The 57671-nt window shown below is 38.8% G+C and carries 41 protein-coding genes and 1 pseudogene (2 of these 42 cut by a window edge); 11 read left to right on the top strand and 31 right to left on the bottom strand.

Annotated elements, in window-relative coordinates; all coding sequences use genetic code 11:
* The 7 genes from benC to GM920_RS00635 form a co-directional block, all read right to left on the bottom strand.
* Positions 1 to 747 carry the 5' portion of a benzoate 1,2-dioxygenase electron transfer component BenC gene (gene benC / locus GM920_RS00665; RefSeq protein WP_182952688.1) on the bottom strand. It extends 264 nt beyond the left edge of the window, so the window shows 747 of its 1011 coding nt (coding positions 1-747); it begins with the start codon at positions 745 to 747; the stop codon falls past the left edge of the window.
* A 10-nt stretch (positions 748 to 757) separates the two neighbouring features.
* The gene (benB, locus tag GM920_RS00660; protein WP_182952687.1) at positions 758 to 1243 is read right to left on the bottom strand and encodes a benzoate 1,2-dioxygenase small subunit; all 486 of its coding nucleotides are present in this window, start codon (positions 1241 to 1243) and stop codon (positions 758 to 760) included.
* Positions 1240 to 2589, bottom strand: coding sequence for a Rieske 2Fe-2S domain-containing protein (locus tag GM920_RS00655; RefSeq protein ID WP_182952686.1), 1350 nt, complete (start codon positions 2587 to 2589; stop codon positions 1240 to 1242). Before GM920_RS00655 ends, benB begins: the two co-directional genes overlap by 4 nt.
* Before the next feature lie 93 nt (positions 2590 to 2682).
* Entirely contained in the window at positions 2683 to 3612 is a 930-nt protein-coding gene (locus GM920_RS00650) for a dioxygenase family protein (RefSeq protein ID WP_202986000.1), read from the bottom strand.
* A gap of 34 nt (positions 3613 to 3646) precedes the next feature.
* Positions 3647 to 3937 (bottom strand): muconolactone Delta-isomerase family protein, encoded by a 291-nt coding sequence (locus GM920_RS00645; RefSeq protein WP_182952685.1) that lies wholly within the window; start codon positions 3935 to 3937, stop codon positions 3647 to 3649.
* Positions 3938 to 3939: 2 nt separating this feature from the next.
* Positions 3940 to 5061 carry a muconate cycloisomerase family protein gene (locus GM920_RS00640; protein ID WP_182952684.1) on the bottom strand — a complete coding sequence of 374 codons (1122 nt, stop codon included), beginning with the start codon at positions 5059 to 5061 and terminating at the stop codon, positions 3940 to 3942.
* 145 nt (positions 5062 to 5206) lie between these two features.
* Positions 5207 to 6091 carry an AraC family transcriptional regulator gene (locus GM920_RS00635; RefSeq protein WP_182952683.1) on the bottom strand — a complete coding sequence of 295 codons (885 nt, stop codon included), beginning with the start codon at positions 6089 to 6091 and terminating at the stop codon, positions 5207 to 5209.
* Positions 6092 to 6232: 141 nt separating this feature from the next.
* Between GM920_RS00635 and GM920_RS00630 the strand changes: the two genes are divergently transcribed.
* From GM920_RS00630 to GM920_RS00620, 3 genes are all read left to right on the top strand, one after another.
* Complete coding sequence (locus GM920_RS00630; RefSeq protein ID WP_182952682.1) at positions 6233 to 7288, top strand: FUSC family protein; 1056 nt, start codon at positions 6233 to 6235, stop codon at positions 7286 to 7288.
* Between the two features lie 107 nt (positions 7289 to 7395).
* On the top strand, positions 7396 to 8028 hold the full coding sequence (locus GM920_RS00625) for a trimeric intracellular cation channel family protein (RefSeq protein WP_182952681.1): 633 nt from the start codon (positions 7396 to 7398) through the stop codon (positions 8026 to 8028).
* 435 nt (positions 8029 to 8463) lie between these two features.
* Positions 8464 to 9054, top strand: a complete 591-nt coding sequence (locus GM920_RS00620; protein WP_182952680.1) for a dihydrofolate reductase family protein — start codon at positions 8464 to 8466, stop codon at positions 9052 to 9054.
* 387 nt (positions 9055 to 9441) lie between these two features.
* Here the strand turns inward: GM920_RS00620 and GM920_RS00615 are convergent, their stop codons facing one another.
* From GM920_RS00615 to GM920_RS00600, 5 genes and pseudogenes are all read right to left on the bottom strand, one after another.
* A complete protein-coding gene (locus tag GM920_RS00615) occupies positions 9442 to 11391 on the bottom strand; it encodes an SPFH domain-containing protein (RefSeq protein WP_182952679.1) in 1950 nt (649 codons plus the stop codon).
* Positions 11392 to 11633: 242 nt separating this feature from the next.
* On the bottom strand, positions 11634 to 11768 hold the full coding sequence (locus GM920_RS23800; protein WP_262891052.1) for a hypothetical protein: 135 nt from the start codon (positions 11766 to 11768) through the stop codon (positions 11634 to 11636).
* Positions 11769 to 12033: 265 nt separating this feature from the next.
* Positions 12034 to 12261: pseudogene (locus tag GM920_RS00610) on the bottom strand (RHS repeat domain-containing protein); the annotation flags it as partial.
* A 28-nt stretch (positions 12262 to 12289) separates the two neighbouring features.
* Entirely contained in the window at positions 12290 to 12895 is a 606-nt protein-coding gene (locus tag GM920_RS00605) for a hypothetical protein (RefSeq protein WP_182952677.1), read from the bottom strand.
* Positions 12896 to 12907: 12 nt separating this feature from the next.
* On the bottom strand, positions 12908 to 13504 hold the full coding sequence (locus GM920_RS00600) for a hypothetical protein (protein WP_182952676.1): 597 nt from the start codon (positions 13502 to 13504) through the stop codon (positions 12908 to 12910).
* A gap of 84 nt (positions 13505 to 13588) precedes the next feature.
* On the opposite strand from GM920_RS00600, the gene GM920_RS00595 reads away from it, so the two are divergent.
* The 4 genes from GM920_RS00595 (at position 13589) to GM920_RS00585 (ending at position 18317) form a co-directional block, all read left to right on the top strand.
* Complete coding sequence (locus GM920_RS00595) at positions 13589 to 14716, top strand: protein-disulfide reductase DsbD family protein (protein ID WP_235964391.1); 1128 nt, start codon at positions 13589 to 13591, stop codon at positions 14714 to 14716.
* Positions 14668 to 14979: a hypothetical protein gene (locus GM920_RS23650; protein ID WP_235964390.1), complete on the top strand. Its 312-nt coding sequence runs from the start codon at positions 14668 to 14670 to the stop codon at positions 14977 to 14979. Before GM920_RS00595 ends, GM920_RS23650 begins: the two co-directional genes overlap by 49 nt.
* Positions 14980 to 15429: 450 nt before the next feature.
* Positions 15430 to 17127 carry a tetratricopeptide repeat protein gene (locus tag GM920_RS23905; protein WP_182952675.1) on the top strand — a complete coding sequence of 566 codons (1698 nt, stop codon included), beginning with the start codon at positions 15430 to 15432 and terminating at the stop codon, positions 17125 to 17127.
* A 185-nt stretch (positions 17128 to 17312) separates the two neighbouring features.
* Positions 17313 to 18317, top strand: coding sequence for an AraC family transcriptional regulator (locus tag GM920_RS00585; RefSeq protein ID WP_182952674.1), 1005 nt, complete (start codon positions 17313 to 17315; stop codon positions 18315 to 18317).
* 120 nt (positions 18318 to 18437) lie between these two features.
* Here GM920_RS00585 and GM920_RS00580 read toward each other — a convergent pair whose 3' ends face one another.
* The 13 genes from GM920_RS00580 to GM920_RS00520 form a co-directional block, all read right to left on the bottom strand.
* Positions 18438 to 20219 (bottom strand): TlpA family protein disulfide reductase, encoded by a 1782-nt coding sequence (locus tag GM920_RS00580; protein WP_182952673.1) that lies wholly within the window; start codon positions 20217 to 20219, stop codon positions 18438 to 18440.
* A gap of 34 nt (positions 20220 to 20253) precedes the next feature.
* Complete coding sequence (locus tag GM920_RS00575) at positions 20254 to 21651, bottom strand: TlpA family protein disulfide reductase (protein WP_182952672.1); 1398 nt, start codon at positions 21649 to 21651, stop codon at positions 20254 to 20256.
* 72 nt (positions 21652 to 21723) lie between these two features.
* Positions 21724 to 24237 (bottom strand): zinc-dependent metalloprotease, encoded by a 2514-nt coding sequence (locus GM920_RS00570; protein ID WP_182952671.1) that lies wholly within the window; start codon positions 24235 to 24237, stop codon positions 21724 to 21726.
* A 38-nt stretch (positions 24238 to 24275) separates the two neighbouring features.
* Entirely contained in the window at positions 24276 to 26771 is a 2496-nt protein-coding gene (locus tag GM920_RS00565) for a zinc-dependent metalloprotease (RefSeq protein ID WP_182952670.1), read from the bottom strand.
* A 68-nt stretch (positions 26772 to 26839) separates the two neighbouring features.
* Positions 26840 to 28513 (bottom strand): PKD-like family lipoprotein, encoded by a 1674-nt coding sequence (locus tag GM920_RS00560; protein ID WP_182952669.1) that lies wholly within the window; start codon positions 28511 to 28513, stop codon positions 26840 to 26842.
* Positions 28514 to 28529: 16 nt separating this feature from the next.
* Positions 28530 to 29309, bottom strand: a complete 780-nt coding sequence (locus GM920_RS00555) for a DUF4843 domain-containing protein (RefSeq protein ID WP_182952668.1) — start codon at positions 29307 to 29309, stop codon at positions 28530 to 28532.
* A 21-nt stretch (positions 29310 to 29330) separates the two neighbouring features.
* Positions 29331 to 30827 (bottom strand): RagB/SusD family nutrient uptake outer membrane protein, encoded by a 1497-nt coding sequence (locus GM920_RS00550; RefSeq protein WP_182952667.1) that lies wholly within the window; start codon positions 30825 to 30827, stop codon positions 29331 to 29333.
* Positions 30828 to 30843: 16 nt separating this feature from the next.
* Positions 30844 to 33945, bottom strand: coding sequence for a SusC/RagA family TonB-linked outer membrane protein (locus tag GM920_RS00545; RefSeq protein WP_182952666.1), 3102 nt, complete (start codon positions 33943 to 33945; stop codon positions 30844 to 30846).
* A 112-nt stretch (positions 33946 to 34057) separates the two neighbouring features.
* A complete protein-coding gene (locus tag GM920_RS00540; RefSeq protein WP_182952665.1) occupies positions 34058 to 35410 on the bottom strand; it encodes a RagB/SusD family nutrient uptake outer membrane protein in 1353 nt (450 codons plus the stop codon).
* An 18-nt stretch (positions 35411 to 35428) separates the two neighbouring features.
* Positions 35429 to 38602 (bottom strand): SusC/RagA family TonB-linked outer membrane protein, encoded by a 3174-nt coding sequence (locus GM920_RS00535; protein ID WP_182952664.1) that lies wholly within the window; start codon positions 38600 to 38602, stop codon positions 35429 to 35431.
* Between the two features lie 266 nt (positions 38603 to 38868).
* Complete coding sequence (locus GM920_RS00530; protein WP_317171508.1) at positions 38869 to 39921, bottom strand: Gfo/Idh/MocA family oxidoreductase; 1053 nt, start codon at positions 39919 to 39921, stop codon at positions 38869 to 38871.
* Entirely contained in the window at positions 39912 to 39968 is a 57-nt protein-coding gene (locus GM920_RS23960; protein WP_394367953.1) for a hypothetical protein, read from the bottom strand. Before GM920_RS23960 ends, GM920_RS00530 begins: the two co-directional genes overlap by 10 nt.
* Positions 39969 to 40057: 89 nt before the next feature.
* Complete coding sequence (locus tag GM920_RS00520) at positions 40058 to 40657, bottom strand: hypothetical protein (protein ID WP_182952662.1); 600 nt, start codon at positions 40655 to 40657, stop codon at positions 40058 to 40060.
* Positions 40658 to 40796: 139 nt separating this feature from the next.
* Here GM920_RS00520 and GM920_RS00515 point away from each other — a divergent pair, with 139 nt between their 5' ends.
* Positions 40797 to 41096: a hypothetical protein gene (locus tag GM920_RS00515; RefSeq protein ID WP_182952661.1), complete on the top strand. Its 300-nt coding sequence runs from the start codon at positions 40797 to 40799 to the stop codon at positions 41094 to 41096.
* A 180-nt stretch (positions 41097 to 41276) separates the two neighbouring features.
* Here the strand turns inward: GM920_RS00515 and GM920_RS00510 are convergent, their stop codons facing one another.
* The 6 genes from GM920_RS00510 to GM920_RS00485 all read right to left on the bottom strand — a co-directional run bounded on the left by GM920_RS00510 (position 41277) and on the right by GM920_RS00485 (position 48398).
* Positions 41277 to 42761, bottom strand: coding sequence for a sulfatase family protein (locus GM920_RS00510; protein WP_182952660.1), 1485 nt, complete (start codon positions 42759 to 42761; stop codon positions 41277 to 41279).
* Between the two features lie 1013 nt (positions 42762 to 43774).
* Complete coding sequence (locus GM920_RS00505; RefSeq protein WP_182952659.1) at positions 43775 to 44428, bottom strand: phage integrase SAM-like domain-containing protein; 654 nt, start codon at positions 44426 to 44428, stop codon at positions 43775 to 43777.
* A gap of 3 nt (positions 44429 to 44431) precedes the next feature.
* Positions 44432 to 44764, bottom strand: coding sequence for a hypothetical protein (locus GM920_RS23955; RefSeq protein ID WP_394367952.1), 333 nt, complete (start codon positions 44762 to 44764; stop codon positions 44432 to 44434).
* An 876-nt stretch (positions 44765 to 45640) separates the two neighbouring features.
* Positions 45641 to 45826, bottom strand: a complete 186-nt coding sequence (locus GM920_RS00495; protein WP_182952657.1) for a hypothetical protein — start codon at positions 45824 to 45826, stop codon at positions 45641 to 45643.
* A gap of 337 nt (positions 45827 to 46163) precedes the next feature.
* Positions 46164 to 47255: a hypothetical protein gene (locus GM920_RS00490; protein WP_182952656.1), complete on the bottom strand. Its 1092-nt coding sequence runs from the start codon at positions 47253 to 47255 to the stop codon at positions 46164 to 46166.
* Positions 47256 to 47258: 3 nt separating this feature from the next.
* Positions 47259 to 48398, bottom strand: coding sequence for a hypothetical protein (locus GM920_RS00485; RefSeq protein ID WP_182952655.1), 1140 nt, complete (start codon positions 48396 to 48398; stop codon positions 47259 to 47261).
* A 662-nt stretch (positions 48399 to 49060) separates the two neighbouring features.
* Here GM920_RS00485 and GM920_RS00480 point away from each other — a divergent pair.
* The 3 genes from GM920_RS00480 to GM920_RS00470 form a co-directional block, all read left to right on the top strand.
* Positions 49061 to 49324: a helix-turn-helix domain-containing protein gene (locus GM920_RS00480; RefSeq protein ID WP_182952654.1), complete on the top strand. Its 264-nt coding sequence runs from the start codon at positions 49061 to 49063 to the stop codon at positions 49322 to 49324.
* A gap of 1006 nt (positions 49325 to 50330) precedes the next feature.
* On the top strand, positions 50331 to 53984 hold the full coding sequence (locus tag GM920_RS00475; protein ID WP_182952653.1) for an ATP-dependent DNA helicase: 3654 nt from the start codon (positions 50331 to 50333) through the stop codon (positions 53982 to 53984).
* A 6-nt stretch (positions 53985 to 53990) separates the two neighbouring features.
* Positions 53991 to 57671: the 5' portion of an AAA domain-containing protein gene (locus GM920_RS00470; RefSeq protein ID WP_182952652.1), read on the top strand. The gene runs 3177 nt beyond the window's last position; only the first 3681 of its 6858 coding nucleotides appear in the window; its start codon is at positions 53991 to 53993; the stop codon falls past the right edge of the window.

Raw genomic sequence — 57671 nt, 5'->3', positions numbered from 1 at the left:
AATAATATTTTCTACCGTCGTAGCACCATAAAATAATTTAATCAATTGAGGATTACCTTCTGAATTGAGCTTCTCTAACATCGCTATGAAAGGGGCAATTCCGGTTCCTCCTGCAAAGAATAAAGTTTCCCTTTTGACATCACGACTATAGAAACTTCCCACCGGTCCGGTAATACTTAAAGCCTCTCCTATTTTTGCTTGCCTTAAATAATTACTCATTAAGCCTGCATTTGGAATTAATCGGATGATAAATTCCATTTCATTGGTATCTGACAAACAGGAAAATGAATAAGAACGAGTTTCTGTTGACCCTGGAACCAAAATATTTGCATATTGCCCCGGCAAGAACGTGATGGTAGAACCATCTGTTATTTTGGCTTTTAGCCTTACTATTTCTGAGGATAAAAAAGTTAACCCGGTGATTTCAGTTTCGTAGGTATGCACCTCTACTTTACAAGCTGCAGCGCTTGCGAATATATCCACTATCATATCCGACTTCGGGCGCATCTGACATGCCAACCCATAACCATTTTCTGCTTCTTCTTCCGATAAAGCTTCATCAATATAATCTCCAGGATCAAATGAACCTGATTTTGATAAGCATTTACAAGTCCCACATGCGCCATCAGCACAATCTAAAGGGATATTAACACCTAGTCGATAGGCTGCCTCGGCAATGGTTTCATACCCTGTAGTCTCAATAAAACGCGTTACGCCGTCTTCAAAATTTAATGCAACTTTTGCCATAACTATTATTTTAAATATGATAAACGTCTAAAACCTGACGGATGTAGTCGTTTTTTATGATTACTTTCTTGTTTACAATGAGTAATGAATTTTCATTTTTTTTCAGTGTGTAAAAGCTTACACCGAAATAGCTATCTGTTGTTTTGTATCGAAACGACAAGGTGTTCCAGTTAAAACGGATTTTCAGCTGCTCCTCGTTTTCTTCCAGAACTTCTACATTACTGATGTAATGACAAGTCCTGGGTTCGGGCATGGAGGCCGACGAGCGTTCAGTCTTGATACGAAACACACGATCTTCTAGTCCACCTTTATTTGGATAATAGATCAAAGAAATTTCGGTTTGCGGATCTTTTGTCAGCTCATCTTCGTCATCCCATCCTGGCATCCAAAAAACACAATCTTCATCGTAAAATTTCAGCCATTGATCCCATTCTTTATCGTCCAAATGACGAACTTCCTGATATAAGAATGCTTGTATGTCTTGGTAATTTGTCATGATTTATTTTCTGCTAAAACATTTTTAGAAATACCCTCTTTTAATGAATTTTTCCAGAATTCATGTTGGGTAATAAATAGACCCTCGTCTTCAGATTTGATTCCGGAGATTATTGGTTTAATGCCCATTTTTTCTGCCTGTTCATCTTGTCCATAAAGCCAATGCATAGCACCACGACTCATGTCATTGTATTTTAAAGCGGAAGACTGGTAGGCAATTTGACAAGACCGGAATTCTTCTAAATCATCCGGTGTTCCCATTCCGGTTACATTAAAGAAATCTTCATACTGGCGGATTCGCGTTGCACGCTCTTCCCCACTTTCGCCCTTTGGAGCAAAACAGTAAATTGTAATTTCAGTTTCATTAACGGAGATAGGTCTTATGACTCGGATTTGTGTAGAGAACTGATCCATTAAAAACACATTTGGATACAACCCTAAGTTACGTGTCATATTAACCATAAAACCAGCTTTTTCTGCACCAAATTCAGCAATCAAACGATCTTGTTGTTGATAGATGGGACTTACCTCGGGGTTTAATTTGTTTGTCCACAATAAAATATGTCCATTTTCGAAGCCATAAACGCCGGCTACAGATTTCGACCAATTGTTGGCATCTACAGCTTTTGTTCCTTCCTTTTCATAATCACGCCTCCCCATGGTTGCAACGTAATTCCAATGCACTGATGAAACATGATAACCATCAGCCCCATTTTCCATTTGTAGTTTCCAATTTCCATTGTAGACATAAGATGATGAGCCGTTTAATACTTCTAAACCTTCTGCCGCCTGGTCTACAATGTGGTCGATAATAACTTTTGAATCGCCTAAATATTCTTGTAAAGGAAGTACTTCGGGGTTAATCGATCCGAATAAGAAACCTTTATAAGCCTCAAACCTGGCAACTTTCACTAAATCATGAGAACCCTCGCAATTAAACTGTGTTGGATAGCCGCCTGTTTTTCCATCTTTCACTTTCAATAATTTCCCGGCATTAGTAAAGGTCCATCCATGAAATGGGCAGGTAAAACTGGACTTATTTCCTTTTTTATAACGACATAATTGTGCTCCCTTATGTGTACAAGAGTTAATCAAAGCATTTAATTCACCCTGTTTGTCTTTCGTGATCACTACCGATTGTCTTCCTATTGAAGTGGTGTAATAATCATTAATATTGGGAATTTGAGATTCGTGCGCAAGGTATACCCAATTGCTTTCGAAAATGTGTTCCATTTCCAATTCAAACAAATTTTCGTTTGTAAAGGATTCACGATTATGACGATAAATGCCATTTTCCTTATCGTGAACAACAAGGCTGTCCAGGTATTCAGATGAGACTTTTTTCATGTTTAATATTTTGAAATTTAAGGCAATAAGATCCCTGTTCGAATGTTAATCATTCAAATTTTCAGTGTTAAAAATTATTGAAATAAAGGGGGATTAGGCGTCTATAGCGGCTCTGGTTCTGTAGTTTTCGCCAGGTGCTGCATTTATAATTTCCGGAACCATATTAAAGTCGAAATTAATCTTGGCGAAAGCCTCATCTTTTCCGTATTTAGCAGCCTGTTCAGCGGAGATTCTTTCGATATGAGGAACCAACTCCGGGCGAGTGGCGAATGCGAAATCATCATAAGTTAATGGGTCACCTTCAATATTAATCTGTGTAGTTAATTTTCTATAACCCGGTGCTGTGACAAAAAAGTGAATGTGAGCCGGACGTGCTCCATGACGACCTAACAATTGCATTAATGTATCTGTAGAGCCATTTGGTGGACAAGCATATCCAACAGGCACGAAAGATTTGAATTCATATTTTCCATCCTCAGCAACCTGAATAGCACGACGTAAATTGAATGCTGGTTGAGAAGAATCAAAGTGAGAGTATAAACCTTTTAAATTACAATGCCATACTTCAACTTTTGCTCCAGGGATTGGATTGCCATGCTCATCACGAACCACTCCACCCATAAATAAACGTTCTGAATCTGGTTCGATCTCTGTCTCCAATTCTGCATAAGAAGTCGATTCGGGAGAACCAGCTACATATAAAGGTCCCTCGATAGTGCGGGGAGTCTTGTTTTCGATTCCTGCTTGCTCATCTTCCCAATCCATTTGAACGTCTATGAATTTTTCAATACCTAAACCGGCAAATACCAATCCATATTCATTGTTTTTTCCTGTCTGGGTTAGCCAATCACAGGCTTTCCACATTTCTTCGGAGGTAATGTCCAGGTCGGCCATTGCGTTAAACAAATCCCTAAGGAGACGGTTAACGATGATTTTTATTCTTTCATTACCAACGCCTTCTTTTTCCTGAGATTTTATTAGCTCAAGCGTCTGATCGATGATTTTTTGATCTATTCTTTTCATCTTATATCTGGTTTTTAGGTTAAACAATTTATAATTAAATCATTGTTTCTTTTAATGCATTTGGATGTTTGCAGATGCTGGTTACTTTTATAGTCATATATGGAAATAAAGGCAAGGAGCTCACAATGCGGTGTAGTTCATCTGGTCCTTCTACATCCAGAACACTAATGTTTGAATATTTCCCTGCTACTCTCCATAAATAAACCCACTTTCCGGATTGCTGATGTTCTTGTGAACATGCTTTTTCACGAGTGATATAATCTGCAACTTTTTCTTCATTCCAACTTTCAGGGATGTTAACATCCATTTCAACTACATATACCATATTTAATTTCTTTTATATTTTTCTATTTGATTCATGTCTAATTCAATTCCCAAGCCTGGTCCTTCCGGAATTTCTAAAGCATGGTTTTGGTAAACAATAGTTTTTTTAACAATGTCATCCGATAATAACAGTGGGCCGAAAAGCTCAGTCCCCCAATCCAAATTTGGAAGTGTTGCACATAAATGAGCAGTGGCCAGAGATCCTATGGTTCCCTCTAACATCGTTCCTCCGTATAAAGAAATTCCTGCTCCTTGTGCAATTGCTGCCTGTTTTTGAATATTAGTTAAACCGCCAGATTTTGAAATTTTTAATGCAAAAACACTTGCTGCACGAACTTTAGCTAATTTAAACGCATCCTGAACCGTTGCAACAGCTTCATCTGCCATAATTGGAATTTCGAAATATTCAGTTAAACGCGCTAAACCATCGAAATCAGATTTTACTAAAGGCTGCTCTATTAGATCAATTCCTGCATCTTGCAATTTCTTTATGGCACGTTTAGCAACAGATTCGGACCAGGCTTGATTCACATCTACAGTCACTTTGATACCCGAACCCAGAGCAGCTTTTATTGCAGCGACATGGGCTATATCAGTTTCAGGATCTTTCCGCCCAATTTTTAATTTAAAAGTATTGTGTCGTTTTTCTGAGATCAGCTCCAGGGCTTCATCGATATCTTTTTGAGTATTTCCACTGGCTAATGTCCATAAAACCGGAAGTGTATTCGTTATTGCACCACCAAATAAGGAAGATACAGGGACCCCTAAACGTTTACCCTGTGCATCTAAAAGTGCAGTTTCAATTCCTGATTTTGCGAAGTTATTACCCGAAATATTTTTGTCCAGCATTTTCATGATGGCATTGGTCTGGGTTGGATTTTGACCGATAAGTAGTGGTGTGAAATAAGTGTCTATTGCTAATTTTATGCCCTCGGGAAATTCATCCGCATAAGAAATACCGCCTATAGTAGTAGATTCGCCTAAACCTTCAATACCATCAGAACAAAATAAACGGATGATTACCATGGACTGTTTCTTCATTACAGCCATAGAAAGATGATGGGGTCTAATCGTTGGCAAGTCAACAATTATGGTTTCAATATGGGTTATCGTTATTTGAGGCATACAATTTTATAAAGCAAGTGTTGAATTAGATATGTGAGTAATTACTTACTACATACAAACTTACTTTTAATCGATATCCAGAAATAGGACTTTTCTTTTATTACTAAGACATATTTGATTATTTAGCCAAAACACTTTTAACTAATTACTTTGTTCCAATTTTTTTACGGAATTCGTTAGGTGTCAATCCTGTTTTTCTTTTAAAAATTCGGGAGAAGTAACTTGGATCTTCAAAGCCAAGTGTATAGCAAACTTCAGCAATCGATTTTTCGACGTTAGATAAGAGCAACTGTGCCTGGGTGACATAGTAATCCATAATAATCTCTCTGGGAGATTTGAAACCTACATAATTACAGATGCGGCTTAAACGTCCGCCGGCAATTTTTAAATCGGAAGCATATTCTTCAACAGATTTTTTATACGAAGAACTTTCTCTAATGAGCTGTGTAAATCTTCGATAATAAATAATAGATGAATTGTCCGCATTGTGTATAGTATACTGTAATGATTGGGGCAACCTCCTTAATTGGACTATGAGCTGACCTACCAAATACTCTAACATCAACAAACGGCCAAGTTCTGCAGAATTGTATTCGCTAATGCAATTCTGCATCGTATTGAAAACCACTTCAGAATATTCCCCTTCAACAATTGTAGTGACCTGAAACATCTCAATAGCTTCAATGACTTCCGCTTCTCTTTTAATCATATGTTCCAAAACATTGTCAGATAAACTGATAATCCAACCTTTAACTTCAGTAAGGTGTTCGAAGCCATGATCTGTATTTTTGGGGACTGTTATAAAAGATGGACCTTTTATATGAATCTTTTCATTATTGTAAAGCAGGTTAGTTTCCCCTTCCATAACCACAAAAATCTGAAACTGATTGTTATGAGCATGTGATTTAATGTTATTGTTATTCTCTTTACCAATAACGCCAAATGGATAAACATATATAAGACCTTTTGCAAATTCAATACGATCAAGTCCATATAACCCTTCGAAAAATGTTCTATTGTTTTCTGCCATGATCGTACTCAATTAGCACTAATTTACAATAATTATTAACTACCTGTACACTCCATGTTATTATCAACAACTCCTAATTGGGCCCAAATTTTAATATCTTGCTTTAACTATTTCTTCTAGAGGTGACAACAATGATCAATTATGTGGAACCAACTATTTAAATTCAATAAAACAGACCGGGCCTGGCATCTTCCTGTTGTAGCAGGGTTTTGTGTTGCTATTCCATTATTACTAGGTTTTCTTTATAATGATATTGAGGCAGGAAAGCTTGCATCGATCGGAGCACTTGTAATACTGTATATCCAATCCAACAGATTGGTTAATCGGATGATGATTCTGATGGTTTGCAGCTTTGGCTTTATTTTTTCATTTGCCATAGGCGCAGTTTTCTCATTTAATCCATGGTTGACACCTGTAATATTGGCATTATATACTTTCGGCGTACATTATTCGCTAAATCGCCTTGAGTTAACCCGTCCACCAGGAAACTTTTTCTTTGTCATGGTAGCGTCTATAGCAATTTCACTTCGCCACAATCCAACAACAATAGCGAGCAGTATCGGAAATTTTTCCATTGGTGTAATTATTGCCGTTATGATCGCTTTTTTTTATAGCATTCTCGTGCTACGAGAAGTTACCAACAAGCCCGATGTGATAGTTTTACAGAAAAATAACTATTTAAATATGACAGAATCGATAATTTTCGGTATCACGGTAGGGCTGGCGTTGCTGATAGCCATCTTACTGAAGCTTGAAAATCCCTATTGGGTGCCCATCTCCTGTATGGCGGTAATGCAGGGAGTAACTGCCAAACATATTTGGATTAGGGCTGCGCAAAGAGTACTAGGTACTTTTATAGGTTTGGGTTTAACCTGGTTTATTTTGCAAATGCGAATCACAACATTAGGAATATGCATAAGTATTTTACTTCTTCAAACCATCGTTGAGTTTCTTGTGGTAAGAAATTATGGGATAGCGGTTATTTTTATCTCCATGTTAACCATATTTCTTGCTGAACCTAATATGAATTTAATAGGACAGCCTGATCATTTAATAGCAATAAGGTTTTTTGATATACTGATCGGAAGTATAATTGGAGCAGCTGGTGGTTGGATGCTTTACCATGAGCAAATCCATTTTTTTACGAAAAAGCAGCTATTAAAGACTAAAGTTATCATGAAAAAATATGGGCATTAATGTGAAAAGGAACCATATTTTTGATATATGGAACAGTTTAAATGCTGATATTGATGTACTTCTTATTAAAGGGGCTACAAACCTCGTAGAATTAGATTGCACCTGAGATGGATAAGCTACATACACTTTACTATTTTCTTGATTTGGCAGGTACTTTTGTATTTGCCGTTAGTGGGGCGACAGCAGCAAAACAACGTGGTCTCGACCTATTCGGGATCTGCGCAATTGCATTTACCGTAGCTTGTGGCGGGGGGATTGTTCGTGATCTCTGTATAGGTGCTATTCCTCCAGCAGGATTAACCAACTGGTATTATTTAGTAGCGGCAATAATAGCTGCAGGAATAACCATCGGTTTATATCCTTTTGTTCAGCGGCTAAATCAACCTGTGATATTTTTCGATGCGCTGGGTTTATCCTTATTTGCGATTACAGGGGCGCAAAAAAGTCTTGCATATGGTCATAATGCAGAAGTCGCAGTTCTTCTGGGCATTACTACAGCCGTTGGCGGCGGCGTATTACGCGATATTTTGCTCAACCGTATCCCCGTTATATTGGAAAAAGAGATTTATGCATCCGCTGCGCTTATTGGGGCTTTGATCGTGGTTTTAGGAAATCACTTAAAATGGATATCAAGCGACTGGGTCACTATCATTGCTTTAATTGTATGCTTTGGATTACGGTTATTGGCCCTACGTTACCACTGGAACCTGCCCGTTTATTCAAATGATAAAACAGAATGAGATTTATAGAAGATTAACAATCAGACTCACCCTAGGTAACAACATCTATTCAGTTATTCTCAATTTCTTTCAGTAAGTCTTCCAGATTGAGTACCTCATTACCCTAAATTATTAAATACTACATTTATTTATGTAGCTGTTTTTAGGGAAGATTACACTAGCATCTCAAAGCATCATAAAGAAAAACCCCTCTGAAACGTATTTAAGAGGGGTTTTATATATTTTTATTTTGTGATATTTTGTGCTGTTACTTTCCAATACACATATCAAATCTGCATAAAAACCAACTAATTACAAATAATAAGCAACAAAAGAATAAATGATAATTCAACACATCATTACATTTAAAACATAATCGCCCCCTCAGATTGACGTTTTCACCCCCTCTTAGCTTCGAAAAGTGATGGGTACATTTGAAAAACAAATCAGTTTATTATGCGAAAGTTAATCATGAAGATGTCGCTCTCACTCGACGGTTTCGTATGCGACTCCAATGGCAAGAAAGATTGGGTCTTCAAGACTGGGGACGAGGAGTCATTGGCCTGGAGTGTTGAGAAAATCAAGGAGTCTGGGTTAATTATCATGGGCAGGAAGTCGTTTGAGACAATGGCCCCTTACTGGCCGACTGCGACCGGGCCATTTGCCGAACCGATGAACAACATTCCCAAGGCCCTCTTTACAAAAAAAGGATTTAAGGGCCTCGATCCTGTGCATACGACAACTTTGCAACAGTCGTCCTCTGCGGATTCCTGGGCCGAGACGCGAGTTTTCGATGACGATCTTGCTGAAGGGATCAGGGAACTTAAAGCCGAGTCCGGGAAGCCGATTATAGCACTTGGTGGCGCGGGATTTATGCAGAGTCTCATAGCAACGGGTCTCATCGATGAATATCATCTGGCCATTCATCCCGTCGTATTAGGTTCAGGATTGTCAATCTTCACCGGTCTGGAAGTACCATTTTACCTGAAGTTGGCAGAGGTAAAGGTTTTCCCGAAAGGAGTCATAGCACAAACTTATCGCATATAATACAATATGCATGTAAACTAAAACTTCAGAATATTGCCTTTTCAGGTATTTACAATAATTAAAGATAGATGTTGTAGCACTCCAGCAATTTTATGAAGTAAACTTCCTATCATTAATCGGAAAACATAAAGAAACTTAAATAACCAAAGTTTTATACATAAAGATTATAGAACTTCTCTGCTATATAATAATTCCCCTACGCTTGCTATGTGTTCTAATAACTCCTGATTGCTTATATGGGATAATATGCTAAGGCCACAGACAAAGCTTAATTGAAAAGACGGGTGTTCGTAACGCTGCTGCATTAATTAGATATGCTATTTTAAATGGCATTATACAGTAAAACCCACCTAAAATCGTGTTAGGTGGGTTCAAGATCTACAAAATTTATAATTTATGGTCAGATCTAGGTTCTAAAATTTCGGTGATGGTGCTAACTTCCTTCCGCCTGTCAGGATCCATTAACTCCATAAGCTTGATTCCCAGCAGGCCATCCATTGCTGAAGCTCCATTAGGTCCGCTGCTTCCAATCAACACATCTGGAATCAGTTTAACATTACCTTTTGACAGCTCTTCTGTAATTTTATACCTGGTAAAGTTTTCTCCTCCCAGGGCTTTAACTGCCAGCTCATAAGCTTCAGCAGTTGATTTACCCACAGCCAGAATTTTACCTGCTTCGGCATCACCGGTCAATGAAATCATTTCTGCTTCTGCCGATGCCCTTAACTTAATGGCTTCGGAATCTGCCTGTGCCCTGGCTTTGGTTGCTTCAGCTTCGGCATGAGCCCTCATTTTGGTCGCCTCAGCCTCTGCTCCGACCGCCAGTTTAACACCGGCTGCATCACCTTCAGATTTTTTAACCGTTGCGCTTGCTGTACGTTCAGCGATCTCCACGCTCTGCTGAGCTTTGACAATATCTTTTTGCATATCAGCAATAGCAGTTTCTTTCTCCATACCCTGACGCGTTTCCTGTGCCTGTTTTTGTGTATTGTAAGTCACCTTTTGCTCCTCGGCTATTTTGCGATCGGTTAATGTTTTCATCAATGATTCCGGCGGAACAATGTCTCCGATTAACGTGTCTACTGCGTTCACATTATACTCATCAAGAACTCTGCGGATATGCTCCTTGGCCGACTCCTGCCTTTCCTTACGTGTACTGAGGAAAGCGATAACATCACTATCCTGGGCCGAATTTCGAAAATAATTACCAATTGTCGGTTCCAATACCTGGGAAACCAGGTTTACCATGTTACCAAAACGGGCGATTACTTTTGGAGCTTCAGTGGTTGGAACATGAATAATTTGTGACACATCCAGATTGAATGGAAAACCATCTTTAGAACGTACAGTAATCGTACTCAGGTTCTTATCCAGATTGTGTGCCTCACTGCGTGCAGAAGCCCAATTCAATACCAGGTTAGTAGTTGGCACGAGTTCCACTTTCATGATGTACTTATTGATGGGATATTTACCTGGACCAAGTGGTTCCAGCCAAACTCCTTTAGACCCTTTACCCACAATGTTTCCGTGTTTAAAGTCAGCGCCGGTGAGGTCGCTCCCGTCATTCCCAATATACGAAATAACAACACCTACATACCCAATGGCAATTTCGGTCATAGGAATTTGCTCCAACTGGATCGCCCAGGGATTAAGGTTGTACGAGCCAGCCAAAATTACCTGTGGCTGTAAACCACGGTTTCCCCCTTTATTTATAAACAGGTCAAAGTCCTGGAAATTATTATGGCCCTCCACCAGCTTGCCGGCAATCTGATTGGGTTCTATGGGTAAACCATCAAGAGTGGTCACAATTCCAACCATACTTTCCTGAATCCTAACCATCTCAGTAACTGAAACCTGGAACAACAACGTGTTGATCCTATAAGAACCGGACGTAATATAGGAGGTTTGCCTCCCCCGCTGCCCGCCACTTTCTAAAAACTTAACTGCATCCTGGAAATTGTCACACGCTACCTTATGTCCCAGAATATTTCCTGTAGGTATTTCGGCACCGTCCTTTGCCATGATCAAGCCTATGTTACCTTCAGGAATTATCGTAAATTCTTCCATGGTTACGCTATACTGCCAAAACCACATCCCAAAATACAGTCCTGGTGCCAGGGTTTTCCCTTGATAGCCGGCTTCACCTATAATGGCTATGATTCTCCCATCCGGCAATGCTTTATCGGCCCCATACAAGACAAATTTTTTGGTAACCAATCCGATTCTGTTTTCCGGAACCACGACCATCCCAAAGAAAAACCTTAAAATATATTTGTTCAAAACTGCACACAACAGTGCCACTCCAACCCACCAGTAATTAAAAATGAGCGCTTCCATAAGCATAGATTTTAATCTTTTTTTTCAACGGATAAACCATTTATCCGCTATGATTTCTGATCAAATTAAAGGCTTAGTTTGGTCATTTTACAATGATTTTGAATATATATTTTTGTCGATTTTAAGGCCTAAAAGACGATTCAGGATCGATTTTCACAAAAATCCAACCTGCACTTGACAATTTCTGAAATCGCTTCACAGACAACAGTAAAATCTAAAAATTTGACACCAGAATTTCCTTTCTAATAAAGTAAGACTTCCAGAAATTTCCCGGCATCCTTCACCAATTTTGATAACATAGAAATACCAGATGGAGTACTCGCAGTAGTCACGGCTATAGTCTCCACAACTTGCTTTTCAGAAGCCTCGATTTTCAATTCTCTGGCCTTTCATTTTCCGTATCTACTGTTACATATATGGCTGCAAAATCTAGTCACCGTAGTCTTTGCCATGAAGTCATTTCCGCAGTATTCACAGATCAATTTGATCGATATATTTGAACTCACCTGAAATAAGTTAAATACATACAAAAGTATGTAGAAGTGTTTAAAAGTGTCCAGTTAATTGCACCTTGAAATATGGCGAGGTACAAACCTCTTATCCGAGATACAAAGGGAACACGAAAGTAGGCAAAACAAACAACTAGCATCTCAAAGCATTACAAAGAAAAACCCCTCTGAAACATATTTCAGAGGGGTTTTCTATATTCTTGTTTTGTGATATTTTGAGCTGTTCCCAAAACATCCCGTCAGGATCTATAAACCTGATTGGATTGTTTCTTGCATAATTATAAGGAGACCAAGCTCTATCTAATTCTGCTAACGGGTCTGGCGTACTCCACCTGCCTATCACCGGATCATAGGACCTCGCGCCATAATCGTATTACCTACCAAAACACTCATTCCGGAGTCCCCAATGTAGGCTTAGAATTTTTTAAAATCCACTCAAAATCTACTGAATTCCAAAACCTTAAGTCATCAACATTATAATGAATATCGTTAAGACTACTTTCCCCAAATAAACGCAAGAAACAATAATCATGAAGTACTTGTTTAATTTCACCATAACTATAAAAGTTCATTAACCCAAAACAGCTTCTTTCATATACTTTTATAGGCGCCTGAAAATTATCTCTAGAACAAAAAAGATAAAACCCATTATAATAGTACTTTTCTTTATTCTCTTTCACAAGTAATTTATTTGTATTATTTCTTACAATTACTAGAACTACCATTCTCAATTTGTTGGGTCCATAAATTAAAGAATCTATATTCAGTTGACTCTGTTGATCATAAATCATTTTTGAAGAAAAAGGATTGAGATGCATGTTAAGCATTTGTTTCAATGCTCTATATACTTGAATGGAATCTCTACTATAAACTGTTTTCGTTACTTTAACTCTAACCTTATACTTAGTGGGTGTAGGTTTAGATACATTATCAGTACTACACGAAAGATATAAAAATACAGATAAAATTAAAGTAATATTTGTTATTTTTTTCATAAGGATTTGAATTTACTGAAGTACCCATTTACCATTAATTAACATGTATTTACCCTCCTGCATATTGCCAATATCATTAATAAATGTCATTATGCTATGATCTGTTTTATTTGAATCTTCGTTATAAGAATTTCCATCTTTTTTACCTTGCGCATTGTCTAATCCGCCTTGTTTTCCATCTGCAATTCTATTTAAATTCTTTACACCCTTCTTTTTTGCATTATGAGTATATTGTTCTGTATGTACACCTGGTATTGCATTTAATTGTGCAGCCTGTAAAGGATCCATATCAAACTGGCTTATTTTCAGCCCCCTGCTTAATTCAGGATGTTTTACTGCGTAGTCAATAATAGCTTGTACAAATCCTTTAGAATATGCACCTCCCATACTATGGCTAACAATCTTAAGGCTTTCTGTTATAACTCCTCCTGTCCTTGTTAAACTGCTTATTATTGCTTCTGCATCTTTAGAACCTTGAATTTTCCCCATATTATATCTATCGCCTGAAATAAGATTATCTGCTTGTGGCACAAACATACTCTCCATAGTATTAAACCACCCTCCTATGGCTCCATCATAATATTGGTATTGCTTTTGATTTGTGGACAAACCATTTTGGTTGATCCCTCTTCGCCAATATAAAACTTCTATATAACTATCTGACTATAAAAGCTAAAGGGGATCATTTCAGCTTTGGCGAAAGGGGGTCAATATTATGTGGTTTATCCAGTCAGCTACTTTACCAAACGTGCGGGCAGCAGACAAAAAGGCATCAGTCAGGCCATTATCTATGGTTTATCCATTATCGTGATTTACGTTGCGCTTGGTTTACTGATTACCATTATTTTTGGTTCCGCTATGCTGAACGAATTGAGTAGCAGTGGCTGGTTCAACCTAGCCTTCTTTATCCTACTATTGGTATTTGCCGTTTCTTTCTTCGGAGCATTTGAAATTACTTTACCAAGCTCATTGGTGAATAAGATCGACCAGAAGGCGGACAACAGTAAAGGTTTAGGTGGCATTTTCTTTATGGCTGCTTCTCTTGCACTGGTTTCCTTTTCTTGTACAGGTCCAATTATCGGTACTTTACTGGTTCAGGCAAGTTCAAAAGGTGAATTGTTAGCTCCTGCGATAGGCATGTTTGGCTTTGCATTGGCACTTGCCCTCCCATTTACCATTTCTGCGATTTTCCCTGGATTTTTAAACAGTATGCCTAAATCAGGTGGCTGGTTGAACACCATTAAAGTATGTCTGGGTTTCCTGGAATTGGCATTGGCGCTGAAGTTTTTGTCGGCGGCCGACTTAGTATGGCACTGGCAATGGTTCGACAGGGAGATTTTCCTTGCACTTTGGATTGTGATCTTCTTCTTGATGGGTATTTACATCCTGGGTAAACTTAAGTTTTCACATGATAGTGATGTTCCTTTTGTATCGGTTCCGAGGTTGTTCTTCGCCATCCTTTCCTTTGCATTTGCCATCTACATCGTTCCCGGACTTTGGGGTGCTCCTGTAAATGTTTTGAGTGGTTTGGCTCCTCCAATGAATACCCAGGACTTTATCCTGACTGGCGGAGGTTCTTCAGCAGCTGTTGCAACGCCAACTGATTTCCCTGCAAAAGTAAAATACAGTGAAGTATTGAAAGCTCCGATAGGCTTTAACCCTTTCTTTGATTTAGATGAAGGAGTTGCCTATGCAAAAAAGGTAAATAAACCGATTCTGATCGACTTTACCGGACACGCTTGTGTGAACTGCAGAAAAATGGAAGATAAAATATGGACAGATCCTCAGGTGCTCAAATCATCAAAGAAGAATATGTACTGATTCAGCTTTATGTAGATGAAAGAAACATCAAAATGCCAAAAGAGAAAGTACATTATTCGGAAGTATTGAGAACCAACACAGACGATTTAGGCAGATGGAATGGAGATTTCCAGGCTACAAAATACGTGTCTAATAGTCAGCCTTTTTATGTACTGGCTGGACATGACTTAAACCCTCTTGTAAAACCTCAGGGGGCAATATTTGATGCCACTGAATACCTCGCTTACCTGAAAAGCGGAGTAGAAAGTTTTCATAAAAAATAATACAATTCAGGTTAATAATTAAATCGGGTCGGTTCTTAACCGGCCCTTTTTATTGCCCTCTATTTTTTAAAATAAACCCTGGGAGGTGTTGCCCAAGCCTATAAAAATAGTTCTATATTTAATAAAATTCTTTATCACACATAAACCAAACCTATAAACTGAATTTACAAGGCTAAAAAACCGACTGAACATCCGGCGGCTACGTCCTTAATGCTTCCGCGTGCTGCCAGATACTTGTGTCGAGCTATTTGTGAATTTCACCAGCACGCCTGTAGCGATCATTGACAAGGAGTTACATAAACGGAGTATCATCAGCTTTCGGATAAGTCGTCCTTCATACCTAAAACAAAATCAACAGATCGCCAAATCTTTAAAGTAGGTGTTTATGATGAATTATTTCAGGATTCTAAGGTTAAGATTCGTAATTTTAGGCCTTTCAAACTTTATTTAGTGATTTTCAGCCAACCATTCAAGTCCTTTCTGGCAAGCATAAACCTATCTCAGTTCAGCAAAACTTATGTTGTCTTTGCCGTTATTTTATGTAGCTTTTTAAATGCCGGGGCGCAGGATTCTAAACAAGATAGCCTGAAAGCCCTGCTAAAGCAGAGCAGTAGTATGGAGGAACAGTACAAGCTGAATTCCGAGCTGACCAGGATGATTATCAGGACAAAGCCTGCTTTGGCCCTACCTTATGCAGACGAGGCTTTAAAAATTGCCAATAAACTCAATTCCGATTCTCTGATTCATAAAGCAAATTTGAACCTGGCTACAGTTTATTTTCGTCTTGAAAATTTCCCAAAATCATTACAACTTTACTATGGTATAATTCACGATTTAGAGAAAAAACCAATCCCTGATCTGTTATTTACAGCATATGTCAATTCAGGCAATATCAATATCATACAGGGGGAATATAAAAATGGAATTGCCAAATATACCAAGGCCCTGGAGTATTTATCATCCAACACCAAGACGAATCTGGAGAAAAAAGCAGGATTACTCAACAATATTGGTGGTTCTTATAAAGAGATCCAGGAGTATGATAAGGCGCTGATGTATCTGAATGCCGCCTTGAAATTGAGCAAACAAATTAACGATCAAAGCAACATTGCCAATGTTTTAAACAATCAGGGACTGATCTATCAGAAAACGGGTAAAAATGAACTGGCACTAAAATACTTCCTGGAGGCCATGGAGATCAGGAAGCAGACCAAAGACACCTTAGGTTTAGCCACTTCCAACTACAGATTAGGACAATATTACTATAGCCTTAAAGACTATAAAACTGCCGAAAGCTATTTAAAAAATGTAACCGGCATAAAAAAGGATGCAGGTTTATTGAACTTACTGAACCAATCTTCCTTATATCTGTACAAAATATATAAAGCGGAATCCAATTATGAAGCTGCACTGGCAGCTCTTGAAATATTCAGAGATACCAACGATAGTTTATATAATGAAGCCAGGACACGTAAGATTGCTCAATTGGAAATGCAGTTTGAATTTGATCGCTTACAGCACGAACAGGAAACCAGGCAAAGGGAAAGAGATTTATACAGCTGGATGATTGGAATTAGTCTTGCCCTGTTGTTGGTGATCATTACCCTCCTTTATTTTTTACAAAAAAACAAAGCCAGGAGGTCACGGCTGAAACAAGCTCATTTACAACTGGAAAAGCAAAGTCTGGAAAAGGACATTGAATTAAAAGACAAAGAACTAACCACCCAGGTGTTACACCTGGTACAGAAAAATGAACTCATTAATGTAATTTCAGAAAAATTGCTGGACATCAAGGAGACCCTGGGGAAAGAATCTCATGTAGCAGTTCAAAAAGTAATTTCAGATCTGCAATCCAATCTGCAACCTGAACTGCTGAATGAATTTAAACTGAGGTTCCAGCACCTTCACAATGATTTCTTTGAGAAATTAAATGAGCAGTTCCCTAACCTAAGTCCGAGTGAATTGAGGCTATGTGCCTTTTTAAAATTGAACCTCACTACCAAAGAAATTTCAGCCATTACCAACATCAGTCCGAAGTCTATTGAAATCGCAAGGACACGCTTGCGTAAGAAATTAAATTTAACAGGAACAGATACCAATTTAGTGATCTTCCTGGCGCAGCTGGATCAAACACCGACTTCAAAATAAAAATCTCTATCCCGAGCGATTTTCATCACAATTTAATCTCGTAGTGCTACAAATCCCTTCAAAACACAAATAAAAGCTGTTTTGTAGTGGTTTTGTAATGGTCGTTTTTTCCTTATTCCAGAATTAAAGCCCTTATTTAGCATCACCAATTCCAACCAAACCAAACAAACATTTATTAAAGAACCATGGAGAATATTAAACACGAAGATGACTTCTTTGAGAAAAAACATATAACTGTTCCAGCTGCGGTAATCAATGAATATGTCAAAAATAAGTTTTTCAGAAATGCGCTCTATACTACAGAAATTGGCTCTCAAACTACCACCACAGCTTCCTATCAATTGAAGCAAAACAGCTGTCCTGATTATGTCCTGCTCTACTGCACGGCAGGGAAAGGACAGTGTGAAACAGGAACTGAAGTTTTTAGTTTTGAAGCTAATCAATTCCTATTCCTGTCTCCTCAGCAATTCTTCCGTTTTCAGGCAGATCCGAAAAATACATGTAGCATTTATTGGTTACATTTTAATGGACAAATGGTCGATGAGTTAAAAACAAATTACGATTTACAACAATTCAAAACACCTGCTCAACTCCCCTTTTCCGATCAGGTGAGGGCTACCTGGCAAAAAATTCATTCCAGTTTATCAGAGGGTTTTGCATTAGAAAATATCGGTTATGCGAACTTAAATTTATATCATTTGATCTCTTTGCTGCTATTTGTCAACAATGCAAATAAAACCAGTAAAACAGTGAACAAAAACATACAACAGGATGAAGACCAATTGGATCAATCTATTGTATTTATGAAGGAGAATCTACATAAACAATTAAGTGTTGAGCTGATTGCCAAAGAATTCAATTACTCTTCTTCTCATTATTCTACGCTGTTTAAACAAAAGACGGGACTTTCCCCGATAGACTACTTTATCAGGTTAAAAATCCAGTACGCCTGTCAGTTGTTAAATAAGAGCAACCTGATCATAAAAGAGATCTCGCAGAAAGTGGGTTATGAAGATCCATTTTACTTCTCCAGAATCTTCAAGAAGATCACTGGTAAATCACCTGTAGAATACAAAGGAGGCTTGAAAATTAAACCTGCTTTACCAAAAATAAATTACAGCACTTCGAACTGGTCTGTTAACGAATTGCTTTCCAAATTTACCCCAGAACAAACCTATCAGATTTACTAAGCCTGATCCAGATCTGGACAGCTTTATCAATCAAATACCCCTCTTCCCCAAAAACAGAAGGCCTGAATCATCATCTGAAACAGGCCTTCTGTTTATTAAACTTATTTTTTCGAATCAATACTATACCCCTTTATTCAACTCCTGGTTGATATAGGTTTTTAGTTTTACCTTATCCTCCGGTAGTGGGCAACGCACTTCTACCCAATTCCCCTGCTTATCTATCAACAGGAAACGTGGAATAGCGTTAATCTTATATTTCTGGGCAAAAGACTTACCTGAAAAATCGATCAGCTGAACCCCATGAAGTTCCTTCTCTTTGATCATATCCAGCCATTTTTGTTTTGCCGATTCAGCGTCAACAGAGATTCCTATAAAAACAATATTGTCATTTCCTTTATAGGCTTCTTCTACTTCTTTAAGGAAGGGCATTTGCGCTTTACATGGACCACACCAGGTAGCCCAGACATCAATTAGCACCACTTTACCCTTAAAGTCCTTCATAGAGGCTGGTTTACCATTTACATCTTGTAAAACAAAATCATAAGCAGATTTACCAATAAAAGCCGTATCAGGCGCAAATTGATGGAGTACATTGTCATACTTCTTTTTTACAGAAGCCGGTTTTGCATATTTTGCAAAGGGCAGAAACGCAGCCTTAAACTCACTATAATTCACCACATTGAATTCTTCCAGCTGTGATTTTAATAAATATGATTTTAGGGTTTCGCTTGGAACCGCCGCCATCATCACCTGTAATTTCCCAGCATCACCTAATTTTGCTCTTTTTGCTTCATCAAGGCCGTTCAGACTAAACTTAGCCGCAAGATTCAGGTATTCATTTCCTTCCCCAAGCTGCAGCAAATCAACTGATGTTACTTTATTCTGATCTAGAATCTCAGTATACTGCATCGGTACGTTAGCGTATTCTTTAGCTGGTAACCAGAATAAATGCTTCTTACCTCCCTGATAGAGCATAGAGCGCAGGGCGATTAAACTATTGTCCATGCGGACAACCGTCTTAAACTGCTGATTAAAAGCCGCATTAGAACTATTCGTTTGTTGTAAAAATGCTTTTATCTTTAGTTGTAAAGCCTGATAGCCACTACTGAAAGCCGCAGAATCTACGATAGCCTTACTTCGTTGCTCTAAATTATAACCATAACCTGTTACAGGAAATATCAGCGTTGTCCAGTCAGCCAGGATTTTGTTTTCTGCAGTAGTTTTTACCCAATCTGTTTTTACAGCAAACTGACCATCCACATTCAAAACAATCTGGTCATTTGGTTTCAGGTACAAGCGTTTTTTCCATCTTGTTGTAGACAGATAATAGAAGCCCGGACTTTGCACCGGCATTAAAAAAGTAAAATAAGGCTGTTCTTTTTCTACAATAAAGCCGGCCACTTTCTCCAGACGTCCTTCTACAACTTTCTCTATTAACAGCTCGCCACCAAGCTTCCAATCCACCAGTTTCCCACTCACACTTGCGGTTTGAGGTTTAGGTACCTGTTTTTGAATGACCATTCCCTTTGATGTTTTTCCGTCAAATTCAGCAGGATTCAGACTGAGCTGCACATTTTGATTTGGCTTCAGCTGTAATGGAAAATTAGCTACAAAATCACGTTCCAATCTCAAATGTCCCATTTTCATAATTGTTACCTGCAATTGATAACTTGCTTCAGGACGAAAAGGTATGCCTAAGAAAAACCTGCTATTTTCGGGATTCAGTACATAACTGGTCACCATGCTCTTTTTCCCTGCAATGTTGCTCCAAACAACAATCTCAGCATGCTTTTTCTGAGTAAGCAGGCCTGTCAGGTTCAGCATCTCTGATTGTGCAAAAGCGCTAATTGCTAATATCTGGCAAAGAAAAGCAATGGTAAAGACCTTAATATATTGCTTCATATTTCTGTTTTTAATTCGATTCATAACCCTGTTGTTAGTTGGCTGTTGCCAGCGTTCGGTCGATTAATTTTTTAAACTCTGGATTGGAAGGCATGGGTGCATCTACGGTTACAATATTTCCATTACGATCAAAAACTAAAAAACGAGGAATACCGCTAACTTTATAGTATTGATGAATGGAAGACGTCGCATCGGATATCAATTCTAAATTGGTCCAACCATTTCTCTTTACAAAGCCCTTCCAAAGGTCTGATCTGTTGATCCCATCTACAGAGACCCCAATAAATACAATATCATTTCTGTCGTGATAGCCTTGTTCAATTTTACCCATAATCGGTTTTTCTTTTAAACAAGGTGCGCACCACATGGCCCATAGGTCAATAATCACCACCTTACCTTTGAAATCGGATAATTTATGGGTTTTATCATTTACATCCTTCAACTCGAAATTATATCCTGGACTTCCTTTAGCAAAGAGATAAAGATCTTCATAACGTTTGTCATAAGCAGCCTTCATCTCTGCTGATACAAACAGTGCTTTATAAGGTTGCACATTATTTACAAAATCCTCGTATTTAGTGATATTTTTCATTCGGTTTGCCAGATAAGCTACTTTCACCTGAAGATTACTGATCATAGGTGTGTTTTCAGCAAAGTAGAAAGGATTCAGCTCTTTCCCATTTTTAACCCTGTTAAATTTCCAGAAAGCAAACACATAACTGAGCATTTGCATGCCGTTTTCCGACTGCAGTAAAGCAGGGTTATTGACGATCTTTTTATCCCGTAATGGCTCATAAAATTCCTGTACCCTTGCAGCACTATCGTAACTGGTATTTAATCTGGTCCCAAAATTAAAGTAATTGGCCGCCATCAGGTATTGCAGATCTGTTCCTATTTTATCCTTCAACCATTGGTTGAAATAAACGTTACTGGTCTTATGTTTTTGCAAAAACGCGGCTGCGAATTGCTGAAAAAGCTTATACTCCGCATAAGACTGAGCCTGCTTATTCGATACCGTCTTATTGTATTTATTAAAGGCAAGCAAATAATCTTTTAAATACTGTGTTTCGGTGTTTGGCTTTTCAATGATACAACTGTCATAATCAAGAGAGACTGATCCAATCTGGAACGCCACTTTTTTCTCCTCTCCTGCCTTCAAATAGATGACATGATTGAAAGTATTTCCTTTTCCTCCTGCCTTTTTAAAAAAATAAGCCCCCTCTTTTAGCGTTACTACAAACTTACAATTTCCATTAGCATCAGGTCGCTGGAAGCCGAGGCTTTGAGCTTCGCCATCTTTCAACTGATATAAGTACAAACCACTTTGTGTATTACCATAAACGGTACAATTGACCGTTGCCTTTCCCGGGCCAGCATTCGCTTCAACCAGGTAACAACTGCACAATAACAAAAATACTAGCAATTTTCTCATGAATTTTATATCTATAATGGTTCCCTGCCTAGCCGAAAGGTAATGCAGGAAGCCATTTGATGTATATATAAATTATTTACTGTCAAAACGTTTATTCAAGCCATTTTTGATGCGGTTGGCTACAAATAACAAATGCGATTTCGAATCCTCATCTGTAGCAACTTTAGCCGCAGCTAAAATTTCTGTCCGCAGGTTTTCCAGGTGATAAGCTAAAACAGAAGCGATATCTGTGTTGACCGTAAATGGCAACATTTCTTCTGCCCCTGGTCCGCCGAACAATAGTCCTAAAGCATTAGTTCCAAGTTCAGCCTCTTTTACTGCTCTAAAAAGATTGTTTACATAAGCTTTCTGTACATCTCTACGGTACATGTCAATGGCAGTATTCGTCTTCAATTCCTTCCATACCCCTGTTTTCAAATCAGCTAAATATTCAGAGACAGAATAAGCATTGCCTCTACCAAAACGCTGTTCCGTAATATTTAAAGTATTGAATACGCGGTCACTGAACAACTGTTGCATGGTTCTGTCCTGTACCGTATGCACACCACCGTTACGAGTAGGATTCCCAATTTTATTTAGAATTTTTAGGTCCAATAACCAGTTAGGTGTATCAAAAACCTGTGCATTTAAAAATGCAACTGCTTCCTTTTGTGTTTCAATAGGGGTAACAGTGTAAACATCTCCAGGTTGGTCTGGATTTTTGTAGGTTTCATAAACACTGGCAATATTTTTCACCACATGACCTACATATCTTGCATACTGAGTGGCCACCTGAAGGTACATTTTTGTTTGATTCTGATATAAATCATTGTCTTCTTTTGTCCATTCCGGAAGATGCGCCAATACATATTTCAGATTTTTGATCCCGTATTCACTGGCTTTCATGCTGTTATCACCTAAATCTTCAGACTGACAACGTGCATCGAAATTCATTCCTTCGCCACCAAACCACAATCTTGGATTTGCTTTCAGGCTATCCGTCACCCATTTAGAAACAATTTTATTATCCTCCAGGTCATCTTTGGCATCGATATAAGCATATCCCCATTTGATGGCCCATTTGTCATAATCATTGATGCGCGGCATGATCCCGGCAGTACTGATACTATCTTCAGGCTGAGCCACATAATTGAAACGGGCATAATCCATAATAGAGTTGGTATGTCCATGTGCTTCTACCCATTTCTTATCTCTTAATTTTTCCACTGGCGTACAGCTGCTGCTGCCCATATTGTGTCTTAAACCCAGGGTATGCCCCACCTCATGTGAGGATACAAAACGGATCAGCTCTCCCATCAGTTCATCACTAAACTTCATGGTACGGGCTCTAGGGTCGCTCGGACTAGCCTGAACCATGTACCAATCGTGTACTAAACTCATTACGTTATGGTACCAGCCAATATAACTCTGCAGGATCTCCCCGCTTCTTGGATCATGGATATTTGGTCCATAAGCATTAGGAACATCCGAAGGTAAATAGCGTAACACTTTATATCTTGCGTCTTCTAAACTCATGGTCGGATCATTTTCAGGCCATTCCTTACCAATAATCGCGTTCTTAAATCCTGCTGCTTTAAAAGCCTCATTCCAGTCATTAATACCTGCAATCAGGTACGGACGCCATTGTTTAGGAGTGGCCGGATCAAGGTAATATACAATAGGTACTTTGGGCTCGACCAATTCTCCTCTTTTATATTTAGCCATATCCTCAGCCTTAGGCTCCAGACGATAGCGCACGATAAATGATTTAGGACCAAAGTTTTGTTGAGTATCAGAAATTGGCTGATACGAATTCGCAAAATAACCTACCCTAAGGTCAAAATGACGAGGCATCATTGCCTTTTCCGGCATTAGAAAAATAGAGGTAGAAACCTCCATCGTAATGGCAGATCCAATTTTTGCGGCTTCGATTGCTGCAGGGGCACCTGGCTTAGGAACCGCAGCAGTAGCCGAATAAGTGCGCAACATCTTTAACTCTACGTTTGTAGGGTATGAGGCTACACTTTTCACATAACTTCTGTCGGCTGCCATAGCACCAATTGCTAGTTTTGATTTTACCTCCGCACTCAACATCGTAAAGGAATTTTCCTTTTGCATAAAGTCGGTTGCATCAATTACAGAACTCTTTCCATCTTCTCCTTTGGCCTTAATGTCGAACACCATGGCAATCGGGTTTATGTTTGAGTTTGCTACTGCTTTTGAAATGGTGTTGGTAGAGTCTGCCTGTGTAACTACACTCACCACGCGCAGCATCATCTTACCGGAAAATCCTTTTTCAAAAGTAATGGTCTTGGTATTCATCAGCTCCCCTCCGTATTTAGGACTTCCTCCGGGAACTGTCACCAACCAATTCGTTACCAATAGCTCTCTCTTTAAGAGGGCGTCAGGAATCTCAAAGTAATACTTTTCCCCATTCTTATAAATGTTGATCATACCCATATTGCGTTCGGTGTCTTTGTTGACAATCGAACTGATGGGCTTGATTCCGGTTTTAAGGGAATCAGCTTTCTGCTGTTTACCCTTATCCTGTTGCGCCATTAGCGAATTACAGCATAATGCCAATAACCCAACATATATTAATTTCATTCTCATTACCAATATATTATTGTTCTAATAAATGTTTCTTATTTTTTATCCTGATCTAAATAGTTACCGATTTTAGCCGATACATATTTTAAATGTGCAATCATTACTGGGTCTGTATAAGCCGGAATGGCTGCATTACATTGATCCATCATGTTTTGCAAATGTCCACGGATGATCACCGGAACATCTGTACCTGTTAATTCTTCTACAAAGGGCTTCGTGAAATCAGGCAGTCTATCGCCTTCCTGTGCAGACTTAATCATATAAGCTACCGCAGTTTTTTGTAAAATACGTTTGTAACTATCTATTGGCTGCTTGCTTTTCAACTCAGCCCAAAGACCTTTGTTCAAATCCGTGAATAATTCATCAACAGTATAAACCTGTTCTTTTCCATAACGCAATGTGGCCGCATTCATTCTGAAAAGGCGGGCAGAACTGGTTAAATAAAGTAATGCATTATCCTGCATTTTCATATACTGTTCTTTCTTCGCAGGTTTTCTGAATTTATTCAGCACGTTTGGTTCAAAAATCCAGCTAGGTGTATTGAATACTTCCTTATTCAGGAAGGCCACTGCAGCTTTTTGATTGGCCTTAGAAACCGGCACGTAAACATCACCTTCTTCCTCAACGGTCTTTATTGTGGCATATACCCCACCAACAGTGGAATACACATGGCGTGTCAGAAAAGCAAACTGATCGCAAATGGTATAGTACAGATCTGAGGTATTGTAATAAGTTCCCTCATTGGTGGTTGTCCATTTCAACAAATTCGCCATGGCTACCTTTAAATTCTTTACACCGTATTCACTTGCTTTAACCGGATCATCTCCTAAATCTTCCCATTGTACATTTGGATTAATAGGATCACTAGGATTAGTACCCAGAATTGTGCCGTACGACAGACTGGAACCAGGTTTTACGTTATCAAGGATCCATTTCAAACGGATCTTTTTATCGCTTTCAAAATCTTTGGCACCGGTATAAGTGTATCCCCATTTGATGGCCCATTTATCATAATCTCCAATTCCTGGAATCAATCCTTTTCTTGAAATCTTGTCTTCCGGTTGTGCGACATAGTTATAGTAATTGAAGTCCATAATAGAGTGATTAAAAGGATTCTTTTCCAACCATTTTTTATCTCTCAATTTCGCTACCGGAATCGTAGAACTGCTCGCCAGGTTCTCCCTCAAACCAAGGGTCAAACCAATGTTACGAGAGATCTGAGCACGAATCAGGTCGCCCATTAATTCTGTACTGAACTTCATCGTCCTGCCGTTTGGATCTGCAGCTCCTGCCTGGACCATATACCAGTCGTGCAGGGTTTTGATCTGACTATGTGACCATCCCAGGTAGGATTGCAGGATTTCACCTGTACGTGGATCGCTCAGTTTAAGGCTTGAGCTAAATGGCGTCGCTGAAGGGAAATAACGCACTACTCTATAACGTGCATCTTCCAGATTCATCGACTCATCATGCTCAGGCCATTCTTTAGCGACAATCGCGTTTTTAAAACCAGCTGCTTTAAAGGCTTCATTCCAATCGGTAATACCGGAAATGATATATTTTCTCCATTGTTTCGGCGTTGCCGGATCAATATAATATACGATAGGTTCTTTTGGCTCCACCAACGCTCCTGCTTTATAACGGGCAAGATCCTGCGGTTTAACTTCCAGTCTGTTTTTAACAATAAAACGCTTCACATCAACCTGTTGCTGTGCATCAGAAAACACCTGATAACTCCCTGAAGCATAACCTACTCTAGGATCAGAAACCTGTACCGCCATTTGACTTTTAGGCATCACCATTACAGAGTTGCTAATTTCAAAAGTTACACCTACGCTTGCAGATGCTGCTGGTGCTGCCTCGCCATCCTCTGCAGGTTTCGCAGGGCCGGCTCCCATGCCGTATGTTTTCAGAGATTTAATCTCAATATTTTCAGGATAAGCATTCATTGACAGGATCATGGACCTATCTGCTGCGGGAGCACTTGTGCCCATTTGTTTCTTCATTTCAGGATTAAAGCCCGAAATCAGGTTGTCTTTCAGGAAAAAGTCTCCGAATTCCACCACTGATGATTTATTATCCTTTCCTTTTGTTTTCAAATCCAACACCATGATGATCGGATCAATCGTTGCATTTCTTAAAGCACGGGAAATCATATCGGTTTCATTACTCTGTGCAACGTTGGTAATGGCACGTACAAACAATTTATCATTTGGGGCTTTTTCGAAAGAGACGATCATCGCATTCATGATTTCCCCACCAAATCTTGGACTACCCGTAGCCACTTTAGATAAACGTGTGGTAAATAAAAATTCACGGCTCAACAAAGAATCAGGAATTTCAAAGTAATACTTATCGTCCACTTTATGCACCTTAAACAGGCCTGATTTGGAAATAGCTTTTCCCGAAATGATCTCATTATAAGCTTTCAATTTAGCAATTGCCGGTTTCTTCACTGCAGCAGAATCCTGCGCAAGGCCTGTCTCATATGCAAATAGTGCAAAAAGGAAAGGAACAAATTTTAACTTCATAAATTTTTACTTTATTGATGGTGATAATTTTAATGAATAGGTTTTATTTTGTGTGTGTTGTTTATGCTTTATCGACCCAATGCTTTTTTGAATGCAACATCTGTGATCTTCTCAAAACCGGTATATAGATCGGCTGGATTTGCCGCGGAACCAATGATATCGCCTGTTGAATTCAGATTAAAGAAATAGACCTTATGTCCTCCTCCACTGGCACTTTCATCTGTAGCTATGACCAATACTTTCCCTTCTGTTGATGGGAAAGACGCTGGAACATATCCGGACTTAAATATTTTCATGACTTTGATCAGGGTACCGGAAGGAAAGGTCAATCCTGGTGCGGCACTGGAACCCGATAGCGTATTTACCTTGCAGGTGTAAACGCTGTTTTTATTCACATAATAAAATGCGCCTCCTGGTAGCGGTAAATAGGTTGGACAGGCGAATAAACTGGCCGTGTTAATACCCGGACAACTCGACTCTTTAAGGAAATATCGTCCTGTTTTGAAATTATTCAAATAGGCTATTCCTCTTGGAAACTGTACCAGGTAAGTACTATCGCTGTTATTGTTCCTGAAAAAGGTATTCCAGTAACCATTCGATGTGCTTAGAGGCTCTACATTTTCCGCATAAATCAAATTATGCTTCATATTGTTTAAGTCAAAACCTGAACCAGTGGTCGGATGTAAGTTTGCAGCAGTCCCGGTATAATTGGCAAAATGCTTGTTGGGAACATCAGGTAAGGAAGGGACGAAAGTTCCATTGTCGGCGCGAAGCATTAAAAAGCAATGGTTCGCTTGATCATACAGGGTAAAATAGCCATCACTATTGGACGAATTGATCACAAAAGGACTTAAACTAAAACTTCCAAAAAAAGGCGGGTTAAAATACAGAGGAGGTAATTTGATGGAAACAGCAGATACCTGACGGTAAGAAATCTGATGGTTATTGATCAGGTATTCCCAGCCACCAGCTGCCACCCCGGCAGCACTATTCAACTGAAAATTAATGATTCCGGGTTTAGCAACATACCAGTTTTCTGCTTTGGCAGAATCAGCAAAATCTGTACTTCTAACTTCCAGACCGCCATTCGGGTAAAAAAAGGAAACCTTTTGTATCCGCATTGGCGTAGCGTAATTGACCACATTCACTTTATAAGTACCCTTTGGTAGTTTATGCTGGTTAAAGGCCGAATATACATTATGGTAGACTTTCCCTTTTTGGGCGCCATCTCTTGTTGTGATCACGGACAAATCGGAAGCATCACTAGCTGCTTCTTCCTGTAATACCAACCAGCCTTCATTACCCCAAGGTGCTGCTGAAACATTCATTGCAAAATGCTTGTATAAAGAAACACCTGTTTTTTTATCCTTAAGCTGTACAACTAACCTGTACAAATTAGGGCCTAAAGTAATTTTGGTCTTTAACTCCTCCGTATTGCCAATTACAAATTGACCTGGATTGCCAATAGAAGCTTCTGCCTGGGTTACCATCCATTGGTAGTCAAACCCGGAAGCTGTACCGATCGTCTGGCTCAGTTTAAGCTTTACTTTCAGACTATCATTCTGGTTAAGGTCAATCGAATCGGCGGTAATGAAAACATTCCGGTCTACCTGATCAAGATCCACTGCAATATTTACCACATTTGGATCCTGATATTCATAATTTCCCTTATCCTTATAGCAACCCATCATCAATAGGGTTATTAGAATCGAAGTCAGGAATAGCTTTATATTTTTTTTCATGTGTTTCATATGATCACTAATAATTTGATGGTCCAACTTGTACAGGCTGGTTATTGGCATCTGGGTCTTTTATACTAGCCCCCACTCCACCATAATTGCCCGGATAATTCAGGCGTATATAATTTCTTACAATAGCTACATAATGATCGTATGCCACCGGATGCTGGCCTGTAAAACGATTACCTTCTGGAAACTCTGTTACGGTTGTCCCAGTCAATGGATCGTATAAAGCATCCAGAATCAGCTTATACTTGGTTTTTGTCCAGGATCCAAAATTGGCTGAATATCCTGCAAAAGGGTTTCCTGTTAAAGTGCCCCAGCTGGCTGGTTGCTGTATATAAGTCAGATTTACGGTAACTTCCTGTTGACTGGTAATTCCTGTTCCCGGGAAAGCTGCGTTTTTATTGATGGCCAGTTTAAATTTCAAACCTTTTGTTTCCAGTTCAGGTGTACGGTACACCGCTACCGGTACCGTTGCTTTAAAAGCGTTTGCCGGTATTTTTACATCCGATAACAATTTGAAATGTACCCCCTCTACTGCTTCAAATTCCGCTGACTTTATGTTTTCAATAGAGATCGCGCGTTCAGTACCTGCCGCATTTCCAAAAACATTGATCGGAATCTGAATGGTATCGATCAGCTTACGGGGAAATTTTGCGAATGAATAATAAAAGTTAGGACTAGCTGTGCCAAAATAAAGGCCATCACTTTCCTCAAACAATTGCGGTTGTTTTTCGCATCCCATAAAAAATGGGATAAAGACAAGGAAGAATAAATATGCGGGATATGGTTTCATGCTTTTCTGATATTTAATGAATTAATGATTGTATTCTACTTCCTTATCCGGAACTGGAAAAACGTAGGCTCCCTGAGGTACAATAACCGTAGTCCCTGTTACCGCTGCCAGATCTTTATTGAGGCGTTTATAATAGAAGAAAGTCTGGCCTTCCTGAATGAATTCCTTCTTATACTCTTTCATGATCTCATTAGACAGTGTAGCCTCGTCGGTAATGGTGGTTAGCATTAATTCGCTTAAGCCTCTGCTCGTTCTTACCTTATTCAGGAAAGACAGCCCTGTACCAATATTACCTTCCATCCCTGAAGATTCTGCAGCGATGTAATACATTTCGGAGATGCGTAGAATGGGCATAATATTTTGCAACACATAAGGTAAACCCTTATCCTGAAACAGCTTAGAAGGCACATTTAACCCGGCAGTATTGTTATCAAACCAGGATAAAAGCCGATAATCATTAACACTCCCGGTATTGCCGGTATAGAGGGCGTTCTTATTTGTGGCAGCCAGTTGAAGCGCAGCGGTCTGTAAATCAAACAGCCCGGTGTTTATCGTGGTTAAAGTTGTGCTGTATACAGAAAACACCAACTCCTGAGAAAATAAACGATCTCTGGTTATCTTTCCCGAATTCGCTAGATTTTCTGTAACCAGGGGAAATTTCCCACTTGCAATTACTGCCGCAGCATTGGCTTTTGCATTCACAAAATCACCTTTATACTGATAGGCTCTGGCCAATAACGCCTGTGTAGCCCAATAATTCATATGATTTTGTGTATAAGAACTGAATAAATCGTACGAACCCTTTTTTATAGCAGAAGTATCCGTTTGCGCCAACAAAGATTTTGCTTTTTGAAGATCCGAGATGCAGGAATCCAAAGCCACATTTAAGGTGACAAAAGCAGTTGGCTGAATGTTAAACTTAGTGATATAAGGGATTGATTTTTGGTTGGCACCTGTTACCGGCGACTGGCCAAATAAACGGGCCAGATCAAAGTGAAACAATGCCCTGAGTGCCAAAGCCTCTCCTTTTAGCCGGTTATAGTTATCGCGGCTAAAGACGCCACGCTTACCTTCTATATGGATCAGCAGGTTATTTAAATTGGCAATATTATTATACATCCCACTCCAGATCCCTTCAATTTCTGTTTTTACAATCCCATCTGTATAGTTGTATCGGGAGGTATTTGCATAAAAACCATTTTTTGCCGTTGAGGTAGTGGCATTTGTATAGTTATAGCCCATTACCGAAAGCATCCCAACCGTTAAATCTTCGGTGTATAGTCCCTGTGTCGGACCATTATTTGCTTTGTCCATCCCCAGATAAACACCCGTCAGGGCATCCATAAATCCTTGTTCATCGCTAAACAAGGTCTCTTGCGGGAATTTATCTCTTGGTGGTAAGTCCAGGAATTTCCCACAGCCGCTAATGGCTAATAAGGAAAATGAAAACAATACAACACAGCTGTAAGTCAACAAAGTGCGAGCGGTATTTTTTTGCAGAACGGTCTGATTATTCATATTAGAAAACATAGCATTAGAAATTAGTGGATAAGCCAAAACTGAAACTTCTGGTAAAGGGATAGCCCGTACCTCTTTCTACTCTAATGGTACCCAAACGGGCAAAATTATTTTGAGTCACCATGATACGTGGTGCAGAAAGATGCGATGCTTTAACCCATTTTAGGTTTGCAGGAAAATTATACCCAACGGTGATGCTGGAAATGTCCAGAAAATCATTTTTTTGTACAAAACGAGAGGTGGCTAAGGTCTGTTGTAAACCACTATCCCCTTTTGTTACTAATGATTTAAAGGAAGCATGGTCACCTGGTTGTTTCCAACGGTCAGTCAATACCCGCTGATCAGCATTCGCAATTAATAGATTTACATTCTCCACCTTATCCACCAGGGTTTGGTTATACATATAGCCACCAAACTGGTAAACCAGGTTGAAATTCAGCACAAAATTCTTATAGGTAAAGTTGGATGACAGTCCGCCTTTGAATTTACTATTGGCATCTCCAATTGGTCGTTTATCCAGTGCATCCCAGGTAAAAGTCCGGCTACCGTCCAATTTCTCAAATACTTCCTTCCCGGTGGCCGGATCGATCCCTAAGGAAGGAACCGCCCAGATTCTGGTCATGGATTCTCCGACTACAAAGCGTGGCAATGGTGATTTTTGAGAAATCTTTGGATCATTAGTACTGTTATTGGCTTTATTAATGGCATCAATTGCTGGCGATAACCTGGTAATTACACTATTGTAATGTCCGGTATTAAAACTCATCGTCCAGAATATATTCTTTGCCGCATTTTTTATAATCGGTGCTGAAATCACCAATTCGTAGCCCTCATTTTTAGTTCCCCCCAGGTTATCCTGGTAGTTTACAAAACCTGTAGAAGGCGCCACATCTAAGGGTAAAATCAGATTATCGGTAGTTTCCTGGTATAATTCTACAGAAGCATTTAATTTCCCATCCAATAAGCCCAATGATAAGCCTAAGTTTTTCTTCAATGTTTGCTGCCATTTCAGATCGGGATTGGCATAGTTACCTAACAAAGCGCCTAGCTGCAAACGATAATTATTGGTAAAGCTGTACTGATAGATCTGCTGCGACATCCCGGGCGAAAAGTTCTGATTACCGGTAATCCCCATACTTGCCCTTAATTTTGCAGATTGAATAAAGCGGTTGGGCTTGAAGAAGTTTTCCTTTGTAATGTTCCAGGCTAGCCCTCCTCCATAAAACGGGGCCATTTTATTGTTGGTACCGAACTGAGAAGAACCACTTTGGTTGATGGTAAATTCAGCCGTATAGCGGTCCGCATAATTATAACTCAAACTCAAATAGTTAGACAAACTCTTGGATAGGTTTTTCTGTGAAACCGGCTTACGGTTTGAAATCCCAAACCCATTTGCCATCCCTAATTCGTCCAGATAATCATTTGGAATTCCCACCACTCCAATCTGAGTACTGGTACTGGAAGTGCTTTGCAAGGAACCTCCCAGAGACGCTAATAAGGTATGTCGGCCAAATCGTTTGTTGTAATTCGCATTAATTTTACCATCAATTGCATTGTTGGTTCCTTTCATCTGAGAATAGCTACCCAATTCAGGGAATGGAGAAAAAGAACCTGTAAATATGGTATGGTCTGCCGGGTAGAAGGTCTCAGAATTAGGCATATTTCTGGACCAGCCTAAACTTCCTCTGATTTGAAAGTTATCTGAAATCGCCCATTCCACGTTGGTGTTGTTCGTTATATTTAAAGTAGCTGCATAACTCCTGGTATTTAAGGTGGAATTGTACATCGGATTGGTAAACGATCCACCCAGTGCAGGTAAATCGAAGCCCAATTCATTATAGTCGGGCTCTAATAGCTTAATTAAATTCCCCGAATCATCTTTATGCCTGAAATAGGGAAACTGCTGCGTGTAACTGGAGAAACTTCCCCAGGAGGTGTTGTTACCTTTGGAATAACCGAGGGAAATGCGGTTATCAAAACGCAATTTTTTAACCGTATAAGAAAGGTTATAATTTAGAGAATAACGTTTGCGGCCTGATTCTTTCATCACCCCTTCCGAATCATTGTATCCCAAACTCAGTCCATATCGCAATGCGCCTGCTCCACCGGTTAAAGACAAACTATGGTTTACGCCAAAACCTACTTGCAATGGTTGTGAAGGCCAGTAGGTATTCACCCCTCTTTTTACCTGGTCTAAACGATAATTATACCATTGTTTTTTTCCGATATCGATAAACTGATTTTCATCATTGTACATACCCGACAGGCGTTGAGCTTCCAGTAATCCGGCAGCATCCATTAAATTATAGGAGGATAAATCAGGCAGTTCAATATTAAAATTTACGGCATAACTGGCCCTGATTTTACCGGCAAGGGGTTGCTTGGTCTCGACCACAATTACACCATTTGCAGCTTTTGAACCATAAGCAACCGTTGCAGCGGCATCTTTTAATACGGTAATGTTAGCGATCAGATTAATATCCATATCATAGATGGTCTGCATGGTGGTCTGAAATCCATCTAAAATGATCAGTGGTTCGTTAGGGTTAGCCAGATAACTGGACATCATATCCCCATTCGATACTGGTGTTGCAGAAGTCCCGTTTTGACTGGACACCGGAAAATTGTTCTGTCCACGAATCTGAATAACTGGCAATTGATTGGGATCACTTCCCAGAATATTGTTTTCACTTAACCTCACCGAGGGATCAAGAACTGCCAGAGCCTGCATCACATTTCGTGGATTCACCGTTTTCAATTCCTCCCCGGTATACGCTTTTGCAGATCCGGTAAAATTCCCGACCGGCCTCTTGTATAAACCGGTATTTACCGTTACTTCCGCTAAAGTTGTTGTAGAACTTTTCAAAATCACGGAGATCGTATGCTGTCCGGGGTTTAATGTAATGTAAGCGGCTTTATAGCTGACAAATGAAACCCGTATGGTTGCTTTTGGGGTAACGTTCTTCAATTCAAAACTTCCATCAGCTTTGGTTTGGGTGACATTATTAGCTCCCATTTGCTGTACAATTGCGCCGGGTATAGACTCTCCTTTTTCATCTTTCACCGTACCTTTAAGGGTGATGTTTTGGGCAAAAAGTACTGTTGACACTAAATTCATCAGGAGAAAGAATAAAACTCCTTTAGGAAGGTATCTATTGTTTAATATTTTATAACTGCTGTTCATCTTGTGGTGTATCGAACTATTTTTGAAATCCAATGTTTAGTTAAAATTATTCTGGCTTCACAAACACATACGTTGCATTTCCGACTACCGGGATTCTGGTAAATGGCAAGGAAGCGAATGGGATATTTTTCCTTTTGAAATAGAAGAACGACTGTCCCTCACCCATAAATTCTTTCAGGTATTCTTTGCCGATTTCAACCTTCAGACTGTCTCCCTTCAATGCCGAAAGGCTGTATTTCTGTAGATTTCGATGAACCCTTACCGAGTCCAGTAATGTGGTCGCAGTAAGCGAGTCCCTATTGTTCACTGCACATTCAGCTGCGATGTAATACATTTCTGTAAGACGGATCATTGGAAAAGCAGATTTAGCACCCAAGGGGAAAAACTTCTTCGGCATATAAAGTGGTCCATTCGCAAAACCGGTTAAAGGATCGACAAATGATTTTCGCCAGTCTACCGTTGATCCGCTTCCTGCCACATATAATTCGGTTTGAGCTACCGATGAAAATCCCAGGTTAACCTGCTCGCCAAACACTGTTTTATGAAGCGGGCCATTCTGTTGTACCAATAAGCCAAATAAACTCTCCTTGATAAAAAGCAAATCCGTATTATTTTTAGCCAGTATAAACCTTTTACTATTGATGACTTCGTAGGCATATTTTTGCGCATTCTCCTGGTCATTTTTATACAAATACAACCTGGATAACAAGGCTTTGACCGCCCAGTAATTAATTTGAACCGTACTGGCTTCTGATGGATTCAACAGACTTTCGGCAGTTTTCAAATCCCCGATACATTGTTCCATCACCTGATCAAGGTTACTAACTGGTGTTTGACTGGTACCTATAGTAGTTACATAAGGAATTCCCGGAGCTGTTAAGGTTCCTGAAGCCGGGGCTGCAGCAAATAACCGCAGCAAATCAAAATGCAAATAGGCTCTGAGTGCCAAGGCCTCTCCTTTGAAAGTCTGGTAATTATTGCCGGTAAACATCTCCTTCCTTTTTTCTATATTCAAGAGCAGATTATTCAGGTTGGCAATGGCCTGATACATTTTAGTCCAGAGGTCGGAAGCATAATTTTTCAGACCTGGATCCTGTAGGTTATATAACGCAGTCTGGTTATACAGGTTGTCGGATGATGGGTTCACATTTAGGTCATAACTTCTTCCCAGGACCGACAAAACGCCAACGGTTAAGTCTCTTCCATAAAGTGATTTTGCACCCATTTGCAGGTACACTCCATTTAAGACTTCACGAAAACCTTGTTCCTTAGCAAAAATGATGGAGTCGTCCACTTGTAAAGGTTCCGGGGTATCATTGATCCATTTTTTACAGGACCCTGTACTCAGCAGTAAAAACAATCCTGCTGCAGCTATTATTTTCATTCTTAAAACTTGCATGAAAGTATTTTTTAGCATTTAAAAATTTGCATTTAGGGAGAAGGTATAATAGCGCTGGAAGGGATAATAAATTCCACGTTCCATCTCTGCGCCACCCAATTCGAAGGCGTTGTTCAGGATACATTTTAGCGACAGATTTTTCGCATTAATTCGTTTCGCCAAAGTTTTAGGCAAGGCATAGCCGAACATAATGGAAGCACATTGCAGCCTGTTATCCTTTTCTACCATCCTGGTGGTCACATATGTTGGGTCACTGAGCAATCCATTTGGGGAGAGCGGCTTATATAGGAAGTCGGTGCCATTTGGCTGAGTCCAGCGCTGCTGGTAGGCACGGCGGTCAACATTGTAAAGGAGATCGGCATTCTCAATTCGATCCACCAAAGTTTGATTGTACACACTGGCACCCAACTGGTAGCTGAAATAGATACCCGCTGAAAACTGCTTAAAACTAAGGTCTGTACCAAATGATCCCTGTAAAGCCGGAGACAGATCTCCTGCCAGAACTTTATCATTTACGTCCCAGATCGTTGTACTGGAACCATCCTTCTTCATGAAAATCTCTTTTCCGCTTACCGGATCAATTCCCAGGGAAGGCACCGCCCAGATTGAAGTAGGTGAATATCCTTTTAAATACTGTGACTGTAATCTGGTCTGATCGCCTTTGGCATCCCGTTCAGCATTTAAAGCCAGTAAATAAGGGGCAAGTTCTGTTACTTTATCTTTGTTCCAAAGACCGTTCAGATTGATGCTCCAGCTGAGGTTATTACCCGGCGATTTATACAATACGCCCATCACATTAAATTCTGCTCCCCTATCTTCAAGGCTACCAGCGTTTTGATAAGGAGGGAATTTACTCAAGCCGGTTGAAGCTGCAAGCACCTCCGGAAATACCAGTTTCGAAGTTTTCTGTTGATAGAGATCAAAACTCAGTGACCATCTGTTGAACAAGGAGATATCCAGACCAATATTCTGTTTGAAAGTTTGTGGCGACTGTAATTTACTATTGCCATAACCCGTTAAATAAGCACCTAAGGCTCGTCCCAATGTTCCGGTCGTTCCTGCCCCCAGCGCGATATATTGTAGATTGGTATAATAGTTATAGGTGGTTCTATTCAGATAAGACAAAAAATACTGATTGCCGGTCTGGCCAATGCTTCCCCTTAATTTTAAACGATTAATCCATTTTGTATCCTGGAGGAAACTTTCCTCATGTACATTCCAGGAGGCTCCAACAGCCCAGAATTTAGCACTGGTGTTTTGTGCAATCGCAGAATGTAAATCATTTGCTCCGGATAAATCTAACTGGTAACGCCCGGCATAACTGTAAACGAAGTTGGCATAGCTGGATGCATAACGCGTTACAATTTTTCCTGCAGCAGGCTTTAAGGTGGAATAGCCATTTCCAAATGCCATATCCGCCAAGCGGTCAACATTGAATCCTGAAACGCTTATTCCAGTAGATTCACTGGAGGTTTGAATGAAAGTCTGACCGGCTGTTCCGAAAACTTCATGCAAACCAAACTTATTGTGGTATTGTAAACGAAGTCCAGCTTCTACATTGAAGAAGGAATTTGAAGTGTATTTATACAGACCTCTGGTAAATAAACTATCAATTGGGACATTAGCAAACGTAGTATGATTAGGAGGCAGGAAGTAATCAAATTCATCAGACTGGTTACTCAGGCTTGCAATACCATTTAACTGCAGATTATTGGTCAATACCAGATTCATATTGGTCACATTCGCAATTCTGGAATATTTAGCGGCATCAGTGGTTGCCAGAGTTGTATTGTATGCCGGATTCATATAATTGCTGATGACCCCGCCAACTGTATCTGAGCCTAAAATCTTTTGAAACTTACCTGTTTCCGCATCGTAAGGACTCCAATAAGGATTCTGTTTTACATAGGTATTATAGGAACCATAGGCTGAATTTTCCGCATTTGCAGAGAGGTAAGAAAATTGATTATTGAAAGAGAATGATTTGAAACGAGCACCAAAGTAAGCCCCTAGTTCAGTAGTCTTTCTATAGGATCCTTTCATACTCCCCTGTTTATCATTGTAACCAGCAGTTACATTGTAGACCATGTCATCATTCCCACCAGACAGGTTCAGGGAATGTCTCATCCCAATACCCTTACGTAAAGGCAGCTCCAGCCAATTGGTATTGACCCCTTTATGATGAGCCTGGTTGTATCGCTGCTCATAAAGAGAATTTAAATTACCCGCGTATAGTCCTGCCCTATTTTCGATATCCAATTTCTCTTTGGCATTCAATACTTTATAAGAAGAGATATCAGCTGAAGCAATTTGCAGTTCCGAGGTAATCCCCACATTTAAAAGACCTCTTTGAGGTTTTATGGTTTGAATCAACAGGACACCGTTCCCTCCCCTCATGCCATAACTGGCAGTTGCAGATGCGTCTTTGAGCACAGTAACACTGTGAACCCTGCTGATGTCGAAATCCAATGCCGTTTGCAGACTCACCTGGTTTCCGTCCATCAGGATAACCGGACTTCCTGCTGAGAATATGTTGGAGGCAACGAAGTCTCCTGAAGAAGGATTTTGCTGAACTCCTGATTTTGATGTTCCGCTGAAAGAAACTGCAGCTGCATAAGGAAAAGTACTTGCTCCCCTTAAGCTGATGGTCGGAAGAGCATTGGGATTTCCACCATTGCGATTATCTCTGGATACCACAAGTGCGGGTACATAATATTTTAAGGCATCAAATAAGTTATTGACATTTACTTTACGTAGATCTTCTCCGCTGACGGTAACCGCAGCTCCGGAGAACAAAGTACCTGGTCTGTTATACAAGCCAGTGCTAACTACAGAACCATCAGTAGGTATCGTGCTTTTTTGGAGAAACACTGAAATCGTTCCCTTATCCAGTTTCTTCACTAATCCATAATATCCCGGTTTACTCAGCAGGACTACAGAATCTTTTCCAATGTTTTCAAAAATGGCAATCCCTCCATAGGTGTATTTTGATTGTATCCCGATCACTGCTCTAACACTATCCAGTAAAGTCAGGTTGTCCATGTCTTTTACACTAAGAATGACCTCCTGGTTTTGATAGGCAGTGTCCACAATTTTTTTTGCACTTTTTGGTTTTTGCTTTTGAGCAAAACTTGTTTGAGGACTCAGGTAAATACTTACCAAAGTGAACAAGCCAAACACTTTTAGTTTCATTAATTAGTTAGGTTGGTATAGGTTAGTTTCCATAGGTTATAAAAAACACTATTGAAATATCAAAAATATACTACGGGAAAGGGATATGGAATGGAGAATCTCGGGAAATGACTGGATTATACTTCGAAAAAAGCTGGATAAAACCGTCCATTCAACTGGATTTGAATATGCTTAAAAGCAAAAAAAGCAGTGCCCTTCCAGACACTGCTCCACATTTTTGCATAAACTCTCAGTGCAATAAATTCCTTACACTTTCGGTCAATTGATTATACTTTATAATATTGTTCCCAACCTTTACGTGGTGCTGGCCCAATCAATAAAGCATTGGCAGTTTTATTGTTCGTGATGACTTTTCTTTTGCGATCAAATTCCAGATTCGTATTTAGCTTTTGTGCGAGCACACCCAGACAGAACACCTGACTCAATGGGCCGGCTATAGCAAATGGCGACCTTGCTTTTTCTTCCCCTTTACAAGCCTGAATAAAATTCTTGAAATGGTTGGAAGGGCTCAATGGAACTTCCGGAAGCGAGCTTGCCATCGCCATTGCTTTTTCTTCAGGAATAATCGATAAGGTACTGCCATCTGAACCTCCTTTAAAAGTCAGCTCTTTACTATAAATGATTTTTCCAGGGTTTAATTTCGCAGGGGCAATTACTCCGGTACTTGGTGGCGGAATATTAGGGTCTAAACCTGATACGCCATATCCTTTTGGAATTGGCGGTAAATTATTAATCCCATCGTACCAGTTCACATCTATTGCTGGCATCGATCCTCTCTTTGGAAATTTAAAGGCTAAGGTAGAAGATGTCGGGAAAAAGAAATCGTTATGTCCCTGTAAAACCGGATTGATCTGATAGGGTAAACCCAGATCCAGGAACTCATGTGCAGTATCCAGAATATGTGCACCCCAATCGCCCAATGCGCCCATTCCGAAATCGAACCAGCAACGCCATTGTCCGTTCACAAAATCCTTATTGTAATCATGATCCATGGTGGCCATTTGCCATAAATCCCAATCCAGGCTATCCGGTAAGGTTTGGGCAGCAGGGAAAGATTTGATATTCACGTCCCATCCGTGCCAGCGTCTTGGGGAATTCATATGTGCAGTGATGGAGGTCACGTCTTTTATAATCCCAGCTTCTTTCCAGGCTTTAAACTGGAAGTAATTCGCTTCGGAGTGGCCTTGATTACCCATTTGTGTCACTACCTTATTGTATTTTTTAGCCGCCTTCATCATCAGCTCTACTTCATTAAAAGTACGGGCCATTGGTTTCTCTACATATACATGTTTTCCTAAGCCCATGGCCATCATGGTGATTGGGAAAACAGACCAGGTGCCAACGCTGCCGCAGCAGACAACATCATCGTTTGTTTTAAAAAGTGTCGTCTTGAAAACTCGTTTGTGCTCATTTTTACGCGTGTTATTGCATTTACATTTGGTCGTATTTATTCTGTCATAATATACTGATTTCAGTATTTGATTTAACCTGTATTTTCAGGGATTCCCCGGCTTTCAATTTTACTTTCGGCCATTTTAAAAAGGCGGTATAACCCAATGGTTTTTTAGCCTGATTTTCTGTCTCCGCCATCATGGAAACCTCCGGATCATAAGCTGTTGGATTATGGAGCTGAATGGTTGTTCCTGAAGAATTACCCGAAAGAATTTCTGCTTTTACATGATCAAAAACATACAACTTTTGCTGATCGGTATTCAGGTAAATGCCTGGCAGCTCCAAAGCCATCAACATCCCGTTTGTTTCTGTCCAGGAATTACGGGTATTGATGTAATTTCCAATACTGTTTTTGCCTTCCGCATCACTCAGCTGGATCCTTTCCATCGAAGAGCCGATCAGACCATTTGTGGTGGCATGCCCTGGCATATTCACCGCTTCTGCATGTGCATGCTGTATATCCCTGATCAAATCAGCATAGCCGATTTTACCAGTAGCACGAAATAGTTTAAAGATGTAATCGCCTGATGCTGTGCAAATCCCTGGAACCGCATGTTTGTTCTGGATACTCGCCCAGATGGCTCCGGCCATATTGCTTTTCAATTTCCCAATTGCACTGTTTTCCGGGAACACCGGATACGCCCAAAACTCAACTTTAGAATGCTAGGTTTACAGGGAGGAGGTCATTTCATTGGACTATTTTTAACCCGTTAATCTCCGAGGTAATAACCAACGCCCCTCCATGACCATATTTCTTTATTTGTATAAAGATCTGGCTCAAGCTGATTTACCTATTACAGCAGAAAGTATCAAGAATAAATTTCAGGGCAAGGACACTGCAACACATACTCTTTTAGAGGCTGTGAAGAATCACAACAGAAAAATGAAAGCTTTGGTAAGTAAACCATATGCGATTGGAACTTTAAAAAGATTTGAGATACTTGAACGCCACCTTCAAGCCCTTATGCTCGAAAAATACAAGATCACAGATATAGGAATCAAAGAAATAAACCATTCATTTATCAGCGATTTTGAATTTTAACTGAGAACAGAAAACAGTTGTGCGAACAATACCGCCATCCAACTACATGATCATTCTTTATAAGTAAACAGTTGAAAACCAGCTAGATTTGAACTAAAATGAGCAAGGCGGCAATTCTTATGAATCACCGCCTTGACACAGTTTATTTTACAAACCCTCTAATATATAAAGACCATCACTCTATTTCTTATCCTTTTCTAATTGCAATAATTTCTGCAACTCTTTCAATTTATCAGGAAACTTTTTAGCAAGATTATTTTTCTCCCCAATATCATCTCTTAAATTGTACAATTGCGGTTCTGGAGAATTACCAGTTTCAGTATCCGTTGACTTTCTATAAGGAACTCCAGCATTAGGTTCAATATACTTCCAATTCCCTTTAACAAGAGCCAAACCTTCCGAATGCTCCACATAGATTTCCCGACCTGTTTTAGTCGCTCCAGTCAGCGTACTCCATAAATCCTGACTATCCTTCGCCTCACCCAAAGGCACATTTTGCTTCAACAGTTTAGAAAATGAGGCCAAAAGATCGATTTGCCCAATAAGTGCGTCAGACACCTTGCCTTTTGCAATGTTAGGCCCTGATATCATAAAAGGAACCCTGGTTCCTGCTTCAAAAACACTCCCTTTAGTACCACGTAAAACCCCAGCAGGCAGATGACCATTCCTTTGCGTTACAGCTCCGTCCTGATACCCATCATTCAATACCGGACCATTATCACTACTAAAAACAATAATCGTATTATCTTTAATCCCCAGAGCCTCTACCTCATCCAGAATTTGTCCAACTGTCCAATCTAGTTGTAAAATTGCATCACCACGGTAACCAAGCCCACTCTTGCCTTTAAACATTGTAGCTGGCATTCTTGGAACATGGGGCTCTGTTAACGGAACATACAGGAAAAATGGTCGATCAGCATTTTCTCTCATATAGTTTTTAGCCGTGGTTAAAAAAGTAGTAGAAATCTCCTCATCCACCCACCTTGCACTGTGACCACCGCTCATAAAACCTATCCTACCGATTCCATTTACAATCGTATTATCATGACCATGATCCGGAGAAGCCTTCATCTTTAACAATTCAGGATTGTCTTTTCCTGTTGGATCATTGCCCACCTTATTTCTATAATCGACCTCAATAGGATCGTTAAGATCCAAAGCCACCACACGCTGATTTTCCATAAAAACGGTAGGTACTCTATCTGCTGTTGCCGGAAAAATAAAAGAATAATCAAAACCTGTTTCATTAGGTCCAGGCGAAACCCTATTGCTCCAGTCCTTTTTTACTCCCTTCCCTAAACCCAAATGCCATTTCCCAACAATAGCAGTGTTATAGCCTGCATTCTTGAACAACTTAGGCAAGGTAATTCTATCCAAAGGGATAATCAGAGCTGCATCACCAGATAAGATATCAGTCCCCTTAACCCGCCAGGGATAATTACCCGTCATCAAAGCGTAACGAGAAGGCGTACATGTTGCAGAAGAGGAATGTGCATTTGTAAAGCGAATGCCGCTCCCGGACAAACGATCCAAATTAACGGTTTTAATTTTTGTAGCACCATATGCACCTACATCTCCATACCCCAAATCATCGGCGTAAATAAAAATAACATTAGGTTTGGATTCCCGTTTTTGCGCCAACACCAAGCCTGGTGTTAGTACCATAAGAAGACAAATAATCTTAGCATTTAAAAATCTAATCATTACAATATATTAATCTAAAATTTAAACAACACTTAAGGAAAATCAATTTAATATAATATATTTTGTAAAACACATCAAAACCGATTGCATTGAAACATTTCGGCATCCCAAGTTAGCATCAGCAAATTAAAGAAAATTTTAACCTAACTTATGATCTATCTGAACTTTCTGTAAAAACAGAAATTGAAATGACAGCAAGGAGTATAAAGTTTTCGATAAGTACCATAAAGGATGACAACTGTGCTCAAACCCAAAAAACACATAATATAATCAATTACAGATACTTATAAAAAATCAATTTCAATGCAAAATTACGTCTCTAATTATCGAACATTGCAAAAAGCCACATTAAAGAATAAAATTGCTAAAAGCATTAAAATTTTGACGTTTTGCAAATTTAAGTGAGGCTGATAGGGCTCGAATATGAAGCTAAGAGAGTCACCTAAGTTTATATTTATTATTTTTTAGCAAATTTTAGTTAACTTTAACCTACAGCATTTGCAGCTAAAACGTATATAAAAAGAGGTGAGAGATTCGGTGAGTACTAAATCTAAAACCTCCCTGATAATGAATAAACGCTGAAATTTGAACAAGGTTCGAATCCTAGGGGATCACCAGAAATAGCAACAAAACATATAAAATACTGAAATACAATCGATTGATAACTTTTGTTTTTACCCAAAACTACAGTTTATTCAATAAATCACATATAAAATTGAGTGTTTCGGTGTCGCGCTGTGAAAAGCTCGTGAGGTGGGAATTGCAAATGAAACACCTCTTTACATGTATATTTCGGAGATGATCACTCAGAACAATCAGAAACATAAAATTCAGGTTCTTTAAATTCCAAACGATACAAGAACTGATATCTCATTATTCATCATGTCATAAAACTTATGGAATTTATCCCACATGGGATTTCTTGCCATTCTAAAAAACCATTATTGTGATGAATCTAAGATTAGATATAGACCTCAGCCCATGGAACCAGTTTCTGCTAATTGTTGGAATTCCTCAAGGGTAAGCCTTTCTCGATGCGTCTCTCTAGGTGTAATCGGCTTAACAATCGCATGTAGATCCTGGGGGATTAAACCCCGTTTATAAGCGATTCTTAAAATATGCCTAAACTTAGCATAATAACTTACAGCAGTATTTTTTGAGATTGGCCTTCCAGTCCTGCTAATACCAGGCCCACTAAGTAAGTAGTTCTTGTAATCCTCACACAAGTAATCATTGAGCTCAGGAAACTTCAAATCATGGCCAGCAAAGGAGATAAAATACCGTAATCCCATCCCCCAGTTATCTGAAACAGAATGTTGCTTTTTGCGGGCTTCAATTTGAAAAAAGTCAATAAAGCTAGAGTCTTTCAGGGCATCAGAAATAAAACCAAATCTTCGGTTCTGTATATCCAATTGACGTTGTGCACAAATACTACGGGCCAATACCATCGTCTCCTTATTATGCTGCCGCTCCCATTGGTCTATTGGACTATCATAAATATACAATTTAAGGGTTTCAAACCGATGAAGTTTGCCGGTAGATGGATTTTTAAGGGATGGTGAATAATCAAGCATTATGCTTTTCCTATTATTCACGATAGTTCTCAATCTCATTTTCACTTTAGCCATAACTTAATCGTTTTGGTTAGAAAATTTATTTAGATCAGACTTCAATACGTAACTAAACTTACCGTCACGATACTTCGGAATATTATTCCTCTTTAACAGATCCCATAATGCTTTCTCAGAAAAATTAAGCACCTCTTGCGCCTCAGTCATAGAGTAACAATACTTTGGATGTGGGTTCTTTTTACGTGCCTTGAGAACAGGCTCATGATATTCAGAAAGAACCAGCATTTGATCAATATCCACTCTTTTAATCAAAGTTTTTCGAGGAGTTAATCTTAGGGCTTTTATCCTACCTGTCTGAATAATGTTATAAATACTTCTGATGGAAATATTCAACAACCTGGCAGCCTCCCTGACAGTTAAGAATTCAGCAGCGACCATGTCCTTAGCAGTAGCAGCTACAGTAGCTACAACTTGTATTTCAGAAGCCTGAATCTTAAGTTCACGAAAACACCTGTAGTTAACTCGCCCTTTTTAAGTGTCATTAGGCGTCAATAGGTGTTATTAAGTGTCATTAGATGTCCTTAGTCGCCATCATTTACCAGGTGAATTTTTCACAAGATTTTTAGATGAGAAAAGCTACAAATGCGTTACAAAAGTCAGAAAAACAAAAGCATAAATCCAAAGATATGGACAAAAGAAATCCACATAACTTATTAACAATAAGCAACTTACTTATCGACTCTTGTCATAGTTATGTGGTAGTTATCATCGATTATTTCCCGATACATAAAATGTAACGCACTAAAAATCAGTATATTATAAAAAAAAGTAACATATTAGTTTCATCAAAAAACATCTGTGGTTATCTAGCCGGTAATGTTGACAACTAGTGCAAGTATACTGAATCTAAAGGGATTTCATAGCTATCAGTATCCTCATTATACAACTCCAATGCATATAAATGGATAGCTCTTTTAATTATACAGAATAACCTATGCTTATAGAACAAAACCGTTATTTCAAAATGCCGCCCATATAAGAAAAATGAAAAGTTAGCTCATTTTGAGCTGTATTTTGTCGAAAGGTACCTCTTGTACGAATCGACAAAACCATTTTTGGAAAAAAGAGGAAGTCGGCGGACACCATAGTTATTCTTCGTATGTAGATCATATTGAGGGCATCCTGGAATAAATCATCATTATGGAACCACAACGATTGAGACCATACTAGATGTAACAACCGTTAAGCTAATAGAATCTGCAAAGCTTTTTATCGGAATAATCCGTTGTATAAAATCCCTTTTCCCAAAATGGCATCTCCTGCATTTACTTTCTGGATCCTTTTCTTATAAAGATTAAAATGAACAAGCACATATAAGCCCAACCAATCTTCTGATGCCGAGAAATACTTAAGGCAGACCTTAGGTATAAAGCGATGCTTTTTAGGTTTTGACATTCTACTCGCGGTTTGATCTCTACAAATATGATCCTATCAATTGCTCCGTGTGACAAAATCAGTTGCCATCCGTGATCTCTAATGGCAAGATAGTCGAAAGTTCGTTTTCATAGCCTATACCGTTCATTACCAAGACATGGGCACGCAATACACCCAATGTTCCTTACAATTCCCCGGTACCGCTGTAAAAAAGCATATGGCCTCCCAATCCAATATTATGACTATCCGACCATTTTCTCTGTAAAAAAAATTATTATTCATAGTAATAATATATAAGAATTTCCAGCAGACACTTCTCACTCTCTTATATAATGATTTACAGTCAATATTAATAATATTATTTGAAACATTGAATCGTTATTTCTTTTAACAACGGAAAGGCAAATTCAGACAAGTAATTTTCATGCCGTGCAGATAATAAATATTCTCCAATTTTGTTATGTGCAATGCTACATCTTATCCTATAAATCCAATATATAGATAATTTACCTATGAAAGTTCTGTATGCTGCTGTATCCCCAATTCTTTTATTACCTAGGTATAACTGACAATTTGCAAATGAAAAACCATCCGAACTATTTACAAACCTCTGGAAATTAGACAATTCCTTCATTGGATTTGAATTATTTTTTCCAAATGTATAAAACATATCTTCAGAAATAGTCTGGAAGCCCCTAACTCGATTCAATGCAATAACGATCGGATCAACATCAAGACAATAAGTATCAAATAAGTGAAGTAATCGACTGACATCATCATCTTCATATCCTTTTAATAGCTTCCCTATAGCATTTGACTCTGTATGAACATCTAAGGCTTTTACTCGCTTGATCACATCATAATCAAAATTCAATTCCAAAAGATGATAATATTTAAGATATCTTTCAAAACTATAAGATTGTTTAATCCCTCTTATAGAACATTCATAATAATTCTCGTGATTGAAATTCTTTAAGTTTAAGGCCTTTAATTTTGGAATTTGAATAGTATTAGCCAAAGGAACTTGAACTTGCAAATGATGATTAAATAGCCCCCAAATTGGGGCAGAATTTTTATATTCTAAAATATAGTCTGGAATATATGATTCATCAATAACCACATAATTATTTTTAAAACGATAGGTAACCTGTTCTAAATCAACTTCGCTATCAATATCCAACATTAGCGCTGAAAATTGATATTCCGTCAAAGTGCTTATATCCAATTCTTTATCTTTTAAAAAACAAAGAACTCCTATATCATTATTGTGTGTGTCCTCAATAATAATATCCATACTCGTATCATAGAGCGCCGATACGTTCTCTATAATAATCGGACACTTATTGTTCACAACAATCTCCAGATCAATTTCGTACACATCATTGATAACGTAAGGAAGGTTATAGCTGTTCTGGTTAGAGAGAAAGCTATTTATTTCATCTAACAGCATAGACTAATTTGTACCATTTTTCCAGCAATCTTCAAATGAAGATTCCCCCTCTTCCCTGAAAAATTCTTTAAAACCATTGGTTAAAATTTTCCTGGTTTCAATACCAACATTATACTTCTTAGGACTAATACCTTCCCTTATATCTGAGAGTACATTTAAGGCTAAAATATCAATATTTTTTTCAGTAGCAACCAATTTTTCTAAGAATCTCTCTAAAGCCTTATTAATCCTTTCCTTACGTTTCTCATCGGTAGCAAATTGAGAAATTGCAGCAAAGAAGGAAGTAATGGTTATTTCTTCTGCAAACCAATTTTGTGGACCTTTGACTTTAATATCTGTAAAGTGGTTATATATCCTAAACGTCTCATTATCAATTGAAGTATAGATGTTAAGATAAAATAGAAATTCGGTGAAGTTTTGATTTAATTCGTCTTCATTAGAGTTAATGACCTCCATTTCATTCAATTCCTGAACCACAATATTATCTCTTTTTATCATCGCAGATTTAGTGATAAAACTATAATACGCCACAACAATTCGATCAAAAGGGAATTGTTTTGGTTTGGATCTTCTAGATTCATCTCTTTCCGAAATCAATGTTAGACCATCTATTCCTTCTTGAATTTTGTCTTGCATTGTTATAAACAACAACTCAACCTGATGCCTCATTGACATAGGTTTTTGCCCGGCGTTAAGAACAATCAATCTATAAATTAAATGCTTAATCTCTTTTTCCAGCCAAAATTCTACCAATAATTTTTGTCCATTCTTGAATTTAAATCCATCTTTATTAATGTCATTCAATATGTAAGTCCGTTGTAACCCATCTAATATATAAATGCTATTACTAGCAAGTAATTTAGCTGACAGCGAATTTACATCTCTGGTAGAGAACAATTTTTCAAATGACTGAATTTCTTTCGGATTAATAGCTAAAGTAATGGTAGGAAGTAATGCTCCATCAATTATATCCTTCTTCATGCGTGAGTATGCCCGATAATCCTGCCGAGGTCTCTGAATATCAAATCGATCAAAGTCTTCACCCACAAGTTTTAAATAATCTTCTATAGAAATTTGTGCGTAATATATATCTGTATTTGTTCTTAAATCTTTGGTTGTACCAATTATCTCAAAAGAATCCATGCTATTAATTTAGAATCGAAAATAACAAAAAAAATAGAGAAAATAGTCATCACAAGTAAAAAAACGCCCAATTATATATATATTGAAATAGTACAATCCAAATTTCCTGTACTCGCTCTCCTTGGTCCAATGGTGCCACAAAATCATCAACAAATTCTTCTAGATCCCTTTATTACGCTATTAGTCGTGATTTTTTTTATGGCCCATATCCTTACTGACTAAACTAACATGATTATTCTGAATCTGCGATGAAACATCACTATAGTAATGTTCTTATCAGCGCATTCAATCGCACAATCTACCAATTCCAATTGATGAGGAAATTAAAGAACTCAATCATCAATTAGTTTTATTATGAAGTAGAATTGCATATACCTATGAAACTTAACCCCCGTTCACGATAGCAAACTGTCCATTTTATCTTACTAAATAAACAAAATTTAAACGGTGATAATTAAAATCGTAAAACCTTCCTCATCATTGCGTCCATTCTCTGCTGGCCTTTAACTAATAACGCGTTCATTCTTAATCCTATCCACTAAAAGATTAGCAGCATAATAATTCACAAAAGTTAGCAACTATACATCGAGTAATCTTACCACAAAAAACAACACTTAACTAACTTAGTACTAGCAATTTTTCACTAACTTAAATCTTAAAATATGTTTATTGAAATCCTTACCAAGCAAGATCTACAAGAGTTTAAAGAAGGTTTAATTCAAGAAATCAAACAAATCCTATTAAAGGAATCACCTCCTCAGAAAAAATGGCTCAGAAGCAAGGAGGTACGTAAAATTCTCTCCATATCTACTGGAACATTACAAAATTTAAGAATCCATAACATACTGCCTTATTCAAAAGTTGGTGGAATATTCTATTACAATGAAGAGGAGATCAAAAAACTAGTAGCAAATAACGAAAACTAAAACTGTTATTTATGAGAACAGAAAAACTCATCCCCCTAATCTTAAATAAAGCCAGTAAAGAACCATCATTTTTCATTTCACAAATTACGATACTTTATGCCATTTGTGAAATATCGAGAAAAACAAACTATACCCCGACAATTCAAGTCAGCAGAAAGCAGCTTATGCACTCTACCAAAATAAAATCGTATGGCACCTATCATAGGTGTATTAAAACGCTATGCGATTTAGGATACATTAAATATGAGCCGTCCTATCATCCTGATGGAAAAACCCTCATTCATTTACTCCCTCTAAGTCAGAATGAGTTAAATTAAAAACTTCATTCAAATTATAAAGATTGCCCTTTGTGCAATCTTTATAATTTGAATGCTCAAAAAACACCCAACTATTTTCAGCAAGAACAAGTTAAGCTTACCAAACAGTCACAAGATCCTTACTGTAAACATAATTACATTTCAGCGCATAGACGATACCCCATTTAAATAGATCATTGAGTTTAATAAAGATATGCACTTGCTTCAAAATTTTGTATCGAAATCATGAGAGATTCCAGTCCCAAATTCTAAACCATCAGATATTTTACCCTAATAGGTTGAAATTAATCAACTTTTACACCAACAAAAAAACAGATGGAACAACTTAGTATTTCTACTATTACGGAATAAAGTGATTAAACCTCCAGGCTTAAATCGGCAATCCAAAAATAATAAATAAATAAATCGCTTTTAATCCTTTTCTACATAAGATAATATCTTTAACCTTTTTTTATGGGATAATATGTGGACTGATATTTTGAACCATATCAAATTTAATTAAAATCTGAATTCTTAATTAAGAGTCCATATATTAGTTAAAATCAACGCAAACAAATCAACGCCAAAGAAACTAAAAGGAAAATCATCTACTACATTTTGATCCTTAATGATTTAATGATAAAACAACAGCTGAATCATTACTAAAACTAAACAACTAATTATTATTATTCAACGATCTCAAACCAAATATGAACAAGCATTTATCGATCCGCGTTGCATGGCATGACAGTGCTTGGAATGGAAAAATTTGCCGTCATCCTACACAAAATACATTTTGCATACATCTGCCACGAATTTTAAAAGAAAAAAACGATGAGCTTGAGGAGAACAATGCGGGAATAGAATGGTCTTCGCTACCAGATGGATTTTTACCTCCATGCCAAGCCGAAGGTGGAGCATTTATGAATACTGGCACCTATTCACGCACGTTTAATCATCCCTACAACAGACCAGGAAAAGACATACCCCATTCCAATTTAAAACCAACAACGATTCAAGTTCCTGCATTCAGCAGTTTTGCAGTTCCATTTTGGTGGATGTTGAAAGGAAATCAGCAGTCGCTTAAATCCTGGTATCCGGACTTACCTAGGGATGACCAGGCACCATTTCCTTCATCCTGGGTATACGGACCAGTACTACAAAACAAGCTGCTGGATAGATTTTTTGAGCCCATCAAAGTACAGGATTCACTGGCCATTTATTACGTAAAGGGTGCCAACCCAATAGATGAAAACAGTAATCGACTGATTGGAGGCGTTGGAAATATTATTAAGAAATCAGCTGTACTGCGTTACGATAGCAAGGTTAGTGATACCTATCCAATGTGGGACCGCTTGATCAGTCATGGCATTCGGCCGGACCAACCGACAAGTGAAGGCATACTTCTTCCTTATCAGGTCTATTTAAACCTACCAGATGATTTTATACTAAAAACCAAGGATGCAAAAAAAACGAAATACGAATTAATTGACGAAATCAAGCTGACCCTTCAGGATATAGGCAGTAGGCAAGAAATGATTGAAGAGTTTGCTTACGGCGCCGAATGGGTCAATGACAGTACTCTGCTTTCAGTACTTACTAAACTTCGTATAATCATTGAAAGAATCATTGAACATGGGATAGCCAAAGGGTTCTGGAGGGAACATCTGATTTGGATCGACCGTCAGATAGGGAAAGTGAAGGAAAACATGGGCCCCTTCCCTTCGTTTGCAAATGCATTACTTGCCTTCGGATTCCAGCATGCGAACCTTCTTGAAGAAGACCTGAGAAATGATTATGGAATGGGCGCAAAAGATAACTGTTGGAACGGTTGGGAGGATGCTATTTACGGCAGGATCAATTTGAGTACGAAAAGTTATGGAAAAGACTTACCATACATGAGGGACATTTGGCTGAACGAAAGTAAAGAGCGAATCGAATTGTTGCAACTTCTTTCCCGTTTCGAGTTCAGCGAAAAACAGATTTCAAATTGGTTCAACTCGATAAATCGATCTAAGATTGACAATACTATCAGCAATAAATCAATTCTATTAAATCCTTATTTGATTGCCGAAGAAGATCCAGGCGATCAGGATCATTACCCAATTGCTATCGAAACCATTGACAATGGTGTTTTTGAGGATATTGTAATACAAGGATCGTACGCACCAATTGCCCCACAAGTGACTAGTTCAGCTCTTGATCCAAGGCGACTCCGTGCCTTGATCTGCGTCATTTTAAAAGACGCATCAATTAATGGAGACACCCTTCTTTCGGTCAATGAAATAAATGAACGATTAGCCTCCCTTAATCTGCAGCGTAGCACAATTGTGCCAGAAAACTATATCAATTCCAATCTGGAATTCATTAAAGACAAACTTGATTGGCTCCAGACAGAAGACAAACAGACCTTACAACTAAAAAAGTACGCAGAAATTGAGAACTATTTTCGAAAGACCTTCATTGCCAGGGCAAAGCGCAAACTGGATCCGCTTACTGAAGACTGGGACCTATTACTCCGCAATACCCTCGCTCATCATGGGAAGAAAATAGACGAATATAATGAACGTCATGTTGAGGCACTAAAAGATCAAGTTAAAGCCCTTCATCATGTTACCGGGAGTAAATTATCTGTATTGCTTGGGCCAGCAGGAACAGGTAAAACCACAGTGATGGGAGCCTTATTCGGCAGTTCGCAGCTCAGACGAGAAGGGATTCTTCTTTTAGCACCAACAGGTAAAGCCAGCGTTAAACTTGGCAATATGGCTGGTACCCAAGCCTCAACAATTGCCCAGTTCCTAACCAAACAAAAACGTTTTGACTGGGGACTGCTCAAACCAAAATTTACTGGGCCAACGGCCTATCAGGCTGAGCAGAATGTAATCATTGATGAATGTTCTATGCTGACAGAAGACGATTTATATGCACTACTGAAAGCACTAGACCTTGCACATGTGAAACGAATCATCCTAGTAGGCGACCCTTACCAGTTGCCACCTATTGGCGCAGGTCGCCCTTTTGCCGATTTGTGCAACTATTTGAAATTGTTAGAACCCGGAAACAGAGACATCGGTGCGCAAACAGCACTAGCAAGACTTACTGCAGTGGTACGCACTGTCCAAGGGGCTAACTCAGACTCCCTGATTCTGGCTTCATGGTTTTCTGGTATTAAACCTTCTAAAGGTGCTGACGCAATATTCTCAAAATTGGGAAACAATAAATTGATGAACGATCTGGAAACCCAGTGCTGGAGTAGTAGTGCCGAATTGAAAGAAAAACTGATCGCAGCCACCCAAAGATTGATCTCAAAAGAAGGCGGACCCGAAGTCCAAAATTTCAATCAATTTATTGGAATTTCAGATCGGGGTATTAATACCTCCAAGATTGAAGCTTTTCAAATCCTGACGCCAGTTAAAGATCCATATTGGGGAACCTTCAATTTGAACAGAATGGTACAAGCCCAGTTCAACGCACACAAAAAAGATAGTGTGACCATTGGCGAATACAGGATGATGGAATATGACAAAGTGATTCAAACCCGGAATGAGAAAAAAGAAGCTTACCCCGGAAATCAAGAGCTCCCAATCTCCAATGGACAACTCGGTTTGATTGCCAATATTGCAAAAGGTTATGCTAATGTCTCATTCTCAGGAATACAAAGTGGGATCACTTTTGGCTATAAATCCCAACGAAATACTGAAGGAGAAGAAGCCAATATCGAACTGGCTTACGCCATTACCATTCATAAAAGCCAGGGCAGTGACTTTGACTATGTTTTCCTTGTTATCCCTAAAACAGGCCGCATTATATCCAGAGAACTCATCTATACAGCATTAACGCGAGCCAAAACCAAACTGGTATTATTCATCGAAGGAGACAACCCACACTGGATCATCAACCTTTCTAAACCTCAATATTCTGAAACCGCGAAACGGAACACCAATATTTTCTCATATGCTGTCAGGAACGCGCATGCACATGTGCCATATGTAGAAGGTTTGATCCATAAAACCAAACAAGAAAACCTGCTAGTTCGAAGCAAATCAGAAGTCATCATTGCCAATGAACTGGAATACCGCTCATTACCCTTTCAATATGAAAGACAATACACTGGCAAGAATGGGGAGAAAAAAATCCCAGACTTCAGTTTTACAGACGCAGCAGGAGATTTAATTATTCTGGAGCACTTGGGTATGCTTTCGGTACCAGGTTACCGAGCTGACTGGGAAAAGAAAAAACAGTTCTACCTGGACAATGGATTCATTGAAGGTGAAAACCTATTCATTACCACGGAAAGCGAATTAGGCGGAATTGACTCCAAAGCCATAGAACACGTCATAGATCAGATCGAGGAATTATTATAAGCAAAAATGAGAATAAAAGATATACGTCAATTCAGGACATTCTATAAAGATAAAATAAGAAAAACTAAGGACACCAACCGTGATGAACACTTCGTTGGTGCTGAAATACATAGCGATGATGGAGAGTCTATGTTTGGATTTTTTGACTTGTATCACGGCGATAAAGTCAAAGAAGTTGTCGGTGGCATCAAAGGCTTTTTGGAAGGCTTTTTGGAAATGGCCCAAGATGCCCAAGCTGTTTATGAGTTTATGCAAAATGCTGTGGATGCTAATAGCAGCCACTTCACCATGATTTGGGGACTAGATGATGACGGCGAACACTATCTACTTGTACTTAACAATGGTAAGACCTTTGATTTTCCATCAATCCGGTCGATTCTTAACGTGGGCGTATCCACAAAAAAAGCAGAAGACCATACGATTGGAAAGTTTGGAATTGGATTTAAACTCGCCCACAGATTGGTCGGCAAAGACAATGGTATAGATGAGTTACTGAATAAGAATTACGGGCCTATCTTATTCAGTTGGCAAAACTCAGACATTAAAACACTAATGGAATCTGAAACGGCTACCGTTCCAACAGAGCAGATCTACAAGATCATTCCAAAGCCAGGTACTGATCCCGATTATCTGATAGAAGGCGAAGATCCATGGCTGTTCAAAATTCTGATTACCAACTTCCCTACACACCCTGATGAGCGTATTCGTGACGCACATTATAAGGAAACCGAAAACGCACTGACGAAAAAGGACGTTGACAAATTGCGGTTCTGGTTAAACAAACATAAAAGCCAGATTCCAATAGAAAGCTATCAGACGGGTTCTTTATTTTTCCTGAAGCTTGGAGAAGATAAAAGCATTCGTCTGGAGGATGAAAATTTGCGTGAAGGCATTAGATTTTCCTTATCTATCCTCAACCATTCTTCAGCCTCAAATACCAAGGGACTAAACCAGGTCCATTTGAATGGAATTGATATTGAGAACGCTCCTTTAAGCTTTGAAGACCTGCGTATTTCTAAGCTTTCTGCAGAATACAATTTTATTAGATTCGGCAAAGAAGGAGATCTAACTGATGACCAAAAAGCCACAGCAGATAAGGATTCCGACATACAACTGCTGATGGGTTATACAGACTACCAAAATGCTATCGAGCTAATTGACAATGTACCCAACTTCTACCTTTTCTTTCCTCTTAGTGAAGAAAAACACAAGCTCAAGTTTATACTTCACTCTAATGCGTTTTATAAAAAGTCAGCTAGAACCTCTTTGCATGCCGATCCGCTCAATGAGCGCTTGTTGGAAGTCTTTGCAAAACGTATTATAGAGAAAATGACAATTTGGTCGCAATCATCAGCCTCAGATGAGCGTAAAAAATTCTTAACTCTTTACCCAGTTTTGATTCTTTCTGCAGAAAGCGAAGACCATGACCGCAAATGGATCAATACTCCATTAGTGAAACAACTGCACCGTTATCTAAAAAGCAATGTTCCGGTGCTCGACACTACTAACGGTGGCTACAAGATGGCTACCAACTTAGATAACGTCCGCATAAAGAAAACACAGTTGAATCTTGACACCACACTATTTGGTATGGATCTAGATTGGTTTTATTGGGGCGATGATGAAGTACTCAGTGATCAGGTAAAAGAAATACTTCATATTGAAGCATTTAACGTCCTTGACCTATTGTTTACTGCTGGTGCTTCCGCAAAAATAAACCAAATCCTGCTAGTTGATCCAGCTATCCGTCAAACCCTGATGTTGGAGATTAATGAATTTATTCCCAGGATCACGGGTTCAAGTGTACAGACGGATATTTTTAAAGAAAATTTTCATGACTTGGATTTATTTGATTTCCAAGACGGTTGCTTTAAAAGCATCAATACCCTAAGAACAGACAATAGCGATAATACTTACTTATTGCTATTAACAGAAATTGAAAGCATATTACCATATCTACAAAAAGCAGGTTTCATTACTACTAAGACCTCACTTTCAGCATATTCAAACATCCAAGATTTCATACGTAAACGACAATCCATAGACTATAATGACTATAGAGTTCTTAATCAATTTTTAAGTTTGAAATTTGAGAAGACTAGATTTAGTCCCGATGAAAAGCACGCAATTTGTAAAGTGCTCGAACAAGCTAAGGATAAGGAAACCGAAGCAGAGCGTAACCAACGGATGGGTGTATTGAGGCTATTTGCTAATCGCCAAGGTGACATCATCGCACTGGAACAACTACTGATCAACCCATTTAAACCCTGGCAATCCCCACTCGTTATTTCCATTGCAGAAGATAAAGATTATCTCCATCGCTATATGGTAGATACAACCAATAAATCATTTACTGGAGTAGTCATCCCCTTGTGGGGCAAACTAATTACCGACCAAAAAAAACTGATCCGTAATGACATGCGTTCTTTTTTTGAGGATATAACCAGCTACCAGGAAGAGACTAAACAAAGTCAATCTCTTTCCGGAAATGTCTTTATTCCTTTAGAAAATACTTTTGTTCCAGCTTCAGTACAAATATTTTATCAGTCCGAATGGAAAAAAATGCCAAAAGACGAATATGTCCAGCTTACAAAATTATGGAAACGAATTTTTGGCAATGAGCTTCCAGAACACGAAGCGCTTCCTTATTTGAAACTTTCCCCATTTACACTTAACCTCTCTGACTATTCAAATCAAACCCTAACGGGAAGACACCAACTCATGCTAGAAGAAGTACAGCTTCTGGCTAAGGCTTGCCATATAGCAAACATTGACCTTTTTGAAAGAGTACAAATTTTACAGACAGGCAAAATCTTTATGCTGAATCAAAACAAGGAAAGTCAGCAAACAGTATGGTGTGGAAACAATGCACAGCTAAAATTGCACATTAGCAATTTTCATCCCGAATTGTCAATTGCTCCAGACATCATTGAATTAAAGCCACTAATCGCCTGGAGTGAAAGTGACTTGGCCAATTATTTGATTGAAGCATGGGATGGGGAAGAAAGTGAATTAAACACATCATTATCAGAAGTTATCAAATCTGAAGATGATGAAGTAAAAATTAACTACTTAAGTAAATTTAGGAGAATTCACCTAGATATTGATACCATGCTAGGCATAAGTAAACTGGCGAATGCAGTAAAAATCTCACTCACTTTTGATGCTCAGGAAGACCGACCGAGAACAATTCTAAAAGATTTAGTGGAGGTGACTTCAGGGGGTAACTCCTTTAATCTTAACGATTCCATTAACTTAGGAGGAGATTCTGTCTACTTTGGAGACTCTAATGAATATGTAGTTAAAGTATCCGACATGTTCGAAAGTGAGGAAACCGGCAACTCAAAATATGTGGAAAGAATCATTAAAGAACTTCATCAAAGATACCAGTATGATACGGCTCGGTTGAATTACCTCTTTGAGGTTCGTCAAAGCCCAGATAAATCGGATATAATTTCCAAACTAAACCAAGTACACAACACTACCGGCTATCTGGCAAACGCTGAACAAGTAGCTTTTGTTCTACTTTATTCAAAATTTGAAGAATCGGAACTTGATTTAAGTGACTACTGCCTCTATTCTCAGGCCGAACCGATAGTACTTGAAGGTTCTTTTGCAATCTCATTTGAGGCATTTGACTTATTTGAACCAGGAGTATATATTGATCAGCGTTACCATAATCTGCGA

Origin of the sequence: Pedobacter gandavensis, from assembly GCF_014172405.1 — a bacterium.
Classification (GTDB): Bacteria; Bacteroidota; Bacteroidia; order Sphingobacteriales; family Sphingobacteriaceae; genus Pedobacter; species Pedobacter gandavensis.
The sequence above is the reverse complement of the archived record's forward strand: the minus strand, read 5'-3'. Positions and strand labels throughout refer to the sequence as shown.

Coding starts and splice junctions, on each gene's coding strand:
- benB (WP_182952687.1), bottom strand. CDS start 1,243: ATGACAAATTACCAAGACATACAAGCATTCTTATATCAGGAAGTTCGT.
- GM920_RS00655 (WP_182952686.1), bottom strand. CDS start 2,589: ATGAAAAAAGTCTCATCTGAATACCTGGACAGCCTTGTTGTTCACGAT.
- GM920_RS00650 (WP_202986000.1), bottom strand. CDS start 3,612: ATGAAAAGAATAGATCAAAAAATCATCGATCAGACGCTTGAGCTAATA.
- GM920_RS00645 (WP_182952685.1), bottom strand. CDS start 3,937: ATGGTATATGTAGTTGAAATGGATGTTAACATCCCTGAAAGTTGGAAT.
- GM920_RS00640 (WP_182952684.1), bottom strand. CDS start 5,061: ATGCCTCAAATAACGATAACCCATATTGAAACCATAATTGTTGACTTG.
- GM920_RS00635 (WP_182952683.1), bottom strand. CDS start 6,091: ATGGCAGAAAACAATAGAACATTTTTCGAAGGGTTATATGGACTTGAT.
- GM920_RS00630 (WP_182952682.1), top strand. CDS start 6,233: ATGTGGAACCAACTATTTAAATTCAATAAAACAGACCGGGCCTGGCAT.
- GM920_RS00625 (WP_182952681.1), top strand. CDS start 7,396: ATGGATAAGCTACATACACTTTACTATTTTCTTGATTTGGCAGGTACT.
- GM920_RS00620 (WP_182952680.1), top strand. CDS start 8,464: ATGCGAAAGTTAATCATGAAGATGTCGCTCTCACTCGACGGTTTCGTA.
- GM920_RS00615 (WP_182952679.1), bottom strand. CDS start 11,391: ATGGAAGCGCTCATTTTTAATTACTGGTGGGTTGGAGTGGCACTGTTG.
- GM920_RS00605 (WP_182952677.1), bottom strand. CDS start 12,895: ATGAAAAAAATAACAAATATTACTTTAATTTTATCTGTATTTTTATAT.
- GM920_RS23650 (WP_235964390.1), top strand. CDS start 14,668: ATGGACAGATCCTCAGGTGCTCAAATCATCAAAGAAGAATATGTACTG.
- GM920_RS00585 (WP_182952674.1), top strand. CDS start 17,313: ATGGAGAATATTAAACACGAAGATGACTTCTTTGAGAAAAAACATATA.
- GM920_RS00580 (WP_182952673.1), bottom strand. CDS start 20,219: ATGAAGCAATATATTAAGGTCTTTACCATTGCTTTTCTTTGCCAGATA.
- GM920_RS00575 (WP_182952672.1), bottom strand. CDS start 21,651: ATGAGAAAATTGCTAGTATTTTTGTTATTGTGCAGTTGTTACCTGGTT.
- GM920_RS00570 (WP_182952671.1), bottom strand. CDS start 24,237: ATGAAATTAATATATGTTGGGTTATTGGCATTATGCTGTAATTCGCTA.
- GM920_RS00565 (WP_182952670.1), bottom strand. CDS start 26,771: ATGAAGTTAAAATTTGTTCCTTTCCTTTTTGCACTATTTGCATATGAG.
- GM920_RS00560 (WP_182952669.1), bottom strand. CDS start 28,513: ATGAAAAAAAATATAAAGCTATTCCTGACTTCGATTCTAATAACCCTA.
- GM920_RS00555 (WP_182952668.1), bottom strand. CDS start 29,309: ATGAAACCATATCCCGCATATTTATTCTTCCTTGTCTTTATCCCATTT.
- GM920_RS00550 (WP_182952667.1), bottom strand. CDS start 30,827: ATGAATAATCAGACCGTTCTGCAAAAAAATACCGCTCGCACTTTGTTG.
- GM920_RS00545 (WP_182952666.1), bottom strand. CDS start 33,945: ATGAATTTAGTGTCAACAGTACTTTTTGCCCAAAACATCACCCTTAAA.
- GM920_RS00540 (WP_182952665.1), bottom strand. CDS start 35,410: ATGCAAGTTTTAAGAATGAAAATAATAGCTGCAGCAGGATTGTTTTTA.
- GM920_RS00535 (WP_182952664.1), bottom strand. CDS start 38,602: ATGAAACTAAAAGTGTTTGGCTTGTTCACTTTGGTAAGTATTTACCTG.
- GM920_RS00515 (WP_182952661.1), top strand. CDS start 40,797: ATGACCATATTTCTTTATTTGTATAAAGATCTGGCTCAAGCTGATTTA.
- GM920_RS00510 (WP_182952660.1), bottom strand. CDS start 42,761: ATGGTACTAACACCAGGCTTGGTGTTGGCGCAAAAACGGGAATCCAAA.
- GM920_RS00505 (WP_182952659.1), bottom strand. CDS start 44,428: ATGGCTAAAGTGAAAATGAGATTGAGAACTATCGTGAATAATAGGAAA.
- GM920_RS00495 (WP_182952657.1), bottom strand. CDS start 45,826: ATGTCAAAACCTAAAAAGCATCGCTTTATACCTAAGGTCTGCCTTAAG.
- GM920_RS00490 (WP_182952656.1), bottom strand. CDS start 47,255: ATGCTGTTAGATGAAATAAATAGCTTTCTCTCTAACCAGAACAGCTAT.
- GM920_RS00485 (WP_182952655.1), bottom strand. CDS start 48,398: ATGGATTCTTTTGAGATAATTGGTACAACCAAAGATTTAAGAACAAAT.
- GM920_RS00480 (WP_182952654.1), top strand. CDS start 49,061: ATGTTTATTGAAATCCTTACCAAGCAAGATCTACAAGAGTTTAAAGAA.
- GM920_RS00475 (WP_182952653.1), top strand. CDS start 50,331: ATGAACAAGCATTTATCGATCCGCGTTGCATGGCATGACAGTGCTTGG.